The organism is Pseudomonas sp. B16(2017) (assembly GCF_002113205.1).
Lineage (GTDB): Bacteria > Pseudomonadota > Gammaproteobacteria > Pseudomonadales > Pseudomonadaceae > Aquipseudomonas > Aquipseudomonas pharyngis.
Genome location: NZ_NEKA01000020.1, coordinates 1 through 55706, shown reverse-complemented (window position 1 = coordinate 55706; position 55706 = coordinate 1). Strand labels below are relative to the sequence as shown.

64 protein-coding genes and 4 tRNA genes are annotated in these 55706 nt (G+C 57.6%); 13 read left to right on the top strand and 55 right to left on the bottom strand.

The window, feature by feature from the left end; genetic code table 11:
* The first annotated feature begins 99 nt into the window (after positions 1-99).
* The 5 genes from CAG25_RS25920 (at position 100) to CAG25_RS25900 (ending at position 5401) form a co-directional block, all read left to right on the top strand.
* The gene (locus tag CAG25_RS25920; protein ID WP_085613357.1) at positions 100-1311 is read left to right on the top strand and encodes an MFS transporter; all 1212 of its coding nucleotides are present in this window, start codon (positions 100-102) and stop codon (positions 1309-1311) included.
* 103 nt (positions 1312-1414) lie between these two features.
* A complete protein-coding gene (locus CAG25_RS25915) occupies positions 1415-2341 on the top strand; it encodes a DUF72 domain-containing protein (protein WP_085613356.1) in 927 nt (308 codons plus the stop codon).
* The gene (locus tag CAG25_RS25910; RefSeq protein ID WP_039771952.1) at positions 2338-3135 is read left to right on the top strand and encodes an endonuclease/exonuclease/phosphatase family protein; all 798 of its coding nucleotides are present in this window, start codon (positions 2338-2340) and stop codon (positions 3133-3135) included. Before CAG25_RS25915 ends, CAG25_RS25910 begins: the two co-directional genes overlap by 4 nt.
* A complete protein-coding gene (gene clsB / locus CAG25_RS25905) occupies positions 3132-4418 on the top strand; it encodes a cardiolipin synthase ClsB (protein ID WP_085613355.1) in 1287 nt (428 codons plus the stop codon). The genes CAG25_RS25910 and clsB overlap by 4 nt, the downstream gene beginning before the upstream one ends.
* A complete protein-coding gene (locus CAG25_RS25900) occupies positions 4415-5401 on the top strand; it encodes a lysylphosphatidylglycerol synthase domain-containing protein (protein ID WP_085613354.1) in 987 nt (328 codons plus the stop codon). The genes clsB and CAG25_RS25900 overlap by 4 nt, the downstream gene beginning before the upstream one ends.
* Before the next feature lie 114 nt (positions 5402-5515).
* Here CAG25_RS25900 and CAG25_RS25895 read toward each other — a convergent pair whose 3' ends face one another.
* The 3 genes from CAG25_RS25895 to CAG25_RS25885 all read right to left on the bottom strand — a co-directional run bounded on the left by CAG25_RS25895 (position 5516) and on the right by CAG25_RS25885 (position 8543).
* Positions 5516-6274: a S9 family peptidase gene (locus CAG25_RS25895; RefSeq protein WP_085613353.1), complete on the bottom strand. Its 759-nt coding sequence runs from the start codon at positions 6272-6274 to the stop codon at positions 5516-5518.
* Complete coding sequence (locus tag CAG25_RS25890; protein ID WP_085613352.1) at positions 6264-7370, bottom strand: DUF3182 family protein; 1107 nt, start codon at positions 7368-7370, stop codon at positions 6264-6266. Before CAG25_RS25890 ends, CAG25_RS25895 begins: the two co-directional genes overlap by 11 nt.
* Positions 7371-7547: 177 nt before the next feature.
* Complete coding sequence (locus CAG25_RS25885; protein WP_085613351.1) at positions 7548-8543, bottom strand: GlxA family transcriptional regulator; 996 nt, start codon at positions 8541-8543, stop codon at positions 7548-7550.
* Between the two features lie 100 nt (positions 8544-8643).
* On the opposite strand from CAG25_RS25885, the gene CAG25_RS25880 reads away from it, so the two are divergent.
* The 7 genes from CAG25_RS25880 (at position 8644) to CAG25_RS25850 (ending at position 13819) form a co-directional block, all read left to right on the top strand.
* A complete protein-coding gene (locus tag CAG25_RS25880; RefSeq protein WP_064599768.1) occupies positions 8644-9198 on the top strand; it encodes a cysteine hydrolase family protein in 555 nt (184 codons plus the stop codon).
* 152 nt (positions 9199-9350) lie between these two features.
* Positions 9351-10019, top strand: a complete 669-nt coding sequence (locus tag CAG25_RS25875) for a YjfI family protein (RefSeq protein WP_039771966.1) — start codon at positions 9351-9353, stop codon at positions 10017-10019.
* A gap of 17 nt (positions 10020-10036) precedes the next feature.
* Positions 10037-10735, top strand: a complete 699-nt coding sequence (locus tag CAG25_RS25870) for a PspA/IM30 family protein (protein WP_064599771.1) — start codon at positions 10037-10039, stop codon at positions 10733-10735.
* A 124-nt stretch (positions 10736-10859) separates the two neighbouring features.
* Positions 10860-11510, top strand: a complete 651-nt coding sequence (locus CAG25_RS25865) for a DUF2491 family protein (RefSeq protein WP_085613350.1) — start codon at positions 10860-10862, stop codon at positions 11508-11510.
* Positions 11511-11523: 13 nt separating this feature from the next.
* A complete protein-coding gene (locus tag CAG25_RS25860) occupies positions 11524-11949 on the top strand; it encodes a DUF350 domain-containing protein (protein WP_064599775.1) in 426 nt (141 codons plus the stop codon).
* Between the two features lie 17 nt (positions 11950-11966).
* Complete coding sequence (locus CAG25_RS25855; RefSeq protein WP_011336163.1) at positions 11967-12659, top strand: DUF1190 domain-containing protein; 693 nt, start codon at positions 11967-11969, stop codon at positions 12657-12659.
* A 2-nt stretch (positions 12660-12661) separates the two neighbouring features.
* Entirely contained in the window at positions 12662-13819 is a 1158-nt protein-coding gene (locus CAG25_RS25850; protein WP_085613349.1) for a glutathionylspermidine synthase family protein, read from the top strand.
* Between the two features lie 76 nt (positions 13820-13895).
* Here CAG25_RS25850 and CAG25_RS25845 read toward each other — a convergent pair whose 3' ends face one another.
* Positions 13896-14414, bottom strand: coding sequence for a single-stranded DNA-binding protein (locus tag CAG25_RS25845; RefSeq protein ID WP_003228709.1), 519 nt, complete (start codon positions 14412-14414; stop codon positions 13896-13898).
* Between the two features lie 9 nt (positions 14415-14423).
* On the bottom strand, positions 14424-15821 hold the full coding sequence (locus CAG25_RS25840; protein WP_085613348.1) for an MFS transporter: 1398 nt from the start codon (positions 15819-15821) through the stop codon (positions 14424-14426).
* A gap of 191 nt (positions 15822-16012) precedes the next feature.
* On the opposite strand from CAG25_RS25840, the gene uvrA reads away from it, so the two are divergent.
* The gene (gene uvrA / locus CAG25_RS25835) at positions 16013-18847 is read left to right on the top strand and encodes an excinuclease ABC subunit UvrA (protein ID WP_064599779.1); all 2835 of its coding nucleotides are present in this window, start codon (positions 16013-16015) and stop codon (positions 18845-18847) included.
* A gap of 66 nt (positions 18848-18913) precedes the next feature.
* Here uvrA and bfr read toward each other — a convergent pair whose 3' ends face one another.
* The 50 genes from bfr to birA form a co-directional block, all read right to left on the bottom strand.
* Complete coding sequence (gene bfr, locus CAG25_RS25830; protein WP_064382244.1) at positions 18914-19381, bottom strand: bacterioferritin; 468 nt, start codon at positions 19379-19381, stop codon at positions 18914-18916.
* A gap of 149 nt (positions 19382-19530) precedes the next feature.
* Entirely contained in the window at positions 19531-20985 is a 1455-nt protein-coding gene (locus CAG25_RS25825; RefSeq protein WP_085613347.1) for a catalase, read from the bottom strand.
* A gap of 238 nt (positions 20986-21223) precedes the next feature.
* Complete coding sequence (gene rplQ, locus CAG25_RS25820; protein ID WP_007955635.1) at positions 21224-21610, bottom strand: 50S ribosomal protein L17; 387 nt, start codon at positions 21608-21610, stop codon at positions 21224-21226.
* A gap of 42 nt (positions 21611-21652) precedes the next feature.
* On the bottom strand, positions 21653-22654 hold the full coding sequence (gene rpoA, locus CAG25_RS25815) for a DNA-directed RNA polymerase subunit alpha (protein WP_003186012.1): 1002 nt from the start codon (positions 22652-22654) through the stop codon (positions 21653-21655).
* A 26-nt stretch (positions 22655-22680) separates the two neighbouring features.
* Complete coding sequence (rpsD, locus tag CAG25_RS25810; RefSeq protein ID WP_011336168.1) at positions 22681-23301, bottom strand: 30S ribosomal protein S4; 621 nt, start codon at positions 23299-23301, stop codon at positions 22681-22683.
* A gap of 18 nt (positions 23302-23319) precedes the next feature.
* A complete protein-coding gene (rpsK, locus tag CAG25_RS25805; protein ID WP_002555466.1) occupies positions 23320-23709 on the bottom strand; it encodes a 30S ribosomal protein S11 in 390 nt (129 codons plus the stop codon).
* 30 nt (positions 23710-23739) lie between these two features.
* A complete protein-coding gene (gene rpsM / locus CAG25_RS25800; protein WP_009045849.1) occupies positions 23740-24096 on the bottom strand; it encodes a 30S ribosomal protein S13 in 357 nt (118 codons plus the stop codon).
* 130 nt (positions 24097-24226) lie between these two features.
* Positions 24227-24343 (bottom strand): 50S ribosomal protein L36, encoded by a 117-nt coding sequence (gene rpmJ / locus CAG25_RS25795; RefSeq protein ID WP_002555468.1) that lies wholly within the window; start codon positions 24341-24343, stop codon positions 24227-24229.
* Positions 24344-24370: 27 nt separating this feature from the next.
* On the bottom strand, positions 24371-25699 hold the full coding sequence (gene secY / locus CAG25_RS25790; RefSeq protein ID WP_085613346.1) for a preprotein translocase subunit SecY: 1329 nt from the start codon (positions 25697-25699) through the stop codon (positions 24371-24373).
* Positions 25700-26137 carry a 50S ribosomal protein L15 gene (gene rplO / locus CAG25_RS25785; protein ID WP_003228720.1) on the bottom strand — a complete coding sequence of 146 codons (438 nt, stop codon included), beginning with the start codon at positions 26135-26137 and terminating at the stop codon, positions 25700-25702.
* A gap of 3 nt (positions 26138-26140) precedes the next feature.
* Positions 26141-26317 (bottom strand): 50S ribosomal protein L30, encoded by a 177-nt coding sequence (gene rpmD, locus CAG25_RS25780; RefSeq protein ID WP_003176408.1) that lies wholly within the window; start codon positions 26315-26317, stop codon positions 26141-26143.
* Positions 26318-26319: 2 nt separating this feature from the next.
* Positions 26320-26820 carry a 30S ribosomal protein S5 gene (gene rpsE / locus CAG25_RS25775; protein WP_003176409.1) on the bottom strand — a complete coding sequence of 167 codons (501 nt, stop codon included), beginning with the start codon at positions 26818-26820 and terminating at the stop codon, positions 26320-26322.
* A 3-nt stretch (positions 26821-26823) separates the two neighbouring features.
* Complete coding sequence (rplR, locus tag CAG25_RS25770) at positions 26824-27174, bottom strand: 50S ribosomal protein L18 (RefSeq protein WP_003186037.1); 351 nt, start codon at positions 27172-27174, stop codon at positions 26824-26826.
* Positions 27175-27184: 10 nt separating this feature from the next.
* Complete coding sequence (gene rplF, locus CAG25_RS25765; protein WP_011336170.1) at positions 27185-27718, bottom strand: 50S ribosomal protein L6; 534 nt, start codon at positions 27716-27718, stop codon at positions 27185-27187.
* A 12-nt stretch (positions 27719-27730) separates the two neighbouring features.
* Positions 27731-28123, bottom strand: a complete 393-nt coding sequence (gene rpsH, locus CAG25_RS25760) for a 30S ribosomal protein S8 (RefSeq protein WP_003228724.1) — start codon at positions 28121-28123, stop codon at positions 27731-27733.
* A 209-nt stretch (positions 28124-28332) separates the two neighbouring features.
* Positions 28333-28638 carry a 30S ribosomal protein S14 gene (gene rpsN / locus CAG25_RS25755; RefSeq protein ID WP_007955639.1) on the bottom strand — a complete coding sequence of 102 codons (306 nt, stop codon included), beginning with the start codon at positions 28636-28638 and terminating at the stop codon, positions 28333-28335.
* 13 nt (positions 28639-28651) lie between these two features.
* Positions 28652-29191: a 50S ribosomal protein L5 gene (gene rplE / locus CAG25_RS25750; protein WP_003210069.1), complete on the bottom strand. Its 540-nt coding sequence runs from the start codon at positions 29189-29191 to the stop codon at positions 28652-28654.
* A gap of 20 nt (positions 29192-29211) precedes the next feature.
* Positions 29212-29526, bottom strand: coding sequence for a 50S ribosomal protein L24 (rplX, locus tag CAG25_RS25745; protein WP_003186046.1), 315 nt, complete (start codon positions 29524-29526; stop codon positions 29212-29214).
* A gap of 11 nt (positions 29527-29537) precedes the next feature.
* Entirely contained in the window at positions 29538-29906 is a 369-nt protein-coding gene (rplN, locus tag CAG25_RS25740) for a 50S ribosomal protein L14 (RefSeq protein ID WP_002555479.1), read from the bottom strand.
* Positions 29907-29929: 23 nt separating this feature from the next.
* Complete coding sequence (rpsQ, locus tag CAG25_RS25735) at positions 29930-30196, bottom strand: 30S ribosomal protein S17 (RefSeq protein ID WP_003194644.1); 267 nt, start codon at positions 30194-30196, stop codon at positions 29930-29932.
* Between the two features lie 2 nt (positions 30197-30198).
* Positions 30199-30390, bottom strand: a complete 192-nt coding sequence (gene rpmC, locus CAG25_RS25730) for a 50S ribosomal protein L29 (RefSeq protein WP_002555481.1) — start codon at positions 30388-30390, stop codon at positions 30199-30201.
* The gene (gene rplP / locus CAG25_RS25725; protein ID WP_003228729.1) at positions 30390-30803 is read right to left on the bottom strand and encodes a 50S ribosomal protein L16; all 414 of its coding nucleotides are present in this window, start codon (positions 30801-30803) and stop codon (positions 30390-30392) included. Before rplP ends, rpmC begins: the two co-directional genes overlap by 1 nt.
* A 12-nt stretch (positions 30804-30815) precedes the next feature.
* The gene (gene rpsC, locus CAG25_RS25720) at positions 30816-31502 is read right to left on the bottom strand and encodes a 30S ribosomal protein S3 (protein WP_003176422.1); all 687 of its coding nucleotides are present in this window, start codon (positions 31500-31502) and stop codon (positions 30816-30818) included.
* Between the two features lie 13 nt (positions 31503-31515).
* Positions 31516-31848, bottom strand: a complete 333-nt coding sequence (gene rplV / locus CAG25_RS25715; protein ID WP_003103908.1) for a 50S ribosomal protein L22 — start codon at positions 31846-31848, stop codon at positions 31516-31518.
* 11 nt (positions 31849-31859) lie between these two features.
* On the bottom strand, positions 31860-32135 hold the full coding sequence (gene rpsS, locus CAG25_RS25710) for a 30S ribosomal protein S19 (protein WP_011336172.1): 276 nt from the start codon (positions 32133-32135) through the stop codon (positions 31860-31862).
* A gap of 16 nt (positions 32136-32151) precedes the next feature.
* A complete protein-coding gene (gene rplB, locus CAG25_RS25705) occupies positions 32152-32976 on the bottom strand; it encodes a 50S ribosomal protein L2 (protein ID WP_003186055.1) in 825 nt (274 codons plus the stop codon).
* Between the two features lie 14 nt (positions 32977-32990).
* The gene (gene rplW, locus CAG25_RS25700) at positions 32991-33290 is read right to left on the bottom strand and encodes a 50S ribosomal protein L23 (RefSeq protein ID WP_002555488.1); all 300 of its coding nucleotides are present in this window, start codon (positions 33288-33290) and stop codon (positions 32991-32993) included.
* Entirely contained in the window at positions 33287-33889 is a 603-nt protein-coding gene (gene rplD / locus CAG25_RS25695) for a 50S ribosomal protein L4 (RefSeq protein ID WP_003228735.1), read from the bottom strand. Before rplD ends, rplW begins: the two co-directional genes overlap by 4 nt.
* A 12-nt stretch (positions 33890-33901) precedes the next feature.
* Positions 33902-34537 (bottom strand): 50S ribosomal protein L3, encoded by a 636-nt coding sequence (gene rplC, locus CAG25_RS25690; RefSeq protein ID WP_007955641.1) that lies wholly within the window; start codon positions 34535-34537, stop codon positions 33902-33904.
* A gap of 80 nt (positions 34538-34617) precedes the next feature.
* Positions 34618-34929 carry a 30S ribosomal protein S10 gene (gene rpsJ, locus CAG25_RS25685; RefSeq protein ID WP_003186070.1) on the bottom strand — a complete coding sequence of 104 codons (312 nt, stop codon included), beginning with the start codon at positions 34927-34929 and terminating at the stop codon, positions 34618-34620.
* A gap of 157 nt (positions 34930-35086) precedes the next feature.
* Positions 35087-36280 (bottom strand): elongation factor Tu, encoded by a 1194-nt coding sequence (gene tuf, locus CAG25_RS25680; RefSeq protein WP_010220303.1) that lies wholly within the window; start codon positions 36278-36280, stop codon positions 35087-35089.
* A gap of 31 nt (positions 36281-36311) precedes the next feature.
* A complete protein-coding gene (gene fusA / locus CAG25_RS25675) occupies positions 36312-38417 on the bottom strand; it encodes an elongation factor G (protein WP_064599781.1) in 2106 nt (701 codons plus the stop codon).
* Positions 38418-38447: 30 nt separating this feature from the next.
* Positions 38448-38921, bottom strand: a complete 474-nt coding sequence (rpsG, locus tag CAG25_RS25670; protein ID WP_007957592.1) for a 30S ribosomal protein S7 — start codon at positions 38919-38921, stop codon at positions 38448-38450.
* Between the two features lie 108 nt (positions 38922-39029).
* Positions 39030-39401 (bottom strand): 30S ribosomal protein S12, encoded by a 372-nt coding sequence (rpsL, locus tag CAG25_RS25665; protein ID WP_003186084.1) that lies wholly within the window; start codon positions 39399-39401, stop codon positions 39030-39032.
* A gap of 216 nt (positions 39402-39617) precedes the next feature.
* A complete protein-coding gene (rpoC, locus tag CAG25_RS25660) occupies positions 39618-43817 on the bottom strand; it encodes a DNA-directed RNA polymerase subunit beta' (RefSeq protein ID WP_064599784.1) in 4200 nt (1399 codons plus the stop codon).
* Between the two features lie 63 nt (positions 43818-43880).
* Positions 43881-47954 carry a DNA-directed RNA polymerase subunit beta gene (rpoB, locus tag CAG25_RS25655; protein ID WP_039772428.1) on the bottom strand — a complete coding sequence of 1358 codons (4074 nt, stop codon included), beginning with the start codon at positions 47952-47954 and terminating at the stop codon, positions 43881-43883.
* Between the two features lie 220 nt (positions 47955-48174).
* Positions 48175-48540: a 50S ribosomal protein L7/L12 gene (gene rplL, locus CAG25_RS25650; protein ID WP_003228750.1), complete on the bottom strand. Its 366-nt coding sequence runs from the start codon at positions 48538-48540 to the stop codon at positions 48175-48177.
* 74 nt (positions 48541-48614) lie between these two features.
* Positions 48615-49115 carry a 50S ribosomal protein L10 gene (gene rplJ / locus CAG25_RS25645; protein WP_085613345.1) on the bottom strand — a complete coding sequence of 167 codons (501 nt, stop codon included), beginning with the start codon at positions 49113-49115 and terminating at the stop codon, positions 48615-48617.
* Positions 49116-49313: 198 nt separating this feature from the next.
* Complete coding sequence (gene rplA / locus CAG25_RS25640; RefSeq protein WP_003228754.1) at positions 49314-50009, bottom strand: 50S ribosomal protein L1; 696 nt, start codon at positions 50007-50009, stop codon at positions 49314-49316.
* Positions 50009-50440: a 50S ribosomal protein L11 gene (rplK, locus tag CAG25_RS25635; protein WP_003228756.1), complete on the bottom strand. Its 432-nt coding sequence runs from the start codon at positions 50438-50440 to the stop codon at positions 50009-50011. Before rplK ends, rplA begins: the two co-directional genes overlap by 1 nt.
* Positions 50441-50557: 117 nt before the next feature.
* Positions 50558-51091 carry a transcription termination/antitermination protein NusG gene (nusG, locus tag CAG25_RS25630; protein ID WP_007957598.1) on the bottom strand — a complete coding sequence of 178 codons (534 nt, stop codon included), beginning with the start codon at positions 51089-51091 and terminating at the stop codon, positions 50558-50560.
* Between the two features lie 9 nt (positions 51092-51100).
* Complete coding sequence (gene secE / locus CAG25_RS25625; RefSeq protein WP_007957600.1) at positions 51101-51469, bottom strand: preprotein translocase subunit SecE; 369 nt, start codon at positions 51467-51469, stop codon at positions 51101-51103.
* A 45-nt stretch (positions 51470-51514) separates the two neighbouring features.
* Positions 51515-51590: transfer RNA gene (locus CAG25_RS25620), tRNA-Trp, on the bottom strand.
* A gap of 53 nt (positions 51591-51643) precedes the next feature.
* Entirely contained in the window at positions 51644-52837 is a 1194-nt protein-coding gene (tuf, locus tag CAG25_RS25615; RefSeq protein ID WP_010220303.1) for an elongation factor Tu, read from the bottom strand.
* Positions 52838-52922: 85 nt separating this feature from the next.
* Positions 52923-52998: transfer RNA gene (locus CAG25_RS25610), tRNA-Thr, on the bottom strand.
* A 26-nt stretch (positions 52999-53024) separates the two neighbouring features.
* A tRNA-Gly gene (locus CAG25_RS25605) sits at positions 53025-53098 on the bottom strand.
* 25 nt (positions 53099-53123) lie between these two features.
* A tRNA-Tyr gene (locus tag CAG25_RS25600) sits at positions 53124-53208 on the bottom strand.
* A gap of 143 nt (positions 53209-53351) precedes the next feature.
* Complete coding sequence (locus CAG25_RS25595; protein ID WP_085613344.1) at positions 53352-53792, bottom strand: hypothetical protein; 441 nt, start codon at positions 53790-53792, stop codon at positions 53352-53354.
* Between the two features lie 7 nt (positions 53793-53799).
* Positions 53800-54549, bottom strand: a complete 750-nt coding sequence (locus CAG25_RS25590; RefSeq protein WP_085613343.1) for a pantothenate kinase — start codon at positions 54547-54549, stop codon at positions 53800-53802.
* On the bottom strand, positions 54539-55492 hold the full coding sequence (gene birA / locus CAG25_RS25585; protein ID WP_085613342.1) for a bifunctional biotin--[acetyl-CoA-carboxylase] ligase/biotin operon repressor BirA: 954 nt from the start codon (positions 55490-55492) through the stop codon (positions 54539-54541). Before birA ends, CAG25_RS25590 begins: the two co-directional genes overlap by 11 nt.
* Between the last annotated feature and the right edge of the window lie 214 nt (positions 55493-55706).

The window sequence follows — 55706 nt, the reverse complement described above, 5'->3', positions numbered from 1 at the left end:
TTGCGCCGAGATCAAATATCAAATGCCCACCCCTGTATTTTTCCACCCCCACCAAACCCCGACACTGCGCTCCATTCAATCCCCCACCGGAGTGCCGTCATGCCCATTGCCCTGCTCGCGCTGACCCTCAGCGCCTTCGCCATCGGGACGACCGAGTTCGTCATCGTTGGCCTGCTTCCCACCATCGGCGCCGATCTCGGCGTCAGCTTGCCGTCCGCCGGTCTGCTGGTCAGTCTCTACGCCCTCGGCGTAGCCATCGGTGCGCCGGTCTTGACCGCCCTCACCGGCAAAGTCCCGCGCAAACTGTTGCTGCTATCGCTGATGGTACTGTTCACCCTCGGCAACCTGCTGGCCTGGCTGGCGCCGAGTTATGAATCGCTGGTATTGGCGCGGATCGTCACGGGTCTGGCCCATGGCGTGTTCTTTTCGATCGGCTCGACCATCGCCACCAGCCTGGTGCCCAAGGAGAAAGCCGCCAGTGCGATTGCGATCATGTTCACCGGCCTGACCGTGGCGCTGGTCACCGGCGTGCCGCTGGGCACGTTCATCGGTCAGCATTTCGGCTGGCGTGAAACCTTCCTTGCCGTTTCAGCACTGGGCGTGATCGCGTTTATCGGCAGCCTGCTGTATGTGCCGAACAACATTGCCCACAGCAAACCGGCGTCGCTGTTGCAGCAATTGCAGGTGCTCAAGCAACCGCGCCTGCTGCTGGTGTACGCCATGACGGCCATCGGTTACGGCGGTTCGTTCATCGCCTTCACATTTCTGGCGCCGATTCTTCAGGACCTCTCCGGCTTCAGCGCCAGCACTGTCAGCCTGGTGTTGCTGGTGTATGGCGTGTCGGTGGCGGTCGGCAACCTCTGGGGCGGCAAACTGGCGGACAAACGCGGGCCGATCAGCGCACTGAAAATCATCTTCGCCCTGCTCGCCGCCGTGCTGTTCGTGCTCACCTTCACCGCCGCCAACCCGTGGCTGGCACTGGCCACCGTGCTGGTCTGGGGCGCGGTCGCCTTCGGCAACGTGCCGGGCTTGCAGGTGTACGTGGTGCGTCAGGCTGAACATCACACACCGCACGCCGTGGACGTGGCCTCGGGGCTGAACATTGCCGCGTTCAACCTCGGTATTGCCGGTGGCGCGTGGGGTGGTGGTCTGATCGTCGAACACATCGGCCTGATCCACACCGCGTGGATCGGCGGCCTGGTGGTGCTGGTGGCACTGGCCCTGACGGCCTGGAGCGGTCGCCTCGATCGCCTGGGCCCGGTGTACGCCGAACCCGCCGAAGGCTCGACCCGGATCGTCACCGGGCACTGATCCGTAGCAGCCCGACCGTCCGTAATCCCGTCGAAACTTTCCGCGACCGCCCGCAGTCATCCACAGACAGAGGCCGTATGGGGACTTTCGACGGGAGGGCGGCATGGCAACGATTCATATCGGTATTTCAGGCTGGCGTTACGCCCCGTGGCGCGGGGACTTTTACCCGAAGGGGCTGGCTCAGAAACGCGAATTGCAGTTCGCCTCACGGGCGGTCAACAGCATCGAAATCAACGGATCGTTCTACGCCTTGCAGCGGCCTGAACGTTATGCCCAGTGGTACGCCGAAACGCCGGACGATTTCGTGTTCAGCATCAAGGCGCCCCGTTTCATCACCCACATCCGCCGTCTGCGCGATATCGAAAAACCCCTGGCCAATTTTTTCGCCTCCGGGGTGCTGGAACTGAAGGAAAAACTCGGGCCGGTCCTTTGGCAATTCCCGCCCAACTTCACTTTCGACCCCGAGCGTTTCGAAGCCTTTCTCGACCAGTTGCCCCACGACACCCAGGCCGCTGCCGCCCTCGCCCGTCAGCACGACTCACACCTGCACGGCCACGCGAGCCTGAAGGCCTACGGCAAAAAACCGCTGCGCCATGCCGTGGAAATCCGCAACGACAGTTTCATCGACCCCGACTTCGTGCGCCTGCTCAAGCGCTACAACACTGCGCTGGTGATCGCCGACACCGCCGGGAAATGGCCGTACCGCGAAGACCTCACCAGCGATTTCGTCTACCTGCGCCTGCACGGTGCCGAAGAACTTTACGCCAGCGGCTACACCCCAGCTGCGCTGCGACGCTGGGCCGAACGGATTGATGACTGGCACCATGGCCGGCAACCGGGCGACGCCCATTTGATCGCCCCGCGCCTGAAGCCTCGGGCCCGTAAATCCCGTGAGGTTTTCTGCTACTTCGACAACGACATCAAGGTCCGCGCGCCGTTCGATGCCCGCAGCCTGCTGCAGCGCTTCGATCTGGATAAAACACTCGAAACCGTGCCCGGCGAACCGGCTGCCGAGGGGGTACTCGCATGAGCATTCCCGAGCCGCTCGGCTTCACCGACGAGCAGTCCACGGTCATCACCACCGAGCGCCGTTTCACTGTGCTGACGGTAAACACCCACAAGGGTTTCACCGCCCTGAACCGGCGCTTCATCCTGCCGGAATTGCGCGAAGCGGTGCGCAGCGTGTCCGCCGACGTGGTGTTTCTTCAGGAAGTTCACGGCACCCACGAACATCATCCCAAGCGCTACAACAATTGGCCGACGATGCCGCAGTACGAATTTCTCGCCGACAGTCTCTGGCCGCAGTTCGCCTACGGCCGCAACGCCGTGTACCCGGAGGGCGATCATGGCAATGCGGTGCTGTCGAAATTCCAGATCGTGCGCCATGACAACCTCGACGTGTCGATCAGCGGCCACGAAAACCGCGGGCTGCTGCATTGCGTGCTGCGCCTGCCGGGAGACGACCGTGAAGTGCACGCGATCTGCGTCCATCTGGGCCTGCGCGAAAGCCATCGCAACGATCAGTTGGCTCTGCTGAAAAAGCGCCTGGCCGAACTGCCTGAGGATGCGCCGGTGATCGTCGCCGGCGATTTCAACGACTGGCGCCAGCGCGCCGATGCCTTGCTTGAACCCTGTGGCCTGCGTGAAGTGTTTGCGGCGCATCACGGCAAACCGGCGCGCAGTTTTCCGGCCCGCATGCCGTTGCTGCGCCTGGACCGGATCTACGTGCGCAACCTCAAGGCCAGTCAGCCCAAAGTGCTGGCGAACCGTCCCTGGTCACACCTTTCCGACCATGCACCGCTATCGGTGGAGATTGAACTATGAGCAGTGCACCGCTGGAGAAATCCGCCGTAGAGCCGGTCAGCATCAACCCACCCGTGCGCCAGCCCGGCACCGTCGATGTCGAGTATCGCTGGCAGGGTAACAACCGCGTCGAGTTGCTGGAAAACGGCGAAGAGTATTTCCCCCGGGTCTTCGAAGCGATGCGCGCAGCGAAAAGCGAAATCCTGCTGGAGACCTTCATCGTCTTCGAAGACAAGGTCGGGAAAGAGTTGCAGGAAATTCTGATCGATGCCGCCCGCCGTGGCGTGCGCACCACAGTCAGCCTCGACGGCTTCGGTTGCGGCGAACTGAGCACCGGTTATCTGGCCGCGCTGAGCGAAGCCGGCGTCCACCTGCAGATCTTCGATCCGGCCCCCAAGCATCTGGGTATTCGCACCAACTGGTTCCGCCGTTTGCACCGCAAGATTGTGGTGGTCGACGGGCTGGTTGCGTTCATCGGCGGGATCAATTTTTCCGGCGATCATCTGGCCGATTTCGGTCCCGAAGCGAAGCAGGATTACTCGGTGGAAATTCAGGGCCCGGCGGTGGCCGACATCCATCATTTCGCCCTGCTGCAAAGCGGCCGTCCGGGACGCGCAAGGTTCTGGTGGCAACGCCGTCGACAGCGGCGCGCCGAGATGGCATTCGATGATCACGACGGTCAGGTGCGTCTGGTGTTCCGCGACAACGATCGCCACCCCACCGATATCGAAGACGTCTATCTGCAGGTGCTGCGCCGCGCCCAACGGCGGGTGGTGATCGCCAACGCCTACTTCTTTCCTGGCTACCGCCTGCTGCGCGAGCTCCGCAACGCCGCCCGGCGCGGGGTCGAGGTGCGGCTGATTCTGCAGGGGCAGCCGGACATGCTGGTGGCCAAACTCGCCGCGCGCATGACCTACGACTACCTGCTCAAGGCCGGGGTGCAGATTCACGAATATTGCGAGCGGCCGCTGCACGGCAAAGTGGCACTGGTGGACGAGGAATGGAGCACCGTCGGCTCGAGCAATCTCGATCCGCTGAGCCTGTCGCTGAACCTGGAAGCCAACGTGCTGATCCGCGACCGCGCCTTCAATCGCCACCTGTTCGAACGCCTCGAAGACCTCAGCCACAACCACTGCAAGGCGATGGACGCCGCGAAGTCGCCGCGCGGGCGGATCTGGCACATGACCGTGGGCTTTCTGGTGTTTCACTTCCTGCGGCATTTTCCGGCCATGGCCGGTTGGCTGCCGGCGCACAAGCCACGACTCAAACCCTTTTCCCATGCCGCCGGGAGTGATCCTTCATGAGCCATTCCGAAGCCCACGCAGCCGTGCATCCGGCATCGGCGAGCAAGTCCCGCTGGAGTCGCTGGAAACGTCCGCTGACCCTGTTGTTCTTTCTGGCGCTGATCGTTTTGCTGACGATGTTCGCCAGTCGCATCGAATGGGCCGAAGTGCTGCAAACCCTCGCCGACTTCAAGGTGCGCACGCTGATCATCGCCTCCAGCCTGACCTTGCTGAGCTTTCTGGTGTACGCCAGTTTCGACCTGATCGGCCGTACTTACATTCGTCAGGACCTGACGTGGAAACAGATCCTGCCGGTGGGCGTCATCAGCTATGCGTTCAACCTCAACCTCAGCGCATGGGTCGGCGGGATCGCCATGCGTTATCGGTTGTACTCGCGGCTCGGGGTGAGCAAAAGCAACATCGCCAAAATCCTCGGCCTGAGCCTGGCGACCAACTGGTTCGGCTACATGACCATCGCCGGCGTGGTGTTTGCCAGTGGGCTGGTGCGCATGCCACCGGGCTGGAAGGTCAGCAGCGGCGCGTTGCAGGGCATTGGCGTGTTGCTGCTGTTGGTCAGTGTCGGTTATCTGGTTGCCTGCCAGTTTTCCCGGCGTCGCGAGTGGTCGATTCGCGGGGTGGAAATCAACCTGCCATCGCTGCGCATGGCGGTTCTGCAATTGCTGCTCGGGGCGCTCAACTGGTCGTTAATGGCGGCGGTGATTTTCACCTTGCTGCCGAGCAAGCTCGACTATCCGCTGGTGCTCGGGGTGCTGCTGATCAGTGCGATTGCCGGGGTCATCACCCACATTCCCGCCGGGCTGGGCGTGCTGGAAGCGGTGTTCGTGGCGCTGCTGCAACACGAGGCCTCACGCGGCAGTCTGGTGGCAGGATTGCTGGCCTATCGGGCAATCTATTTCCTGCTGCCGCTGCTGATCACCGTGCTGATGTACCTGGTGGTGGAAGCCAAGGCCAAGGCGTTGCGGATCGAGAAGAAGCCGTCCTGATTTTTTTGTTATGGCTGGTGGCCCCTTCGCGAGCAAGCCCGCTCCCACAGGCAGAACGCGTTCCAAACGTGGGAGCGGGCTTGCTCGCGAAGGCGTCCGAAGAGACAGCACAAATCATGTGGACTGAATGATGCTCAACCGCTCACCCACCACCATCTCGGTGATCCAGTCGACCAGGATTGAGGTGTAGGCCTGCTGCGAGGTCGGATCGCTCAGGGCATGGTCGGCGCCATCAATGATGCGGTGGGTCAGCGAATGGGTCTGCTGGCACGCGGCGCGGTAACTCATGATGGTCGCGTGGGGCACGTACTCATCGGTTTCCGACTGCACCAGCAGCACGTCCCCGGTGAATTGCGAGCAGGCGTGCAAGGCGCGGTTGCTGTCGGCGCGGATCAGCGTGCTGCGATAATCGCGCAGATCGGCCTTGTCCAGCTCGCGCTTGGGCGTGTGCCATTGCTCGTCGCGGTACAGCGCCGGCACCCGCAGCGCCAGCCAGCGCACCGGGCGCAGCGAGGTGAGGATCGAGGCGAGGTAACCGCCATAGCTGGTGCCCACCACCGCGATGGCCGAAGTATCCAGCGCCGGGTGGGCGAGCAGCCGGTCGTAGGCCGCCAGCAAATCACGCAGATTGTCTTCACGGGTGACCCGGCTCAGCGGAATGCCGGTACCGCCGGTGTGCCCGCGCAGGTCGAACGTCAGACACACACAGCCCAGACCGGCGATGCCTTTGGCCCGTTCCAGATCCCGCTCCTGACTGCCACCCCAGCCGTGTACGAATAACACGCCGGGGACTTTCGATTTGGGACTGAGGAAGGTCCCGCTCATCTGCTCGTCATCAATGTCGATTTGAATGCTTTCGCTTCTAGCCGTCATAGGATTTGACCATCACGTATTTGAGAAGAAAGTCGCTGTTTTCGGCCGGCCCGCGATACACCTCAATGGCATCGGCCGGCAGGGCTTGATCGGTATAGGTTTCCACCGACGACACGCGGATCGCGCGCATCGAGGGATCGTTGACAAAACTTTGCAGCGCCGCCACTTCCGCGCTGCTGGCGCCGCCCATGCGCCAGGACTGCTCGAGCACGCCACTGCGCGGCCGGCCTTCGCTGTCCAGGCCCTGGGCGATGTCGTAATTGCGCCGCGAGGCGTAGAAACGCGGATAGGCTTCGTCCGCCGCCCGGTCGAACACCTGCGCCTGCCGGATCGCCAGACGCACGTCGTCGGGCAGATCCAGCGCCAGCAGCTCCTCGTAACTTCCCTGCACCACCAGCAGATTCGAGCCGCCGTACACCTCTTCGCCGTGGGCGTCCTTGGTCAAGTATTGATCACCGCAGTAACTCAGCACCCTGCCGCCGATGAACGACTGGCCGACGCTGTGGGTGACCACCTGGCTCAAGTCCTGCTCCAGCACCACGCCATCGCTGAACAGTTCTCCGGCCTCGGGTCGGGCGAGAATTTCGTCGAACGCATCCAGACTCTTGATCACTTCCTGACCACGCCCGGCACAGGCATGGATCGGCTTGATCCGGATCGGTCCGCTGTACAAAAGATGTTCGGCGGCGGGCCGCGCATCCTCCAGTGCAAAGACGCTGAGCCCGTCCAGCACCACGGTGCGCACCCGTTCGGAAAACAATGGCGACCAGCCTTGCGGCGCATGGGCCTGATGGCTGCGCAAACCGTGGCTGATGGCTTTGGTGCAGATGAAATCGTGCTCGACGAAACCGCCCCACAGATCGTTCGGGCCGCTCACCCCCAGTTCGCGTGCCGCCGCGCCGACGAGGGTCTGGGTCGGCAACAGGTAAATGTCCCGGCCGCGATGTTTTTCAGCGTCGTAACTGCCGCCGAACTTGAGGCCGAGGATCTGCGCCAGCCATCGCGCGAGGGCCTTGTTGGTCTGCACTTCATGTTGTGGTGCGCCGGGCCGAACCGAATGGGCGACGACCACTTTCCTGCGGGATGTCGGGGTCATGCGTCCCCCTCCAACGGCGGGTTGAATGTAGGTCAGAGGGTGCAGAGATCAGGCCAACCGGGGCTCGCCTGAAACACTCTGAAAATCAGCCACTTGAAAAACCCGTACTGGCACCGCGCCCGTTTCAATCTGCACGACCGCGCTGCAGGGTCCGGCATTTTGCACGACAGATGCGTATTACTTCGCCACGGTCGCCTGCGGACTCACGCCGAATCGCGCGCGATATTCACTCGGCGCCAGCCCGGTGATTTTCTTGAACGTCGCGCGAAAGGCTCCCGGATCCTGATAGCCCACCGTCCACGCAATATGGTCGATGGTGCCGTTGGTGAACTCGAGCATTTCCCGGGCCTTGCCGACCCGCAGGTGCTGGCAGTATTCGGTGGGTTTCAGGCCGGTCGCCGCACGGAACCGGCGCAGAAATGTTCGCTCTTCCAGACCCGCACGTTCGGCCATTGCCGTCAGCGAGACATCGGTCGCGCCGGTGCCCTGCAGCCAATGCTGAACCTGAAGAATCGGCCCGTCGCCATGATTGAGAATCGGCGCAAAATTGCTGCCGCACGCACTGGCGCTGTCGCTGTGCTCCACCACCAGAAACCGCGCGGTGCTGCTGGCGATGCTCGGCCCGAGCAATCGGTCCACCAGACGCAAACCAAGCTCTGACCAGGCCATCAGCCCCGCCGTCGTTATCAGGTCACCGTCGTCGACAATCGGCGTGTCGGCCTTGAGCCTGATCTTCGGGTAACACTCGGCGAAGGCCTTGGCCGAAGTCCAGTGCGTGGTAGCGCTGCGACCATCGAGCAACCCGCTCTCCGCCAGCAGCCACGAGCCGACACAAACCCCGCCAAGCGTCGCGCCACGAGCATGTTGTTCACGCAGCCAGGGCAGCAGCCCGGCCGGCATCTGTGCCGCGGAAAAACCGGCAATGGACGGCGGGATCAACACCGCCAGCAAACCGTTGTCGGCAGCTGGATGACTGTCATGGACCCGTACCGGTGGCCGATCTCCATCGACCTGCCAGTGGCTGATCCGCAGCAGCGGCAGCTGTGTGGACTGGTGTTCGGCGGCGATCCGGTTGGCGACCCCGAACAGGTCGGTCAGGCCATGCACCGCCGCCATTTGCGCCCCGGGATACATCAGCACGCCCAGTTCCGCGACGGTCCTTTCTGCACCCATTGTCAGTTTTCCCCTGTGTATTGTCGGTGCGGCCAATCCTCGAAACCGTGGCCAGCGCCAATACTGAACCCACGCCAACCCACACTTCGAGGACACACCCATGGCCAAGCAAGCGCTCATCGTAGTCGATATCCAGAACGACTACTTCCCCCAAGGCAAGTGGCCGCTGGCCGGTGCCGACGCCGCCGCCGACAACGCCGCCCGGCTGATCGCGGCCTTCCGTGAAGCCGGTGATTCGGTGGTGCATATCCGCCACGAATTCACCTCGCCCGAGGCACCGTTTTTCACCCCGGGCTCCGAAGGCGCGAAACTGCATCCGAAAGTGCTCAACCGCACCGACGAGCCGGTGGTGCTCAAGCACTTCGTCAACTCGTTCCGCGAAACCGAGCTGCAATCGATCCTCGACGAACAAGGCATCAAGGAGCTCGTGGTGGTCGGCAGCATGAGCCACATGTGCGTCGACGGCATCACCCGTGCGGCGGCGGATCTGGGTTACACCGTTACGGTGATCCACGATGCCTGCGCCAGCCGTGACCTGGAATTCAACGGTCTGACCGTGCCCGCCGCCCACGTGCATGCGGCGTTCATGTCGGCGCTGGGCTTTGCCTACGCCAGCGTGGTGTCCACCGACGAATTCCTCGCCGCCAGCCGCTGAGCCCGCTCTGATACAACTGGAAATACCTGCGCCCGCCTAGTTGCGGGCGTTTTTCCGTGGGTCATGAAAATCTCACGCGTGAGCCATTGATGGCATTTTGATTTGGTTGTAGTGTGGCTCACGCGTGAGATGTTCATAACGGAGTCATCGCCATGAAAAGCCGCTCCCCTGCCACCCAGTCAGAGAGCCCAAAGGGAGTGCGCTCGACACCGTCCGCGAAAAAACCGTCGAGCTTCTACATGAAGCAGATGCGCGCGGGCCTGGCTGCCGCCGGTTATGTGAAACACGAAACTTGGGTGCTTCCGGAAAACCGAAGCTTGCTCAAGCAAATGGAGCAACAGCTACGCCAACCGATTCTGGCTGGCTCTTTCATGTCGGAGAATTACATGAGCGCAGGCAACAACTGGAACATCGATAGCCTCTACAACGCTTTCAAGGCGCTGGACGAGGTGGCTTCGCAGGAGATCACGCTGTCTCTGATCCAGAGCTCCGAACCCAGCCTCAAGCTGGAAATGAACGAATTCGGCGGTCTGCCGATTCACATCGCCCTCGCCGGTCAGCAGATCATCGTCGACACCGTGCTGGTGGACATCGATTCGATCACCGACGTGCGCGCCTTCAACGACGCCGTGCTGCGCAGCCGGGAAATGTTCCCGCTGTCGTCGATCGGCATCGAGACCATGCCCAACGGCCAGACCGTCTACAACATGTTCGGTGCACTGAGTGCCGACTCGAGCCTGACCAACGTGGTCACCGAGGTGAAAACCCTGGTCGACAACGTGCAGCGCGCCAGCGAAGCCTTCGAACACTTCTTCAAGTAATCAACAGGGAATATCCAATGACTCAGTCCATCTGGAGCAAGTTGTTCACCGCGCTGCGCGGCGGCGCCAACGAAGTCGGCGAAGCGATCGCCGATCAACAGGCCCTGCGCATCCTCGATCAGGAAATCCGTGACGCCGACAGCGCGCTGTCCAACGCCCGTCGCGAACTGGTCACCATCATGGCCAAGCACAAACTCTCCGCCGACCGCGTGAGCGAATACGAAGCCAAGATCAGGGACCTGGAAGCCAAGGCTGTTTCCGCCCTGAACGCCGGCCGTGAAGACCTGGCGCTGGAAGTCGCCGAAGCGATCTCGACCCTGACCAACGACCTGGGCGTCGAGAAGAAACAAAGCGACGAGTTCGGCACCTACGCCGACAACATGCGCAAGGACATCAACAAGGCCGAAGCGCGGATCAAGAGCCTGCGCCAGCAAGTGGACATGGCCAAGGCCCGTGACAGCGTGCAGAAGGCTCAGGTCAGCGCCTCGATCGCCAGCGGCGGCGCCAACGGCAAGCTGGAAACCGCCGTCGGCACCCTGAACCGTCTGCAAGCCAAGCAGCAGCAACGCGCTGCCGAGCTGAGCGCTGCCGACGAACTGGCCGATGCGTCGACCGGCAACGACCTGGATCGCAAGCTGCGCGAAGCCGGCATCACGCCGAACGAAGGTAGCGCCAACGCCATCCTCGAGCGTCTGAAGCAGAAGTCCGCCCAGTAACGGCGGCGGGAGTAAAGAAGGGCACCGGGTGCCCTTCTTTTTTGCCTGCTCGTTCGCCGCGCGCCCGGTACACTAGCGGCGTTTTTGCAAACGAATACCTCCACCCGCTTCAAGGAATGTACCCATGGGATGGTTCAAAGATTTGCTCGGCACCAGCAACTGGCAGTCGGCCGCGCCGGCGTCCGGGTCTGCCGGCGGCCCCCTCGGACTGGCGCAGGGCAAGGCGATCCGCTTCGACACGACCCTCGGCCTGTTGCTCGACGGCAGCACTTCAGTGCGGGTTCCCGACGCCCAGGCCATATGGAGCGCCGGCTGGCTCGACCTCGGACAGTCGAACAAACTGCATCGCTACTACCTGAACGATGAAGAATTCTGGGTACAGATCCATGTCACGGGCGACGATCAGATCGAATCGGTGACGCTGTTCAATTACGTCAGCTATGTGACGGTCAACAGTGACGCCGAACTGCAGCGCCTGGCCGGACCGAACAGCCTGATCGGCCTGCCGACCTATCGCCACGAAGGTGTCGAATACACCCGTGAATGGGGCACCGAACGCGGCCAGACCGAACTGGTGCCGCTCACCGAACAGGTGGTCAACCCCGACGAGTCGTACACCATCAACCATCACTCGATGCTCTACGCCCGGGAGACCGGCCTGACCGATCGCCGCGAGCTCTTACTGTTCTCCGTCGAGCAGGACGAAGAAGGCACCGTCAGCCTGAGCACTTCGCTGGGCATCTCGCTGTACACCACTGATTTGAGCACCATCTAAAAGGAAGTTTTCCATGCTGGAAGCGTTGTCCATCTCCCTGAACAAAGCCGCGCTGGTCGGTTTCGTCGCCTACCTGATCGGCGCCGTGCTGCTGTTCATGCTGTTTCAGTTCGTCTACACCCGCATCACGCCGCACAAGGAATTCGAGCTGATCCGTGCTGGCAACAGCGCCGCCGCGATCGCACTGTCCGGCGCGATCATCGGCTTCGCGATTCCGGCCAGCAACGTGATCGCTCATTCGATCAACGTCCTCGACTTCGTTCTCTGGGCGGTGATCGCGGCCGCGGTGCAATTGCTGGCTTTCCTGGCGACCGGGCTGGTGCTCAAAGGCACGTCCCAGCGCATCGTTAACGGTGAAATCGCCGCCGGCATCTATGTGGCGGCGGTGGCGATCAGCGTCGGCATGCTCAACGCCGCGTGCATGACCCCGTCCTACTGATCGGCAGGAAGCCTGAGATGAAACGAAGCAAGTACGTTCAACTGTCGCTGGCCGCTTCGGTAGCCCTGGCGATTTCCGCTGAAGTGGCCGCCCAGGAGCAACAACGCAACTTCCAGAGCGTCGAACAATGCGTCGACGCCGAAGTGGCGCCGGATGTCTGCTCGAACGCCTACGTCGCAGCCCTGGCCGAACACCGGCGGATCTCCCCGGCCTACGACGACAAGGCTGCCTGCGACGCGGACTTCGCCGCCGACTGGTGTCAGAAAAATTCCGCCGGCCGTTTCGTACCGAAACTCGGTGGCTTCAAAGTGCCGCAGGACGGTGAGCCGGCGCAGAACCTCGATGCGATCGCCAATGCCCAGATGCCCGCCGGCGACGCGGCCGCCGTGCAGAGCAATCAGACGAGCACTTCGCACTCGTCCAGCGGTGCAGGCAACGGCTGGCTCACCGGATGGCTGATCGGCAATGCCATGAGCAACAACCGCGCGATCGACTCGCGGCCGGTTTATCGTGAGCGCAATACCCGCCAGACCTACGACACCTCGACGCTGAACCGTCGCATCGAATCGGCGCCGAGCCGCAGCCAGCGGGACTACGACAGCGATTACCGCAAACCGGTCAATGTCGCTGCGTCCACCTCCCGTGGCGGCTTCGGCAGCCAGTCCAGCGCACGCAGCGGTTGGGGCGGCTGGGGCCGTTCGAGCAGCTGACCATGAAGAAGATCCACTGCGCCGAGCGCCACGACTGGAAACAGACCGCCGAGAGCCTCGGCTTTCTGTTTCACACCATCGACGACGAACCGTACTGGGACGAGCGCGCCTACTACCAGTTCACGCTCGCACAGATCGAAAACGATCTGGAGGATCCGACCACTGAACTGCACGAGATGTGCATGGACCTGGTCGACCGCGTCGTGCACAGCGAAGAACTGCTGGATCGCCTGAGCATTCCGGCGTCGTACTACGACATGATCCGAACGTCCTGGCTGGAAGGTCATCCGCATCTGTACGGGCGTATGGACTTCTCCTACAGCGGCAAGGGCCCGGCGAAGCTGCTCGAACTCAACTACGACACGCCCACCAGCCTTTATGAAGCGGCGGCGTTTCAGTGGGGCTGGCTGGAGCAATGCATCGAGCGCGGGATGCTGCCGCGCCATGCGGACCAGTTCAACAGCATCGACACCCGGCTGCACGAGGCCTTTGCTCAACTGAAACTGAAGCGGCCGTTTTACTTCGCCTCGATGAAAGACTCGGTCGAAGACAAGGGCACCACGGATTACCTGCGGCTGATCGCAGAGAAGGTCGGCATCGAATCGCGGCACATCGACATCGAAGACATCGGCCTGAGCGCTGACGGTCGTTTCGTGGATCTCGAAGATCGCTGGATCCCGCACCTGTTCAAGCTGCACGCCTGGGAGTTCATCTTCCACGAACCGTTCGGCGCGGCGATCGCCGAATGCGACACCCAGTTTTTCGAACCGGCGTGGAAGTCGATTCTTTCCAACAAGGGCGCCCTGCCCCTGCTATGGGAGTTTCACAAGGGCCACCCGAATCTGCTCGCCGCGCACCTCGACCCGAATCCGGGCAGCGCGGTGCCCAAGGGCTGGGTGCGTAAACCGTACTTCTCTCGGGAAGGCGCCAACATCGAGTTACAGACCGCTGAAGGCCTGATCGTCAAAGAGGATGGGCCCTACACCGATGCGCCCTTCATCCTGCAGGAACTTGCCCCTTTGCCGAAGTTCGACGACAGCTACACGCTGATCGGTTCCTGGGTGATCGGCGACCAGGCGGCCGGGATTGGCGTGCGCGAAGACAACAGCCTGATCACCAAGGATTCGAGCCGGTTTTTGCCGCATTTGATTCTTGACTGAAAAACCTGCGGGCATGAAAAAGGCCCGTCGTGTTCAGCGACGGGCCTTTTTTATTCAGCGCGAATTCAGCAGCGAATCAGAACGGAATATCGTCATCGAAGCTGTCGAAATCCGGAGCCGGCTGCGGTGCGGCCTGCTGTGGAGCCGGGGCCGAACGCTGCTGAGGTGCCGACTGCTGCGGACGCGGAGCCTGCTGGCGTGGCGCCTGCTGCTGGTAGTTGTTGCCACCGCCTTGTTGGTCGCCCTGTTGTGGACGGCCGCCGAGCAGTTGCATGGTGCCCTGCATGTCGACCACGATCTCGGTGGTGTAACGCTTGATACCGTCTTTTTCCCACTCACGGGTCTGCAGCTTGCCTTCGATGTAGACCTGCGAACCCTTGCGCAGGTATTCGCCGGCGATTTCGGCAACCTTGCCGAACATCGATACGCGGTGCCACTCGGTCTTCTCGACCTTCTGACCGGTCTGCTTGTCGGTCCACTGCTCGCTGGTCGCCAGACTCAGGTTGGTCACGGCGTTACCGTTGGGCAGGTAGCGTACTTCGGGATCCTGGCCGCAAGTACCGACCAGAATGACTTTGTTAACCCCACGGGCCATAACGTTCTCCTAGGCTTCGCACGCAGTCTGCGCCGGGTTGTTCACCAGGCGTTCGAGAGTGGTGCGATCCATTAATTCGGTGTCCAGTTTGATGTAGATCGCCGCTTCATCAGCGACTATCACTGCATCAGTTACCCCTACGAGGGCCTTGAGACGCTCGACCAGACCCGCTTCGCGGATCGCTTCGGGCGACAGCGGCAGGCGCAGGCTCGTCACGTAGGGAGGTTCGCGCATGGTAACAGCAATGGCCAGCCAAAGTGCAGCCAGCCCGGCACATCCGAGGAACACAACCGACAGACCGCCATGCTGGAACATCCAGCCGCCGAGAATCCCGCCGAGTGCCGAACCGAGGAACTGACTGGTGGAGTACACGCCCATGGCCGTGCCTTTGCCACCTGCCGGTGAAACCTTGCTGATCAGCGACGGCAGCGAAGCTTCCAGCAGATTGAACGCGGTGAAGAACACCACCGTCCCGATCACCAGAGCCCGCAGGCTGTCACCGAACTGCCAGAAGAATAGCTCAGTGAGCATCAGCGTCATCACGGCGCCGAGCAAAACTCGTTTCATTTTGCGTCTCTTCTCGCCGTAGATGATGAACGGAATCATGGCGAAGAAGGAAATCAGCAGTGCGGTGAGGTACACCCACCAGTGCTGCTCCTTGGGCAGACCGGCCTTTTCGACCAGCGCCAGGGGCAGTGCGACGAAGCTCGACATCAACATCGCATGTAACACAAAAATGCCCAGGTCCAGCCGCAGCAGGTCCGGGTGCTTGAGCGTCGGCATCAACGCCTGGCGTGCAACGCCGGATTCGCGGTGGCTCAGCGGTCCGGTGGACTTCGGCACCATGAACATCACGATCACGATCCCGACCAGGGCCATGCCGCCGGTGGCGAGAAACAGGCCGGACAGGCCGAACGCACGGGTCAGCAGCGGGCCGACCACCATGGCCACGGCGAACGACAGGCCGATGGTCATGCCGATCATGGCCATGGCTTTGGTGCGGTGCTGTTCGCGGGTCAGGTCGGAGAGCAGGGCCATGACTGCCGCCGAAATCGCCCCGGCGCCCTGCAGGATCCGCCCGGCAATCACGCCCCAGATCGAATCGGCCTGAGCCGCCAGCACGCTGCCGAGGGCAAAGACGATCAGCCCCAGGTAAATCACCGGACGCCGACCGATGCGGTCGGAAATGATCCCGAACGGAATCTGGAAAATCGCCTGGGTCAGGCCGTAAGCGCCGATCGCCAGCCCGATCAGGGCCGGGGTCGCTCCCGCCAGATCCATGCCGTAGGTCGCCAGTACCGGCAACACCATGAACATGCCAAGCATACGGAAGGCGAACACCAGGGCCAGACCGCTCGCCGCGCGGGTCTCGCTGCCACTCATGCGTTCGCTGTGGGGATCGTGCATGGAAAAACCTCGTGTGAACCGGCGGCGATTCTACCAGTCCCATCGAGAGACGGGGTATATCGCGACGCTTTGACGCGTACAGATGAAACTCTCTTCATGTAAGGCAAAAAACCCTTCACTTGATAGTGTGCATCCATCCAGTATTTGGCCGTATACTCCTGTGTTTTCGACGCCCGCCGAGCGAGGCCATTTTGGACAAGATCCTGATTCGTGGGGCCCGTACCCACAACCTGAAGAACATCGACCTGACCCTGCCACGGGACAAACTGATCGTCATCACCGGCCTGTCCGGATCCGGCAAGTCTTCCCTGGCTTTCGACACGCTGTACGCCGAAGGTCAGCGCCGCTATGTCGAATCCCTGTCGGCCTATGCCCGACAGTTCCTGTCGATGATGGAGAAGCCCGACGTCGACACCATCGAAGGCCTGTCGCCGGCGATCTCCATCGAACAGAAGTCGACCTCGCACAACCCGCGCTCCACGGTCGGCACCATCACCGAAATCTACGACTACCTGCGTCTGCTTTATGCGCGCGTCGGTACGCCACGCTGCCCGGATCACGACATTCCGCTGGAAGCGCAGACCGTCAGCCAGATGGTCGACCTGGTGCTGGCTCAGCCGGAAGGCAGCAAGCTGATGCTGCTGGCGCCGGTGATCCGCGAGCGCAAGGGCGAGCACCTGTCGGTGTTCGAAGAACTGCGTGCCCAGGGCTTCGTCCGGGCCCGGGTCAACGGTCGGCTCTGCGAGCTGGACGAACTGCCGAAGCTGGATAAACAGAAGAAGCACACGATTGAAGTGGTGGTCGACCGCTTCAAGGTCCGCGCCGATCTGCAACAGCGTCTGGCCGAATCCTTCGAAACCGCGCTGAAGCTGGCCGACGGCATCGCCCTGGTGGCGCCGATGGACGACGAGCCGGGCGAAGAGATGATCTTCTCCGCGCGCTTCGCCTGCCCGGTCTGCGGCCACGCGATCAGCGAGCTGGAACCCAAGCTGTTTTCCTTCAACAACCCGGCCGGCGCCTGCCCGACCTGCGATGGTCTGGGGGTGAAGCAGTTTTTCGACATCAAGCGACTGGTCAACGGTGATTTGACCCTGGCCGAAGGCGCGATCCGTGGCTGGGACAGGCGTAACGTCTATTACTTCCAGATGCTCGGATCACTGGCCGCGCATTACGGCTTCAGTCTGGAGCAGCCGTTCAACGAGCTGCCAGCCGATCAGCAGAAGTTCATCCTGCACGGCAGCGGTTCACAGAACGTCGATTTCAAATACCTCAACGACCGGGGCGATATCGTCAAACGCTCGCACCCGTTCGAAGGTATCGTGCCGAACCTTGAGCGCCGCTACCGCGAAACCGAATCGGCCAGCGTGCGTGAAGAACTGGCGAAGTTCCTCAGCACCCAGTCGTGCCCGGATTGCCGTGGCACCCGCCTGCGTCGCGAAGCACGACACGTGTGGGTCGGCGAGAAAACCCTGCCGGCGGTGACCAACCTGCCGATCGGCGACGCCTGCGATTACTTCGGGGCGCTGAAGATGACCGGCCGCCGTGGCGAGATCGCCGACAAGATTCTCAAGGAAATCCGCGAGCGCCTGCAGTTTCTGGTTAACGTCGGTCTCGACTACCTGTCGCTGGATCGCAGTGCCGACACTCTGTCTGGCGGTGAAGCGCAGCGGATTCGTCTGGCCAGCCAGATCGGCGCGGGCCTTGTGGGTGTTCTGTACATCCTCGATGAGCCGTCGATTGGTCTGCACCAGCGCGACAACGATCGGCTGCTCGGCACCCTCAAGCACCTGCGCGACATCGGCAACACGGTGATTGTGGTCGAACACGACGAAGACGCGATTCGACTGGCCGACTACGTAGTGGATATCGGCCCGGGCGCCGGTGTTCATGGTGGGCAGATCGTCGCTGAAGGCACGCCGGACGAGGTCATGGCGCACCCGGATTCGTTGACCGGTAAATACCTGTCGGGCCGGGTCAAGATCGAGGTGCCGGCCAAGCGCACGCCGCGCAACAAGAAACAGGTGCTGTCGCTCAAGGGCGCGCGGGGCAACAACCTGCGCAACGTCGACCTTGAAATCCCGATCGGCCTGCTGACCTGCGTGACCGGCGTCTCCGGCTCCGGCAAATCGACGCTGATCAACAACACGCTATTCCCGCTGAGTGCCACGGCACTCAATGGCGCGACTACCCTGGAAGCGGCAGCCCACGACAGCATCAAGGGCCTGGAACATCTGGACAAGGTCGTCGACATTGACCAGAGCCCGATCGGCCGCACGCCGCGCTCCAACCCGGCGACCTACACCGGCCTGTTCACGCCGATTCGCGAACTCTTCGCCGGCGTGCCCGAGTCCCGCTCCCGTGGTTACGGGCCGGGGCGTTTCTCGTTCAACGTCAAGGGCGGGCGTTGCGAGGCCTGCCAGGGCGACGGTCTGATCAAGGTGGAAATGCACTTCCTGCCGGACATCTACGTCCCGTGTGACGTGTGCAAGAGCAAGCGCTACAACCGCGAAACCCTGGAGATCAAATACAAGGGCAAGAGCATCCACGAAACCCTCGAGATGACTATCGAGGAAGCGCGGGAGTTCTTCGACGCGGTGCCGGCGCTGGCGCGCAAGCTGCAAACGCTGATGGATGTGGGCCTGTCGTACATCAAGCTCGGGCAGTCGGCCACGACGCTGTCTGGTGGTGAGGCCCAACGGGTCAAGTTGTCCCGCGAACTGTCCAAGCGCGATACCGGCAAAACCCTGTACATCCTCGATGAGCCGACCACCGGTCTGCACTTCGCGGATATCCAGCAACTGCTCGACGTACTGCATCGCCTGCGCGACCACGGCAACACCGTGGTGGTGATCGAGCACAACCTCGACGTGATCAAGACGGCCGACTGGCTGGTGGATCTTGGCCCCGAGGGTGGTTCGAAAGGTGGACAGATCATCGCCACCGGTACGCCGGAGGAAGTGGCCGAGATGAAGCAATCTCACACCGGTCACTATCTCAAGCCGCTGTTGATTCGCGATCGGGCCTGATTACCGGGCATGAAAAAGCCCCTGTCACTTCGTCAGTGACAAGGGCTTTTTTTGTATCAATTGCAATCAGGACGCGTGGGACTGCAGGTAGTTCTGGATACCGATCAGCTTGATCAGGCCGAGCTGCTTTTCCAGCCAGTAGGTGTGATCTTCCTCGGTGTCATTGAGCTGAACCCGAAGGATCTCGCGGCTGACATAGTCGCCGTGCTGTTCGCACAGTTCGATGCCCTTGCACAGCGCGGCGCGCACCTTGTACTCCAGGCGCAGATCCGCTTCGAGCATGGTTTGCACGGTAGTGCCGACATCCAGATCATCCGGGCGCATGCGCGGGGTGCCTTCAAGCATCAGAATCCGGCGCATCAGCGCATCGGCATGACCGGCCTCTTCTTCCATCTCGTGGTTGATTCGTTCGTAGAGCTTGGTGAATCCCCAGTCCTCATACATCCGCGAGTGAACGAAATATTGGTCACGCGCGGCCAGTTCGCCGGTCAGCAACGTGTTGAGGTAATCGATAACGTCTGGGTGGCCTTGCATCGCCCTACATCTCCCTGCTTGAAAGTCTGTAGTTTGAACCAACCTGACTGGAAGGTCACTCACTTAGCGCAATAAAAGCGAAGATATTCCGAGAAAAGCAGCCTAAATAACGCAAAAACCGCCCAAATGAGGGCGGTTCTGCTTCTCGTTTAGACTTCGTTAAGCTGTACGTTGAGCAGCTTTGCGATTGCTTCTCCGTACGCCGGATCGGCCCTGTAGAAATGCTGCAGCTGACGATCGACGACGTCACTCGACACCCCCGCCATCGCCCCGGCGATGTTGCTGACCAGCAGCGCTTTCTGTTCGTCACTCATCAAGCGGAACAGCGCACCGGCGTGACTGTAGTAGTCAGTGTCTTCACGGTGATCGTAACGATCAGCCGCGCCGCTCAGGGCCAGTGCAGGCTCGGCGTAGTGCGGCGCTTGTTTCGGCGACTCCACGTAGCTGTTCGGCTCGTAGTTAGGCGCTGCGCCACCATTGCTCCCAAAAGCCATCGAACCATCACGCTGGTAAGTATTCACCGGGCTACGCGGAGCGTTCACTGGCAGTTGCTGGTGATTGGTACCTACGCGATAGCGGTGGGCATCGGCGTACGCGAATACCCGACCTTGCAGCATGCGATCTGGCGACAGACCTACGCCAGGCACCATGTTGCTCGGGCCGAACGCGGCTTGCTCGACTTCGGCAAAGTAGTTGAGCGGGTTACGGTTCAGTTCCAGCTCACCCACTTCGATCAGTGGAAACTCCTTTTGCGACCAGGTCTTGGTCACGTCGAACGGGTTCTCATAGTGCGCAGCGGCTTGGGCTTCGGTCATGATCTGGATGCATACGCTCCATTTCGGGAAGTCACCACGCTCGATGGCTTCGAACAGGTCACGCTGTGCGTAATCCGGATCAGTGCCCGCCAGGCGTGCAGCGTCTGCCGGCGCAAGGTTCTTGATCCCTTGCTTGGTCTTGTAGTGCCACTTCACCCAGTGACGCTCGCCCTGAGCACTGATCAGGCTGTAGGTGTGACTGCCGAAACCGTGCATATGGCGATATCCGTCCGGAATACCGCGATCAGAGAACAGAATCGTGACCTGGTGCAGCGCTTCAGGCGAATGCGACCAGAAGTCCCACATCATCTGCGCGCTTTTCAGGTTGCTTTGCGGCAGGCGTTTCTGGGTGTGGATAAAGTCAGGGAATTTCAGTGGATCACGAATGAAGAACACGGGCGTATTGTTGCCAACGATGTCCCAGTTGCCTTCTTCGGTATAGAACTTGAGAGCGAAGCCACGTGGATCGCGCTCGGTGTCAGCCGAGCCACGCTCGCCACCTACAGTGGAGAAGCGCAGGAATGTCGGGGTTTGCTTGCCGACGGCAGAAAACAGTTTGGCGCTGGTGTACTGAGTAATGTCACGGGTGACGGTAAAAGTGCCGTAGGCACCCGACCCCTTGGCGTGTACACGACGCTCAGGAATGTTTTCCCGGTTGAAGTGGGCGAGCTTCTCGATCAAGTGGAAGTCATCGAGCAGCAACGGGCCACGAGGGCCAGCGGAGCGAGAGTTCTGGTTGTCGGCGACAGGTGCGCCACTGGCGGTCGTAAGCGTCTTGTTCTGGCTCATGCGATCTTCATCCTCTATCGGTCTTGAACTGCCGGCTAATCGGCTTGTTGGGGAGTATCGATCATCAATATGACAGCCACAAATTCATTAACTTATGGTCATCAATAGATAAAAACTAACGATCAATCCGCACACATAGTGCAGACCCAAACAGGGTAGAAGCTTGTACGAACAGCGCATTTCTTACAGGCACAAAAAACCGGGCACTCGGCCCGGTTCTTTGTTTCAGACTGACGTCTTACTCAGCGGATACAGCTTCACCGCCGACAGCACGATCAACCAGTTCGACGTACGCCATAGGCGCGTTGTCGCCAGCGCGGAAACCGCACTTGAGGATGCGCAGGTAGCCACCCTCACGGGTAGCGTAACGCTTGCCCAGGTCGTTGAAGAGCTTACCAACGATAGCTTTCGAACGAGTACGGTCGAAAGCCAGACGACGGTTAGCAACGCTGTCTGTCTTGGCCAGAGTGATCAGCGGCTCGGCAACGCGGCGCAGTTCTTTGGCTTTTGGCAGAGTAGTTTTGATCAGCTCGTGCTCGAACAGCGACACCGCCATGTTTTGGAACATGGCCTTGCGGTGCGAGCTGGTGCGGCTCAGGTGACGCCCACTTTTACGATGACGCATGGTTCATTCCTTACCAAACACTACGTTCGGTGATTACGACGATCAGGCAGTCGCCTTGTCGTCCTTCTTAAGACTTGCAGGCGGCCAGTTGTCGAGGCGCATGCCGAGGGACAGACCGCGGGAGGCCAGAACGTCCTTGATTTCAGTCAAGGATTTCTTGCCCAGGTTCGGAGTCTTCAACAGCTCTACTTCGGTACGCTGAATCAGGTCGCCGATGTAGTAGATGTTTTCCGCCTTAAGGCAGTTAGCCGAACGTACAGTCAGTTCCAGATCGTCAACCGGGCGAAGCAGGATCGGATCGATCTCGTCTTCCTGCTCGACAACCACTGGCTCACTGTCACCTTTGAGGTCGACGAACGCAGCCAACTGCTGTTGCAGGATGGTTGCAGCGCGGCGGATAGCCTCTTCAGGATCCAGGGTACCGTTGGTTTCCAGATCAATAACCAGCTTGTCCAGGTTGGTACGCTGCTCGACACGGGCGTTTTCCACCACGTATGCGATACGGCGAACCGGGCTGAACGAAGAGTCAAGCTGCAAGCGACCGATGCTACGGCTTTCGTCTTCATCGCTCTGACGCGAGTCGGCTGGTTCATAACCACGACCACGAGCTACGGTGAGCTTCATGTTCAGGGCGCCGTTAGACGCCAGGTTAGCGATTACGTGATCGGGATTAACGATCTCGACATCATGATCCAGCTGAATATCGGCAGCGGTAACCACCCCCGAACCCTTCTTCGACAAGGTCAGCGTAACTTCGTCACGACCGTGCAGCTTGATGGCCAGACCTTTAAGGTTCAACAGGATTTCAATTACGTCTTCCTGTACACCTTCGATGGCGCTGTACTCGTGGAGCACACCGTCAATCTCGGCCTCGACTACTGCGCAGCCGGGCATTGAGGACAACAGGATGCGGCGCAGCGCGTTGCCCAGGGTGTGGCCAAAACCACGCTCGAGAGGCTCGAGAGTGATCTTGGCGCGGGTTGGACTGACAACCTGCACATCAATGTGGCGGGGTGTCAGGAACTCATTTACCGAAATCTGCATGGATGCACCTATTTTCTAGCCCTTACTTACTTGGAGTAGAGCTCGACAATCAGGCTTTCGTTGATGTCGGCGGACAGATCACTGCGAGCAGGAACGTTCTTGAAAACGCCCGACTTCTTCTCAGCATCTACCTCTACCCATTCTACGCGACCACGTTGGGCGCACAGCTCGAGAGCTTGGACAATGCGAAGTTGGTTCTTTGCCTTCTCGCGAACAGCAACCACGTCACCAGCACGAACCTGGTAGGACGGAACGTTTACGGTCTGGCCGTTAACGCTGATCGACTTGTGCGATACCAGCTGACGGGATTCGGCACGAGTCGAACCGAAGCCCATACGGTATACAACGTTGTCCAGACGGCATTCGAGCAGTTGCAGCAGGTTTTCACCAGTTGCACCTTTCTTGCTGGCAGCAGCTTTGTAGTAGCCGCTGAACTGACGCTCGAGAACGCCGTAAATACGACGGACCTTCTGCTTTTCGCGCAGTTGGGTGCCGTAATCGGACTGGCGACCGCGGCGTTGGCCGTGGATACCAGGTGCTGCTTCAATGTTGCACTTCGATTCGATCGCGCGCACGCCGCTCTTCAGGAAGAGATCGGTGCCTTCGCGACGAGCGAGTTTGCATTTTGGACCAATGTAACGAGCCATTCTTTACAATCTCCTGGATTACACGCGGCGCTTCTTCGGCGGACGGCACCCGTTGTGCGGGATTGGCGTCACGTCGGTGATGCTGGCGATCTTGTAGCCACAGCCGTTCAAAGCGCGGACTGCGGATTCACGACCTGGACCTGGGCCCTTGACGTTCACGTCGAGGTTTTTCAGGCCGTATTCCAGCGCAGCTTGACCAGCACGCTCAGCAGCTACTTGAGCAGCGAACGGGGTGGACTTGCGGGAACCGCGGAAACCCGAACCACCGGAGGTAGCCCAGGAAAGAGCGTTACCTTGACGGTCGGTGATGGTCACGATGGTGTTGTTAAAAGAGGCATGGATGTGGGCGATGCCATCAACCACTGTCTTTTTAACTTTTTTACGAGGACGAGCAGCAGGTTTTGCCATGATTAAATTCCTGTCGATTCGCTGGGGCGATTACTTGCGGATCGGCTTACGCGGACCTTTACGGGTACGCGCGTTGGTCTTGGTACGCTGACCGCGTACTGGCAGACCACGACGATGACGCAGACCGCGATAGCAACCGAGGTCCATCAAGCGCTTGATTTTCATGTTGATTTCGCGACGCAGGTCACCTTCAGTGGTGAACTTCGCCACTTCGCCACGCAGCTGTTCAATCTGCTCGTCGCTCAGATCCTTGATCTTTGCGGCTGGGTTTACCCCAGTCTCTGCACAGATCTTCTGTGCAGTAGTGCGACCAACACCATAGATGTAGGTCAGCGAGATAACAGTATGCTTGTTATCTGGAATGTTAACGCCTGCAATACGGGCCATTCAGTGGGACTCCAATTGACAGCTACCTACGCCCCGGAAGCCAAGAAATAGGGCGCGAGATAATATCGCTGTAATAACAAATAATCAACCCGGTAGCGCACTAGCTACCGGGCTTGAAGCACAATCACACTCAGCCTTGGCGCTGTTTGTGACGCGGTTCCGCGCTGCAAATTACTCGAACAACACCTTCGCGGCGAATAATCTTGCAGTTACGGCACAGCTTTTTCACCGATGCACGAACTTTCATCACCAACTCCTCGAACCTTATGGGTACTCAGCGCAACATGCCGCTGCCGTAACCCTTCAGGTTGGCTTTCTTCATCAGGGATTCGTACTGGTGCGAAACGAGGTGCGATTGTACTTGGGACATGAAGTCCATCACAACCACGACCACGATCAGCAACGAGGTCCCGCCAAGGTAGAACGGAACGTTTGCTGCAACCACCAGGAACTGGGGCAACAAGCACACGGCCGTCATGTAAAGAGCACCGAACATGGTCAAGCGAGTCAGAACGCCATCAATATAGCGTGCGGACTGCTCACCTGGACGGATGCCCGGAATAAAGGCACCGGACTTCTTCAGGTTTTCCGCTACGTCTTTCGGATTGAACATCAACGCCGTATAGAAGAAGCAGAAGAAAATAATCCCTGCACTAAACAGCAGAATATTCAACGGCTGACCAGGAGCGATCGACTGCGAGATGTCCTGCAACCAGCCCATACCTTCAGACTGACCAAACCAGGCACCCAACGAAGCCGGGAACAGCAAAATGCTGCTCGCGAAAATAGCCGGAATAACACCGGCCATGTTCACCTTCAGCGGCAAGTGGCTTGTCTGCGCAGCAAAAACCTTGCGGCCCTGCTGACGCTTGGCGTAGTGAACAGCGATACGACGCTGACCACGCTCAATGAACACCACGAAACCGATAATCGCTACTGCCAGCAAACCGATGGCAACCAAGGCGAAGATATTGATATCGCCCTGACGCGCAGACTCGAAAGACTGCCCGATTGCTCTCGGAAGACCGGCGACGATACCCGAAAAAATCAACATCGAGATACCGTTGCCTACACCACGCTCAGTAATCTGCTCACCCAGCCACATCATGAACATCGCGCCAGCCACAAACGTGGAGACCGCGACGAAATGGAAGCCAAAGTCACCAGTGAACGCAACGCCCTGCCCCGCCAGACCAATGGACATGCCAATGGCCTGAACGAGAGCGAGGACGACGGTGCCGTAGCGGGTGTACTGGCTGATCTTGCGACGGCCAGCTTCACCTTCCTTCTTCAACTGCTCCAGCTGCGAGCTGACGGCGGTCATCAGTTGCATGATGATCGATGCCGAAATGTACGGCATGATCCCCAGTGCAAAGATGCTCATCCGCTCCAGCGCGCCGCCGGAAAACATGTTGAACAAGCTAAGAATGGTCCCCTCATTCTGTCGAAACAGGTCTGCGAGTCGGTCCGGGTTGATACCTGGAACCGGGATGTGTGCGCCTATTCGGTAGACGATAATCGCCAGGAACAGAAAACGCAGACGAGCCCAAAGTTCAGACATACCGCCTTTGCCGAGCGCAGAGAGAGCACCTTGCTTAGCCATTTATTCCTCGAACTTGCCGCCAGCTGCTTCGATAGCCGCACGCGCACCTTTGGTGGCGCCGATTCCCTTGCCGATAGTGACAGCGCGAGTCACTTCACCGGACAGCATGATTTTCACACGCTGTACGTTGACGTTGATCACGTTGGCATCTTTCAGGGACTGCACAGTGACGATGTCGCCTTCCACTTTAGCCAGCTCGGACAGACGCACTTCTGCGCGGTCCATGGCTTTCAGGGAAACGAAACCGAACTTCGGCAGGCGACGATGCAGCGGCTGTTGACCGCCTTCAAAGCCTGGAGCGATGGTGCCACCGGAGCGGGAAGTCTGACCTTTGTGACCACGGCCACCAGTCTTACCCAAACCACTACCGATACCACGGCCCGGACGATGCTTTTCGCGACGGGAACCCGGCGCTGGACTCAGATCATTGAGTTTCATCGATTAACCCTCGACACGCAGCATGTAGTAAGCCTTGTTGATCATCCCGCGATTCTCGGGAGTATCCTGGACTTCTACAGTGTGACCGATGCGACGCAGACCCAGACCCTTCACGCACAGTTTGTGGTTAGGGATGCGGCCGGTCATGCTTTTGATCAGCGTTACTTTAACGGTAGCCATGATCAGAAGATCTCCTTGACAGTCAGGCCGCGCTTGGCAGCGATGGACTCAGGAGATTGCATAGCTTTCAGACCCTTGAAAGTGGCGTGAACCACGTTTACCGGGTTAGTCGAGCCGTAGCACTTGGCCAGAACGTTCTGAACGCCAGCAACTTCGAGGACAGCACGCATAGCGCCGCCAGCGATGATACCGGTACCTTCAGAAGCAGGCTGCATGTACACCTTCGAAGCGCCGTGAGCGGACTTCATTGCGTACTGCAGAGTGGTGCCGTTCAGATCAACCTGGATCATGTTGCGGCGAGCAGCTTCCATTGCCTTCTGGATCGCAGCAGGCACTTCACGCGACTTGCCACGGCCGAAGCCAACACGCCCTTTACCATCACCAACCACGGTCAACGCGGTGAAAGTGAAGATACGGCCGCCTTTAACGGTTTTGGCTACGCGGTTAACTTGAACCAGCTTCTCGATGTAGCCTTCGTCGCGCTTTTGGTCGTTATTTGACATAACTTAGAACTCCAGCCCAGCTTCACGAGCAGCATCAGCCAGCGCTTTAACGCGGCCGTGGTACTTGAAGCCAGAGCGGTCGAAAGCCACCTGCGAGACGCCAGCGGCCTTAGCACGCGTAGCGACCAGCTGGCCAACCTTAGTGGCCGCGTCGATGTTGCCAGTGGCGCCATCACGCAGTTCTTTATCCAAAGTCGAGGCGCTTGCCAGGACTTTGTTGCCGTCGGCCGAAATGACCTGGGCGTAGATGTGCTGCGAAGAGCGGAACACGCAGAGACGCACGACTTCGAGTTCGTGCATTTTCAGGCGTGCTTTGCGAGCGCGACGCAGTCGAGTAACTTTTTTGTCGGTCATTTGCTATGCCCTACTTCTTCTTGGCTTCTTTACGACGGACGACTTCGTCCGCGTAGCGCACACCTTTGCCTTTGTACGGCTCTGGTGGACGGAAGTCGCGGATCTCGGCGGCCACTTGACCTACCAGCTGCTTGTCGATGCCCTTGATCAGGATATCGGTCTGGCTAGGAGTCTCAGCGGTGATGCCTTCCGGCAGTTCGTAATCCACTGGGTGCGAGAAGCCAAGAGCCAGGTTCAGCACCTGACCTTTTGCTTGCGCTTTGTAACCAACACCGACCAGCTGGAGCTTGCGCTCGAAGCCTTGGCTTACGCCCTGGACCATGTTGTTTACCAACGCACGAGTGGTACCGGCCATTGCGCGAGTCTGTTGATCGCCATTGCGAGCAGCAAAACGCAGCTCACCGGCTTCTTCAACGACTTCAACGGACGAATGGACGTTCAGTTCAAGAGTACCCTTGGCACCCTTCACCGAAAGCTGTTGGCCTGCGAATTTTACTTCGACACCGGCTGGCAGCTTAACGGGGTTCTTAGCGACGCGAGACATGCTTATCCCCCCTTAGAACACAGTGCAAAGAACTTCGCCGCCGACACCGGCAGCGCGCGCAGCACGATCAGTCATCACACCTTTGTTGGTGGAGACGATAGACACACCGAGGCCGCCACGTACTTTTGGCAGATCTTCGACGGACTTGTACTGACGCAGGCCTGGACGGCTAACGCGCTTCACTTCCTCGATGACCGGACGGCCTTCGAAGTATTTCAGCTCGATGGACAGCAGCGGCTTGGTTTCGCTGCTGATCTGATAACCCGCGATGTAACCTTCGTCCTTCAGGACTTTTGCTACAGCCACCTTCAACGTGGAAGACGGCATGCTTACGACGGACTTTTCAGCCATCTGGGCATTACGGATTCGAGTTAGCATGTCCGCTAACGGGTCCTGCATACTCATGGGCTAGACGCTCCTAATACAGAAAAATTAGCCTTGCGGCTACTACTTGTCGCCGAGGAATTCCGGGCGTAAAAAACACGGGCTCAGGCGAGCCGGTCATTCTAGACACACCCCAGAAATGAATCAAGCCCCAAAAGGGGCTTGATTCAAGTTCAAGGCCACCGATGGTCAGGTTCTTGCGACCCCGACCATCAAGGCTTTGACAGCAATTACCAGCTGGCTTTAACCAGACCTGGTACGTCACCACGCATTGCCGCTTCACGCAGTTTGTTACGGCCGAGGCCGAACTTGCGGTAAACGCCGTGCGGACGACCGGTCAGACGGCAACGGTTACGCATGCGCGAAGCGCTTGCGTCACGCGGTTGCTTCTGCAGAGCTACGGTAGCTTCCCAACGCGCTTCTGGACTTGCGTTCAGATCGACGATGATAGCTTTCAGCGCTGCACGCTTGACGGCGTATTTGGCAACGGTGAGCTGACGTTTCAGCTCACGGTTTTTCATGCTCTTCTTGGCCATTTTCCTACTCCAATCAGTTGCGGAACGGGAATTTGAAAGCACGCAGCAGAGCGCGGCCTTCGTCATCGTTCTTAGCAGTGGTGGTCAGGGTAATGTCCAGACCGCGGAGAGCATCGATCTTGTCGTAGTCGATTTCCGGGAAAATGATCTGCTCTTTCACGCCCATGCTGTAGTTGCCACGACCATCAAAGGACTTGGCATTCAGGCCGCGGAAGTCGCGAACCCGAGGCAGGGAGATCGACAGCAGACGATCCAGGAACTCGTACATACGCTCACGGCGCAGGGTCACTTTGACGCCGATCGGCCAACCTTCACGGACTTTAAAGCCAGCGATGGATTTGCGAGCGTAGGTCACAACGACTTTCTGGCCGGTGATCTTTTCCAGGTCAGCAACAGCGTGCTCGATGACTTTTTTGTCGCCGATCGCTTCGCCCAGACCCATGTTCAGGGTGATCTTGGTAACGCGCGGAACTTCCATCACGTTCGAAAGCTTAAGTTCTTCCTTAAGTTTCGGAGCGATTTCCTTCCGGTAAATCTCTTTTAGTCGTGCCATGGTCTTCTACCTAGCAGTGTTCAAGCATCAACCGCTTTTTGGGTCGACTTGAAGACACGAATTTTCTTACCATCTTCTACTTTGAAACCAACGCGGTCAGCCTTGTTGGTTTCGCCGTTGAAGATGGCGACGTTGGAAGCGTGCAGTGGCGCTTCTTTCTCGACGATACCGCCCTGTACGCCCGACATCGGGTTAGGCTTGGTATGACGCTTGACCAGGTTCAGACCACCAACAACCAGACGGTTGTCAGCAAGAACCTTCAGCACCTTACCGCGCTTACCTTTGTCTTTGCCGGCGATCACGATGATCTCGTCGTCACGACGAATCTTTTGCATGTCGGATCTCCTTACAGCACTTCTGGGGCGAGCGAGACGATCTTCATGAACTTCTCGGTACGAAGTTCACGGGTCACTGGCCCAAAGATACGGGTGCCGATCGGCTCTTGCTTGTTGTTCAGAAGAACAGCAGCGTTGCCATCAAAGCGGATAATGGAGCCATCAGCACGACGTACGCCGTGACGAGTGCGGACTACAACAGCAGTCATCACTTGGCCTTTTTTCACCTTACCGCGAGGAATTGCTTCCTTCACGGTAACTTTGATGATGTCACCGATACCAGCGTAACGACGATGGGAGCCACCCAGCACCTTGATGCACATAACACGGCGAGCGCCGCTGTTATCGGCCACATCGAGCATGGATTGAGTCTGAATCATATAATTTCTCCGACCCCTAGCCCTTAGACTTCCACAGCGCGTTCGAGAACATCAACCAGCGCCCAAGACTTGGTCTTAGCCATCGGACGAGTTTCACGAATAGTGACTTTGTCGCCGATGTGGCACTGATTGGTTTCGTCGTGCGCGTGCAGCTTAGTCGAACGCTTAACGTATTTACCGTAGATCGGGTGCTTAACGCGACGCTCGATCAGAACGGTGATGGTTTTGTCCATCTTGTCGCTGACAACACGGCCAGTCAGCGTACGGACAGTTTTTTCGGCTTCAGCCATGATCACTTACCTGCCTGCTGGTTGAGCACAGTCTTCACGCGAGCAATGTCACGCTTAACTTGCGAGAGCAGATGAGACTGCCCCAACTGGCCAGTTGCTTTCTGCATGCGCAGATTGAACTGGTCGCGCAGCAAGCCGAGCAGTTGCTCGTTCAGCTGCTGTGCGGATTTTTCACGAAGTTCATTCGCTTTCATCACATCACCGTCCGTTTAACAAAGGAGGTGGCGAGCGGCAGCTTTGCAGCAGCCAGGGCGAAAGCCTCACGCGCCAGCTCTTCAGAAACACCCTCGATTTCATACAGGACTTTGCCTGGCTGAATCTGGGCAACCCAGTACTCCACGTTACCCTTACCTTTACCCATACGAACCTCGAGAGGCTTCTTGGAGATCGGCTTGTCCGGGAATACACGGATCCAGATCTTGCCGCCACGTTTTACGTGACGGGTCAGTGCACGACGCGCTGACTCGATCTGACGAGCGGTGAGACGACCACGAGCTACAGACTTCAGCGCGAACTCGCCGAAGCTGACTTTGCTACCGCGCAGTGCCAGACCACGGTTGTGGCCGGTCATCTGCTTGCGGAACTTCGTACGCTTAGGTTGCAACATTTGGCGTACCCCTTACTTAGCAGCTTTTTTACGAGGCGCTGGTGCTTGTGGCTTCAGCTCTTCTTGGCGACCACCAATTACTTCGCCTTTGAAGATCCAAACCTTTACACCGATCACACCGTAAGTGGTGTGAGCTTCGTAGTTGGCATAGTCGATGTCGGCACGCAGGGTGTGCAGTGGCACACGACCTTCGCGATACCATTCAGTACGTGCGATTTCAGCACCGCCGAGACGACCGCTCACTTGGATTTTGATGCCTTTGGCACCAATGCGCATGGCGTTCTGTACAGCGCGCTTCATGGCGCGACGGAACATTACACGACGCTCCAGCTGCTGAGCTACGCTCTGCGCAACCAGCATACCGTCGAGCTCCGGCTTGCGGATCTCTTCGATATTGATGTGCACAGGCACACCCATTTGCTTGGTCAGGTCCTGACGCAGTTTCTCAACATCTTCACCTTTCTTCCCGATAACAATACCTGGACGAGCGGTGTGGATGGTGATGCGTGCAGTTTGGGCCGGACGATGGATATCGATACGGCTTACGGACGCGCTTTTTAGTTTGTCTTGGAGGTATTCACGCACCTTCAGATCAGCGAACAAGTAGTCCGCATAAGTCCGACCGTCTGCGTACCAGACGGAGGTGTGCTCCTTGACGATTCCCAGGCGAATGCCAATGGGATGTACTTTCTGACCCATCTCTTCGACTCCGTTACTTGTCAGCAACCTTGACAGTGATATGGCAAGACCGCTTGACGATGCGATCAGCACGGCCTTTGGCACGTGGCATGATGCGCTTCAGCGAACGCCCTTCGTTGACGAAAACGGTGCTGACCTTCAGGTCATCAACGTCTGCGCCTTCGTTATGCTCGGCGTTGGCTACGGCCGACTCCAGCACTTTTTTCATGATCTCGGCGGCTTTCTTACTGCTGAAAGCCAACAGGTTGAGCGCTTCGCCCACCTTCTTCCCGCGGATCTGGTCGGCGACCAAGCGGGCTTTCTGGGCGGAGATTCGAGCGCCCGACAACTTAGCGGCTACTTCCATTTCCTTACCCCTTAACGCTTGGCTTTCTTGTCTGCCACGTGCCCGCGATAGTTGCGGGTACCGGCGAACTCGCCCAGTTTGTGGCCGACCATGTCTTCGTTAACGAGAACTGGGACGTGCTGACGACCGTTGTGTACTGCGATGGTCAGACCGACCATTTGTGGCAGGATCATCGAACGACGCGACCAAGTCTTAATTGGTTTGCGATCGTTCTTTTCCGCCGCCACTTCGATCTTCTTCAGTAGGTGAAGATCAATAAAAGGACCTTTTTTCAGAGAACGTGGCACTGTCGTATCCCTCTATTTACTTGCGACGACGGACGATCATTTTGTCGGTACGCTTATTACCACGAGTCTTCGCGCCCTTAGTCGGGAAGCCCCATGGCGATACCGGATGACGACCACCAGAGGTACGACCTTCACCACCACCATGTGGGTGGTCAACCGGGTTCATGGCAACACCACGAACGGTTGGGCGAACGCCACGCCAGCGCTTGGCACCAGCTTTACCCAGCGAACGCAGGCTGTGCTCGGAGTTCGAGACTTCGCCCAGGGTCGCACGGCACTCAGCCAGCACTTTACGCATTTCACCGGAACGCAGACGCAGGGTCACGTAAACGCCTTCACGAGCGATCAGCTGAGCCGAAGCGCCAGCGGAACGAGCGATTTGCGCGCCTTTACCTGGCTTCAGTTCAATGCCGTGTACGGTGCTACCAACTGGAATGTTGCGCAGTTGCAGAGCGTTGCCCGGCTTGATCGGTGCCAGAGCACCTGCGATCAGCTGGTCGCCAGCGCTCACGCCTTTAGGGGCGATGATGTAGCGACGCTCGCCATCTGCGTACAGCAGCAGAGCGATGTGAGCAGTACGGTTTGGATCGTATTCGATACGCTCGACAGTGGCAGCGATGCCATCTTTGTCGTTGCGACGGAAGTCGACCAGACGATAATGCTGCTTATGACCACCACCGATGTGACGAGTGGTAATACGGCCATTGTTGTTACGACCACCAGACTTCGATTTTTTCTCGAGCAGCGGTGCGTGAGGAGCGCCTTTATGCAGCTCCTGGTTGACCACCTTGACCACAAAACGGCGGCCAGGGGAAGTCGGTTTGCATTTAACGATTGCCATGATGCACCCCTTCCTTACTCAGCACTGCTGCTGAAATCGAGATCTTGGCCTGGCTGAAGGGAGATAACTGCCTTCTTCCAGTCATTACGCTTGCCCAGACCGCGAGCGGTGCGCTTGCTCTTACCCAGAACATTCAGGGTAGTAACACGCTCAACCTTCACGCTGAACAGGCTTTCGACGGCCTTCTTGATTTCCAGCTTGGTTGCGTCAGTAGCAACCTTGAAAACGAACTGGCCTTTCTTGTCTGCCAGAACCGTAGCCTTCTCGGAAACGTGCGGGCCAAGCAGAACTTTAAATACGCGTTCCTGGTTCATCCCAGCAGCTCCTCGAATTTCTTCACGGCCGACACGGTGATCAACACCTTGTCGTATGCGATCAGACTAACTGGATCGGAACCTTGCACGTCACGTACATCTACGTGCGGCAGGTTGCGAGCAGCCAGGTACAGGTTCTGATCAACAGCATCCGACACGATCAGAACATCGGTCAGGCTCATGTTGTTCAGTTTGCCCAGCAGGTCTTTGGTTTTCGGAGTTTCAACTGCGAAATCCTGAACCACGACCAGACGATCAGTACGCACCAGCTCAGCAAGGATGGAACGCATTGCTGCGCGATACATCTTCTTGTTCAGCTTCTGGGAGTGATCCTGTGGACGAGCTGCAAAGGTGGTGCCGCCGCCGCGCCAGATTGGGCTGCGGATAGTACCGGCACGAGCACGGCCAGTACCTTTCTGACGCCATGGGCGCTTGCCGCCACCACGAACGTCGGAACGGGTCTTCTGCTGCTTGCTACCCTGACGGCCGCCAGCCATGTAGGCCACGACTGCTTGGTGAACCAGCGTCTCGTTGAACTCGCCGCCAAATGTCAGTTCGGAAACTTCGATCGCTTGAGCGTCATTTACATTTAATTGCATGTCAGCTTCCCCTTAACCGCGAGCCTTGGCTGCCGGACGTACAACCAGGTTGCCGCCAGTAGCGCCAGGTACAGCGCCCTTGACCAACAACAGATTGCGTTCAGCGTCCACGCGCACTACTTCCAGGGACTGCACGGTCACGCGCTCAGCGCCCATATGACCGGACATTTTTTTGCCCTTGAATACACGACCAGGAGTCTGGCACTGGCCGATAGAGCCTGGGACGCGGTGGGATACGGAGTTACCGTGGGTGTTATCTTGCCCGCGGAAGTTCCAACGCTTGATCGTACCCTGGAAGCCTTTACCTTTGGACTGACCGGTTACATCAACCAGTTGACCAGCAGCGAAGATTTCAGCGTTGATCAGATCGCCGGCCTGGTACTCGCCTTCTTCAAGACGGAATTCCATTACGGTACGACCAGCGGCAACGTTCGCCTTGGCGAAGTGGCCAGCTTGAGCAGCTGTAACACGGGAAGCACGACGCTCGCCGACAGTGACTTGCACTGCACGATAGCCATCGGTTTCTTCAGTTTTGAACTGGGTGACGCGATTCGGCTCGATCTCAATGACCGTGACCGGAATGGAGACACCTTCTTCGGTGAAAATACGGGTCATACCCGCTTTACGACCGACTACACCAATAGTCATGTTGTAAACCTCATGAGTGTACGGGGCTTTCACCCGCTATGGCCGCCCATTTCAGAGCGTTACACGACCAAGACCGAGTCTTAGCCGAGGCTGATCTGCACTTCCACACCGGCCGCAAGATCAAGCTTCATAAGTGCATCAACGGTTTTATCCGTTGGCTGGACGATGTCCAGAACGCGCTTATGAGTGCGGATCTCGTACTGGTCACGCGCGTCTTTGTTGACGTGCGGAGAAACCAGAACGGTGAACCGCTCTTTACGGGTAGGCAGTGGAATTGGACCACGCACTTGAGCACCAGTACGTTTCGCGGTTTCCACGATTTCCTGGGTTGATTGGTCGATCAGGCGATGGTCAAAAGCCTTCAACCTGATACGGATTTGCTGATTTTGCATTGGATTTCAGACTCCGGCTGCTATTCCCACCGGGCGCAATACGCCCGTTAAAAGGAGGCGCAATTCTATAGACGCCCCAGATAGGTGTCAACCCAATAAAAAAGCCCCCGCTAAGCGGGGGCTTTTTCAACTCATCAAAGCTGACTCAATAAAGAGATTACTCGATGATTTTAGCTACGACGCCAGCACCAACGGTACGGCCGCCTTCACGGATTGCGAAACGCAGACCGTCTTCCATCGCGATGGTTTTGATCAGGGTAACAGTCATTTGAATGTTGTCACCTGGCATTACCATTTCAACGCCTTCTGGCAGCTCGCAGTTACCAGTCACGTCAGTAGTACGGAAGTAGAACTGTGGACGGTAGCCTTTGAAGAACGGAGTGTGACGGCCGCCTTCTTCCTTGCTCAGAACGTAAACTTCTGCGGTGAACTTGGTGTGCGGCTTAACCGAACCCGGCTTAACCAGAACCTGACCACGTTCAACGTCGTCACGCTTGGTGCCACGCAGCAGAACGCCGCAGTTCTCGCCAGCACGACCTTCGTCCAGCAGCTTGCGGAACATCTCAACACCAGTGCAGGTGGTGGTGGTGGTGTCACGCAGACCAACGATTTCCAGGGCGTCTTGAACGCGAACGATACCGCGCTCGATACGACCGGTCACAACAGTACCGCGACCCGAGATCGAGAACACGTCTTCGATTGGCATCAGGAAAGGCTTGTCGATAGCACGCTCTGGCTCTGGGATGTAGCTGTCCAGAGTTTCCACCAGCTTCTTAACAGCGGTGGTGCCCATTTCGTTGTCGTCTTTGCCTTCCAGCGCCATACGAGCAGAACCGATGATGATCGGAGTGTCGTCGCCTGGGAAGTCATAGGTGGACAGCAGGTCGCGAACTTCCATCTCAACCAGTTCCAGCAGCTCAGCGTCGTCTACCAGGTCAGCCTTGTTCAGGAAAACCACGATGTACGGAACGCCTACCTGACGGGACAGCAGGATGTGCTCACGGGTTTGCGGCATCGGACCATCAGCGGCCGAGCAAACCAGGATCGCGCCGTCCATCTGCGCAGCACCAGTGATCATGTTCTTCACGTAGTCAGCGTGACCTGGGCAGTCAACGTGAGCGTAGTGACGAATGTTCGAGTTGTACTCAACGTGCGCGGTGTTGATGGTGATACCGCGAGCTTTTTCTTCTGGTGCGCTGTCGATCTTGTCGAATTCAACTACGGCCGAACCGAAAACTTCGGAGCAGACGCGAGTCAGAGCAGCGGTCAGAGTGGTTTTACCGTGGTCAACGTGGCCGATGGTGCCAACGTTTACGTGCGGTAGGGAACGATCAAATTTTTCTTTAGCCACGACAATTAACTCCTAGCCTAAAGGGGCTGAATCAGCCTTGTTTTTTGGTAACGGATTCGACGATGTGCGACGGAGCCGTATCGTATTTTTTGAATTCCATAGAGTAGCTTGCGCGACCCTGGGACATGGAACGAACGTCGGTCGCATAACCGAACATCTCACCCAGTGGAACCTCGGCACGGATAACCTTGCCGGACACTGTGTCTTCCATACCCTGGATCATGCCGCGACGACGGTTAAGGTCGCCCATCACATCACCCATATAGTCTTCAGGCGTAACAACCTCTACCGCCATGATCGGCTCGAGCAACTCACCACCGCCCTTCTGGGCCAGTTGCTTGGTCGCCATGGAAGCAGCCACTTTAAACGCCATCTCGTTGGAGTCGACGTCGTGGTAAGAACCATCGAACACGGTAGCCTTCAGGCCGATCAGCGGATAGCCGGCAACAACGCCGTTCTTCATCTGCTCTTCGATACCCTTCTGGATAGCCGGGATGTATTCCTTAGGAACCACACCACCCACTACTTCGTTCAGGAATTGCAGACCTTCCTGACCTTCGTCAGCAGGAGCAAAGCGAATCCAGCAGTGACCGAACTGGCCACGACCGCCGGACTGACGAACGAACTTGCCTTCGATTTCGCAGTTCTTCGTGATGCGCTCACGGTACGAAACCTGTGGCTTGCCGATGTTGGCTTCGACGTTGAACTCACGGCGCATCCGGTCAACCAGGATGTCCAGGTGCAGCTCGCCCATGCCGGAGATGATCGTTTGACCAGTCTCTTCATCAGTTTTAACGCGGAAAGACGGGTCTTCCTGAGCAAGCTTGCCCAGAGCGATACCCATTTTTTCCTGGTCATCCTTGGTCTTAGGCTCTACGGCAACCGAAATAACCGGCTCCGGGAAGTCCATGCGAACCAGGATGATTGGCTTGTCAGCGTTGCAGAGGGTTTCACCAGTGGTGACGTCCTTCATGCCGATCAGGGCCGCGATGTCGCCAGCGCGTACTTCCTTGATCTCTTCACGGGCGTTTGCGTGCATTTGCACCATACGACCCACGCGCTCTTTCTTGCCTTTGACCGAGTTGATCACGCCGTCGCCGGAGTTCAACACGCCCGAGTAAACGCGGACGAAGGTCAAGGTACCCACGAATGGGTCGGTAGCGATCTTGAACGCCAAGGCCGCGAACGGCTCGTCGTCGCTTGCATGACGCTCCATCTCTTCTTCCTCGTTATCAGGGTTGGAACCCTTGATAGCAGGAATGTCGGTCGGAGCAGGCAGGAAGTCGATAACGGCGTCGAGAACCAGGGGAACACCCTTGTTCTTGAACGAAGAACCGCAAACAGCCAGAACGATTTCACCGGCGATAGTACGCGCACGCAAAGCGGCCTTGATCTCTTCGATCGACAGCTCTTCACCTTCCAGGTACTTGTTCATCAGCTCTTCGCTGGCTTCGGCGGCGGCTTCAACCATGTTGTTGCGCCATTCTTCAGCCAGTTCAAGCATGTCCGCAGGGATTTCCTTGCGAACCGGAACCATACCCTTGTCAGAGTCGTTCCAGTAGACAGCTTGCATGTTGATCAGGTCGATCTGGCCCTGGAAGTTATCTTCCGAACCGATAGCCAGCTGGATCGGCACCGGAGTGTGACCCAGACGCTGTTTGATCTGACCGATCACGCGCAGGAAGTTGGCACCAGCACGGTCCATCTTGTTTACGTAAACAAGACGTGGAACGCCGTATTTGTTGGCCTGACGCCATACGGTTTCCGACTGAGGCTCAACACCCGAAGTACCGCAGAACACAACGACAGCGCCGTCGAGTACACGCAGGGAACGCTCTACTTCAATAGTGAAGTCTACGTGGCCCGGGGTATCGATTACGTTGAAGCGATGCTCGTGTGGGTACTGCTTCTCGGAACCTTTCCAGAAGGCGGTAATGGCAGCAGAAGTAATGGTAATACCACGCTCCTGCTCCTGAACCATCCAGTCTGTGGTCGCGGCGCCATCATGCACCTCGCCCATTTTGTGACTTTTGCCAGTGTAAAAAAGGACGCGCTCGGTGGTGGTGGTTTTACCAGCATCCACGTGAGCGACGATACCGATGTTACGGTAGCGACTAATCGGAGTAGTACGAGCCATAAAGCCCTCGCAAAATTAGTGAAGCTAAAATTAGAAGCGGTAGTGCGAGAAAGCTTTGTTAGCTTCGGCCATACGGTGCACGTCTTCACGCTTCTTAACAGCAGCACCTTTACCTTCAGCAGCATCCAGCAGCTCGCCAGCCAAGCGCAGAGCCATAGACTTCTCGCCACGCTTGCGGGCGAAGTCTACCAACCAGCGCATTGCCAGAGCGTTACGACGGGACGGACGAACCTCGACCGGAACCTGGTAAGTAGCACCACCAACGCGGCGCGACTTCACTTCGACCAGCGGAGCGATGGCGTCGAGTGCTTTTTCGAAGAGTTCCAGGGGATCGGTGCCGGTCTTGCGAGCCGCAACGGTTTCCAGGGCACCATAAACGATACGCTCGGCAACGGCTTTCTTGCCGCTTTCCATAACGTGGTTCATGAATTTGGCGAGGATTTGGCTTCCGTATTTCGGATCGTCCAGAATCTCACGCTTTGCTGCTACGCGACGTCTTGGCATTGATAAGCCCTCAAACGGTCTTCAGGTTAGCTCGGGACAGATCCAGTGGATGCGCGCCCGACCTTACTCTTATCGACTCAATAAAATGAAAAACTGCAAAACGGCCGATTACTTCGGACGCTTGGTACCGTACTTCGAACGACCCTGGTTACGGCCTTTAACGCCGGAAGTATCCAAGGAGCCGCGAACGGTGTGGTAACGAACACCTGGCAAGTCTTTTACACGACCGCCGCGGATCAGTACCACGCTGTGCTCCTGCAGGTTGTGGCCTTCACCACCGATGTACGAGGAAACCTCGAAACCGTTGGTCAGACGCACACGGCATACTTTACGCAGTGCCGAGTTAGGTTTTTTCGGCGTAGTGGTGTACACACGGGTGCACACGCCACGACGTTGCGGGCAGTTCTGCAGCGCAGGCACGTCGGATTTCTCGACGATACGCTTACGCGGCTGACGTACCAGCTGGTTGATAGTTGCCATCTACTAGCTCCACTGTTGTCTTGCGACGCTATTGTCTTGCAAGAAAAGCAAAATGGCAGGAACGAATTCCCGCCAAATTTAGGGGATCAAGAGTCTAAAGAGGATCTTGTCCCCAGTCAAGGCAAGGCCCCGACCTCCCCGCTCGTCGAACCTCGACAAATTGTCTTGATTCGATGAACGGCTTGATCAGGGCCTCAGCTCATTTTTTCGCAGAACTCAGTTACCGCTCGAGTTCAGCGCTTCGGTCAGTGCAGCTTCCACTTCACTGGCGCTTACGCGCAACGGCTTGTCTGCATCACGACGACGCTTGCGCTCGCTGTGATAAGCCAGACCGGTACCGGCCGGGATCAGACGACCCACAACCACGTTTTCTTTCAGGCCGCGCAGGTAATCGCGCTTGCCGGTTACCGCTGCTTCGGTCAGTACGCGAGTGGTCTCCTGGAAGGAGGCCGCCGAGATGAACGATTCAGTCGACAACGACGCCTTGGTGATACCCAGCAGCACGCGAGTGAACTTGGACACGAATTTGTCTTCGGTCGCCAAGCGCTCGTTTTCCACCAGTACGTGAGTCAGTTCCATCTGGTCGCCCTTGATGAAGCTGGAGTCGCCGGACTCGGAGATCTCAACTTTACGCAGCATCTGACGCAGGATGGTCTCGATGTGCTTGTCGTTGATCTTCACGCCTTGCAGGCGGTAAACGTCCTGGATCTCGTTGACGATGTACTTGGCCAACGCGCTTACACCCAGCAGACGCAGGATGTCGTGCGGATCGCTCGGACCGTCGGAGATAACTTCGCCGCGGTTTACCTGTTCGCCTTCGAACACGTTCAGGTGACGCCACTTCGGAATCAGCTCTTCGTACGGATCGCTACCGTCGTTCGGGGTAATGACCAGACGGCGCTTGCCCTTGGTCTCTTTACCGAACGCGATGGTGCCGCTGACTTCAGCCAGAATCGACGCCTCTTTCGGACGACGGGCTTCGAACAGGTCGGCAACACGCGGCAGACCACCGGTGATGTCACGGGTTTTCGAAGTTTCTTGCGGGATACGAGCGATAACGTCACCGATCGCAATCTTCGCACCGTCCGCAACACCGACCAGGGCGTTGGCTGGCAGGAAGTACTGAGCGATAACGTCAGTGCCTGGCAGCAACAGATCCTTGCCGTTGTCATCAACCATCTTCACCGCAGGACGAATGTCCTTGCCGGCAGCCGGACGGTCTTTGGCATCGAGTACTTCAATGTTGGTCATACCGGTCAATTCGTCAGTCTGACGCTTGATCGTGATGCCTTCTTCCATGCCCACGTAGGTCACGGTACCTTTCATTTCGGTAACGATCGGGTGAGTGTGCGGATCCCACTTGGCCACGATTGCGCCAGCGTCGACCTTGTCACCTTCTTTAACCGAAATCACGGCACCGTACGGCAGCTTGTAACGCTCGCGCTCACGACCGAAGTCGTCAGCGATTGCCAGCTCACCGGAACGAGACACGGCAACCAGGTTGCCATCCACACGCTCAACGTGTTTCAGGTTGTGCAGACGGACGGTACCGCCATTCTTCACCTGAACGCTGTCGGCTGCGGAAGTACGGCTTGCCGCACCACCGATGTGGAACGTACGCATCGTCAGCTGGGTACCCGGCTCACCGATGGACTGGGCAGCGATAACGCCGACCGCTTCACCGATGTTCACCTGGTGACCACGAGCCAGGTCACGGCCGTAGCACTTGGCGCAAATGCCATAGCGGGTTTCGCAGCTGATCGGCGAACGCACGATTACTTCGTCGATGCTGTTCAGCTCGATGAACTCAACCCACTTCTCGTCTACCAGAGTGCCTGCAGGAACGATAACGTCCTCGGTACCCGGCTTGAATACGTCACGGGCGATGACACGACCCAATACGCGCTCACCCAACGGTTCTACAACGTCACCGCCTTCAATGTGCGGAGTCATCAGCAGACCGTGTTCGGTGCCGCAATCGATCTCGGTCACGACCAGATCCTGCGCCACGTCTACCAGACGACGAGTCAGGTAACCGGAGTTCGCAGTTTTCAACGCGGTATCCGCCAGACCTTTACGAGCACCGTGAGTCGAGATGAAGTACTGGAGTACGCTCAGACCTTCACGGAAGTTCGCAGTAATCGGCGTTTCAATGATGGAACCGTCCGGCTTGGCCATCAGACCACGCATACCGGCCAGCTGACGAATCTGTGCTGCGGAACCCCGCGCACCCGAGTCGGCCATCATGTACATCGAGTTGAACGATTCTTGCTCGACTTCGTCGCCGTGACGGTCGATGACTTTCTCTTTCGAGAGGTTGGCCATCATCGCCTTGGAGACTTCGTCGTTCGCTTTCGACCAAAGGTCGATCACTTTGTTGTACTTCTCGCCCTGGGTTACCAGGCCGGAGGCGTACTGGCTCTCGATTTCTTTCACTTCGTCGGTGGCAGCACCGATGATGCGGGCTTTTTCGTCCGGGATAACGAAGTCGTTAACACCGATGGAAACGCCGGAAATGGTCGAGTAGGCAAAACCGGTGTACATCAACTGGTCAGCGAAGATCACAGTCTCTTTCAGACCAACCACGCGGTAGCACTGGTTGATCAGCTTGGAGATCGCCTTTTTCTTCATCGGCAGGTTGACGACGTCGAACGACAGACCTTTTGGCACAACCTGGAACAGCAGCGCACGGCCGACAGTGGTGTCGACGATACGGGTGTTGTTCACGCTGTTGCCGTCACGATCGTTCACGGTTTCGTTGATACGAACCTTGATCTTGGCGTGCAGTGCGGCTTCGCCGGCACGGAACACACGGTCAACTTCCTGCAGATCCGCGAACACACGACCTTCGCCCTTGGCGTTGATCGCTTCACGAGTCATGTAGTAGAGACCCAATACAACGTCCTGCGACGGAACGATGATTGGCTCACCGTTGGCTGGCGACAGAATGTTGTTAGTCGACATCATCAACGCACGCGCTTCGAGCTGGGCTTCCAGCGTCAGCGGTACGTGCACGGCCATTTGGTCGCCGTCGAAGTCGGCGTTGTACGCGGCGCAGACCAGAGGGTGCAGCTGGATAGCCTTACCTTCGATCAGTACCGGTTCAAACGCCTGGATACCCAGACGGTGAAGGGTCGGTGCACGGTTGAGAAGAACCGGGTGTTCGCGAATCACTTCCGCGAGAACGTCCCAAACCTCTGGCAGTTCGCGCTCGACCATTTTCTTGGCCGCTTTGATGGTGGTCGCCAGACCACGCATTTCCAGCTTGCCGAAAATGAACGGCTTGAACAGCTCGAGAGCCATCTTCTTCGGCAGACCGCACTGGTGCAGACGCAGGGTCGGACCAACGGTAATTACCGAACGACCGGAGTAGTCAACACGCTTACCGAGCAAGTTCTGACGGAAACGACCTTGCTTACCCTTGATCATGTCAGCCAGGGATTTCAGAGGACGCTTGTTCGAACCTGTGATAGCGCGGCCACGACGACCGTTGTCGAGCAGTGCATCGACAGCTTCCTGCAACATACGCTTTTCGTTGCGCACGATGATGTCCGGAGCGGACAGATCCAGCAGGCGCTTCAAACGGTTGTTACGGTTGATCACTCGACGATACAGATCGTTGAGGTCGGAAGTCGCGAAACGACCGCCATCCAGTGGAACCAGTGGACGCAGATCTGGCGGCAGAACCGGCAGAACGGTCAGCACCATCCACTCTGGCAGGTTGCCGGAGCCCTGGAAGGCTTCCATCAACTTCAGACGCTTGGACAGCTTCTTGATCTTGGTTTCGGAGTTGGTTTGCGGAATTTCTTCACGCAGCCGGCCGATCTCGTGTTCCAGGTCGATAGCGTGCAGCAGTTCGCGGACAGCTTCGGCACCCATGCGGGCGTCGAAATCGTCACCGAACTCTTCCAGCGCTTCGAAGTACTGCTCGTCGTTCAGCAGCTGACCTTTTTCAAGAGTGGTCATGCCCGGATCGATAACGACATAGCTCTCGAAGTAGAGAACGCGTTCGATATCACGCAGGGTCATGTCCATCAGCAGGCCGATACGGGACGGCAGCGATTTCAGGAACCAGATGTGGGCAACCGGCGAAGCCAGTTCGATGTGCGCCATGCGCTCACGACGAACCTTGGCCAGTGCAACTTCAACGCCGCACTTCTCGCAGATCACACCACGGTGCTTCAAGCGCTTGTACTTACCGCACAGGCACTCGTAATCCTTTACCGGGCCAAAGATCTTGGCGCAGAACAGACCGTCACGCTCAGGTTTGAACGTACGGTAGTTGATGGTTTCCGGCTTTTTAACTTCACCGAACGACCACGAGCGGATCATCTCAGGCGAGGCCAATCCGATACGGATGGCGTCGAACTCTTCGACTTGACCCTGGTTTTTCAGCAAATTCAGTAGGTCTTTCAAGGCCTTTCCTCCTGGCGGAGCAGAGAGCGGGCAATCCTGCCCCGCTCTCGATCGCGTCACGTGTTATTCGGTTTCCAGATCGATATCGATGCCGAGGGAACGAATTTCCTTGATCAACACGTTGAAGGACTCGGGCATGCCCGGCTCCATACGGTGATCGCCGTCCACGATGTTTTTGTACATCTTGGTCCGGCCGTTCACATCGTCCGACTTCACTGTGAGCATTTCTTGCAGAGTGTAAGCAGCACCGTATGCTTCCAGTGCCCAGACCTCCATCTCCCCGAAACGCTGACCACCGAACTGCGCCTTACCACCCAGCGGCTGCTGGGTAACCAGGCTGTACGAACCGGTAGAACGCGCGTGCATCTTGTCGTCTACCAAGTGGTTCAGCTTCAGCATGTACATGTAGCCAACGGTAACTGGACGCTCGAACTTGTTGCCGGTACGGCCGTCGGTCAGCTGCATCTGGCCGCTTTCTGGCAGGTCTGCCAGTTTCAGCATGGCCTTGATTTCGCTTTCCTTGGCACCGTCGAACACTGGAGTGGCCATTGGAACACCGCCACGCAGGTTCTTAGCCAGATCCAGGATTTCCTGATCGGAGAAGCTGTCCAGATCTTCGTTACGACCGCCGATCTGGTTGTAGATCTCGTCCAGGAAGGTGCGCAGTTCAGCGACTTTACGCTGCTCTTCGACCATCCGGTTGATCTTCTCGCCCAGACCTTTGGCCGCGAGGCCGAGGTGGGTTTCAAGGATCTGACCAACGTTCATACGCGAAGGTACGCCCAGTGGGTTGAGGACGACGTCGACCGGTGTGCCATTGGCATCGTGCGGCATGTCTTCAACCGGCATGATCACGGAGACCACACCTTTGTTACCGTGACGACCGGCCATCTTGTCGCCCGGCTGGATGCGACGACGGATTGCCAGGTAAACCTTGACGATTTTCAGCACACCTGGAGCCAGGTCATCGCCCTGCTGCAGTTTGCGCTTCTTGTCTTCGAACTTGTCGTCCAGCAGACGGCGACGATCAACGATGTAGGCTTGGGCCTTCTCGAGCTGCTCGTTCAGAGCATCTTCAGCCATGCGCAGTTTGAACCACTGACCATGCTCAAGACCGTCGAGTACTTCGTCGGTGATGTCCTGACCTTTCTTCAGGCCCGCGCCACCTTCAGCCTTGTGGCCTACCAGAGCGGAACGCAGACGCTCGAAGGTCGCGCCTTCAACGATGCGGAACTCTTCGTTCAGATCCTTGCGGATCTCGTCCAGCTGGGACTTCTCGATCGACAGGGCACGAGCATCACGCTCAACGCCGTCACGAGTGAAGACCTGTACGTCGATGACAGTACCTTTGGTGCCGGTTGGCACACGCAGGGAAGTGTCTTTAACGTCGCTGGCTTTCTCACCGAAGATTGCGCGCAGCAGTTTTTCTTCCGGAGTGAGTTGGGTCTCGCCTTTCGGAGTGACCTTACCTACCAGGATGTCGCCTGCGCCGACTTCAGCACCTACGTAAACGATACCGGCTTCGTCCAGCTTGTTCAGCGCAGCTTCACCCACGTTAGGGATGTCCGCAGTGATTTCCTCTGGGCCAAGCTTGGTGTCACGAGCCACACAGGTCAGTTCCTGAATGTGGATCGTGGTGAAACGGTCTTCCTGAACCACACGCTCGGACAGACAGATGGAGTCTTCGAAGTTGAAGCCGTTCCATGCCATGAACGCGATGCGCATGTTCTGACCCAGAGCCAGTTCACCCATGTCGGTGGACGGACCGTCGGCCATGATGTCGCCACGCTGAACACGATCACCCTTGCTCACCAGCGGACGCTGGTTGATGCAGGTGTTCTGGTTCGAGCGGGTGTATTTGGTCAGATTGTAGATGTCGACACCAGCTTCGCCGGTTTCAACTTCGTCATCGGCAACGCGAACCACGATACGGCTGGCATCAACGGAGTCGATCACGCCGCCACGACGAGCCACGACGCAAACGCCGGAGTCGCGAGCCACGTTACGCTCCATGCCGGTACCGACCAGCGGCTTGTCAGCGCGCAGGGTTGGTACAGCTTGACGCTGCATGTTGGAACCCATCAACGCACGGTTGGCGTCGTCGTGCTCGAGGAACGGAATCAGCGACGCTGCAACCGAAACTACCTGCTTCGGCGAAACGTCCATCAAGGTGACGTCTTCCGGCGCCTTGACGGTGAATTCGTTCAGGTGACGTACGGCCACCAGTTCGTCGATCAGGACTTTCTGCTCGTTCATGGTCGCCGAAGCCTGCGCGATCACGTGATCGGCTTCTTCAATGGCGGACAGGAACACGATGTCGTCGGTGACCACACCCTCTTTCACCACACGGTACGGGCTCTCGAGGAAGCCGTACTGGTTGGTGCGAGCGTAAGCAGCCAGGGAGTTGATCAGACCGATGTTCGGACCTTCCGGCGTTTCAATCGGGCAGACACGACCGTAATGAGTCGGGTGTACGTCACGGACTTCGAAGCCCGCGCGCTCACGAGTCAGACCGCCAGGGCCGAGTGCAGAGACACGACGCTTGTGGGTGATCTCGGACAGCGGGTTGTTCTGGTCCATGAACTGCGACAGCTGGCTGGAACCGAAGAACTCTTTCACCGCCGCAGCCACTGGCTTGGCGTTGATCAGGTCTTGCGGCATCAGGCCTTCGCTTTCGGCCATCGACAGACGCTCTTTGACCGCACGCTCAACACGTACCAGGCCAACGCGGAACTGATTCTCGGCCATTTCGCCTACGCAGCGAACACGACGGTTACCCAGGTGGTCGATGTCGTCGACAATGCCTTTACCGTTACGGATGTCGACCAGAGTCTTCAGTACCGCGACGATGTCTTCCTTGCACAGCACGCCCGAACCTTCGATCTCGGTACGACCGATACGACGGTTGAACTTCATCCGGCCGACCGCAGACAGGTCATAGCGCTCAGGGCTGAAGAACAGGTTGTTGAACAGGGTCTCGGCAGCGTCTTTGGTTGGCGGCTCGCCTGGACGCATCATGCGATAGATCTCGACCAGCGCTTCCAATTGGTTGCTGGTGGAGTCGATCTTCAGCGTGTCGGAGACGAACGGACCGCAGTCGATGTCGTTGGTGTACAGAGTCTCGATGCGTACGACGCCGGCCTTGGCGATTTTCGCCAGGATTTCGGTCGACAGCTCGGTGTTGCACTCTGCCAGGATCTCACCGGTAGCCGGATGCACAATCGCCTTGGCGGTGGTACGACCCAGAACGTAATCCAGAGGCACGTCCAGCTCTTTGATCCCGGCTTTTTCCAGCTGGTTGATGTGGCGGGCAGTAATACGACGGCCCTGCTCAACGATCACCTTGCCTTTGTCGTCCTGGATATCGAGAACCGCAACTTCACCACGCAGGCGCTGAGGCACCAGCTCCAGGCTCAGGCCTTCGCCCTTCACGTGGAATACGTTGGTGGTGTAGAACGCGTCCAGCACTTCCTCGGTGGTATAACCGAGCGCGCGCAGCAGTACCGAGGCCGGCAGTTTGCGACGACGGTCGATACGCACGAATACGCAGTCTTTCGGGTCGAACTCGAAGTCCAGCCACGAACCGCGGTAAGGAATGATGCGCGCGGAGTACAGCAGTTTACCGGAGCTGTGCGTCTTGCCACGGTCGTGGTCGAAGAACACGCCCGGGGAACGGTGCAGCTGGGAAACGATAACACGCTCGGTACCGTTGATTACGAAGGTACCGTTTTCAGTCATCAATGGGATTTCACCCATGTAGACTTCTTGCTCTTTGATGTCCTTGATCGCTTTGTTCGACGATTCTTTGTCGAAAATGATCAGGCGCACTTTTACCCGCAAAGGTACGGCGAAAGTTACACCGCGCAATACGCATTCTTTGACATCAAATGCCGGTTCGCCCAGGCGATAACCGACGTACTCCAGCGCAGCATTGCCGGAGTAGCTGATGATCGGGAAAACGGATTTGAAGGCCGCATGCAGGCCCACGTCGCGGAACTGATCTTTAGTCGCTCCCGCTTGCAAGAATTCACGATACGAATCCAGCTGGATGGCCAGGAGGTAAGGCACATCCATGACGTCCGGCAACTTGCTAAAGTCCTTGCGGATACGTTTTTTCTCAGTATATGAGTAAGCCATCAGCGTTCCCCAGCTTGGTCACCTGCTTGTTTGGCCTCTCCCGACGGGAGCAGCCAGAAAATCGTGCAAACCCCATGGTTTGCGCCACCGCATCGGGTGGTTACAGCTCGTTATCGACACCGACCCAGTCGGCTGCCAATAACGGAAAAAGGCCGGTGGCAAGAGCCACCAGCCATCAGCCTGTCGCTTGACGCTCGGGCTGGAGGAGCAAAGTCGATACTTATTTCAGCTCGACTTTAGCGCCTGCTTCTTCCAGCTTCTTCTTGGCGTCTTCAGCAGCTTCTTTCGAAACGCCTTCAGCTACAACCTGAGGAGCGCCGTCTACTTTCTCTTTGGCTTCTTTCAGGCCCAGACCGGTCAGTTCACGAACTGCCTTGATCACGTTAACCTTCTTCTCGCCAGCTTCCAGCAGAACAACGTTGAACTCGGTTTGCTCTTCAACAACAGCGGCAGCAGCAGCTGGACCAGCCGAAGCAGCAGCAGCGGTCACGCCGAAGGTTTCTTCCATCGCTTTGATCAGCTCAACGATTTCCACTACGGATTTCTGGCCGATTGCTTCGATGATTTGTTCGTTAGTCAGAGACATGACTCAATTCCTGAATTGGGGGACGGCCTACGCGACCATCGAAATAAACAAAAAACGCGAGAAGCTGACGAGCCTTAGGCTGCAGCAGCTTCTTTCTGGTCGCGAATTGCCGCCAGAGTACGAGCCAATTTGCTGGTAGCGCCTTGAATCACGCTCATCAGCTGGGAAATTGCTTCGTCACGGGTCGGCAGAGTTGCCAGAACGTCGATCTGATTAGCTGCGAGGAACTTGCCCTCGAACGCAGCTGCCTTGATCTCGAACTTGTCCTGACCCTTCGAAAACTCTTTGAAAATACGAGCAGCAGCGCCCGGATGTTCGTTCGAGAATGCGATCAGGGTCGGGCCGGTGAACACGTCGTTGAGGACACTGTATTGAGTGTCAGCAACAGCGCGCTTGAGCAGGGTGTTACGTACAACACGTACGTAAACGCCAGCTTCACGAGCCTCTTTACGGAGTCCGGTCATTGCGCCTACTGTTACGCCACGGGCATCAACCACGACAGCGGACAGAGCGACTTTGGCAGCCTCGTTGACTTCAGCGACGATGGCCTTCTTGTCTTCGAGATTAATTGCCACGGGTTTAACTCCTGCTTGTTACCGTTTCATTCGATCGAAACCGAATGTCGTTTTGGTGTCTGATTCGGTAAGGAACCGGGAGCACCATCTGCGTAGGCTTGAGGTTTAAGACTTGCGTCGCCTACGGTCTTGGATAGCCCCCGCCAGGCAGGGACCCCAATCTTTCAATTGGCGCAGTCAACTGCGCCAATTTTTGTCTTACGCGTCCAGCGAGCTCTGGTCGATAACCAGACCTGGGCCCATAGTGGTGCTCAGGGTAACGCGCTTGACGTAGATACCTTTCGAAGAAGCTGGCTTGATACGCTTCAGATCAGCGATCAGGGCTTCAACGTTTTCCTTCAGCTTGACGGCATCGAAGCCGATCTTGCCAACGGAAGTGTGGATGATGCCGTTTTTGTCGGTGCGATAACGAACCTGACCAGCCTTGGCATTTTTAACCGCGGTAGCGACGTCTGGGGTAACAGTGCCGACTTTCGGGTTAGGCATCAGACCACGTGGACCGAGGATCTGACCCAGTTGACCTACAACGCGCATGGCATCCGGGGATGCGATCACTACGTCATAGTTCAGGTCGCCGCCTTTCATTTCGGCAGCCAGGTCGTCCATACCTACACGGTCAGCGCCGGCAGCCAGAGCGGCCTCAGCAGCTGGACCCTGGGTGAACACAGCAACGCGAACAGTCTTGCCAGTGCCGTGTGGCAGCACAGTAGCGCTACGAACAACCTGGTCGGATTTACGCGGGTCTACGCCCAGGTTTACAGCTACGTCGAACGACTCGCTGAACTTGACAGTCGACAGCTCGGCCAGCAGTGCAGCGGCGTCTACAATGTTGTAGGCCTTGCCTGCTTCGATTTTGCCGGCGATAGCCTTTTGACGCTTGGTCAGCTTAGCCATTACACACCCTCCACGTTAAGGCCCATGCTACGAGCAGAACCGGCGATAGTACGCACGGCTGCATCCATATCAGCTGCAGTCAGATCCGCGTTTTTGGTTTTCGCGATTTCTTCCAGCTGAGCACGGGTAACAGTGCCAACCTTAACGGTGTTCGGACGAGCGGAACCGCTGGTCAGACCGGCCGCCTTCTTCAGCAGAACCGAAGCAGGGGTGGATTTGGTTTCGAAAGTGAAGCTACGGTCGCTGTAGACAGTGATGATCACTGGAGTCGGCAGACCAGCTTCCAGACCCTGGGTACGGGCGTTGAAAGCTTTGCAGAATTCCATGATGTTCACGCCGTGCTGACCCAGAGCAGGACCAACAGGTGGGCTTGGGTTAGCCTGAGCGGCCTTCACTTGCAGCTTGATGTAAGCGGTAATCTTCTTGGCCATGAGGCACTCCAATTACGGGTTCGAACGCCTCGAAAGGCTCCCCGGTTACTTGCGCGTTTATCCCAGTGACGACAAAACCCCACAGCCTAGGGCTGCGGGGTTGGGATGCTTGCTCAGCTAGACCTTTTCGACCTGACTGAACTCCAACTCTACCGGAGTAGAGCGTCCGAAAATGAGCACTGCCACTTGGATCCGGCTCTTTTCGTAGTTAACTTCTTCAACAACGCCGTTAAAGTCAGCGAACGGCCCGTCATTGACTCGAACGGTTTCGCCTGGCTCGAACAACGTCTTCGGCTTCGGCTTGTCGCTACCGTCGGCAACGCGACGCAAAATCGCCTCAGCTTCTTTATCGGTGATTGGTGCCGGCTTATCAGCAGTACCGCCGATAAAACCCATCACCCGAGGAGTATCCTTGACCAAGTGCCAAGTACCCTCATTCATATCCATCTGAACCAGCACATAACCTGGGAAGAATTTGCGCTCGCTTTTGCGTTTCTGGCCATTACGCATTTCAACCACTTCTTCAGTGGGAACCAGAATTTCGCCGAAGCCATCTTCCATGCCAGCCAGCTTTACACGCTCGATCAACGAACGCATGACATGCTTCTCGTAACCCGAGTAAGCATGCACAACGTACCAACGCTTAGCCACGGGACACCCTTAGCCGACAATCAAGGAAACAAGCCAACCGAGCAGGGAATCAAGCCCCCACAACAGCAACGCCATAACCAGGACAACAGCCACAACAATCAGTGTGGTCTGCGTGGTTTCTTGGCGAGTTGGCCATACGACTTTACGAATCTCGGTGCGAGCTTCCTTAACCAGTACAAAGAAAGACTTGCCCTTGGCAGTCTGCAGGCCTACAAAGGCAGCTACAGCAGCAATGACAAGCAATGCGAGTACACGGTACAGGATCGGCGAAGCAGCGTAATACTGATTACCGACAACGCCAACAATTACCAAAGCGACCACTACAAGCCACTTGAGCAAATCGAAGCGAGAGCCTTGAGCTTCAGCTTTAGGAGTCATCTATGAAGATCCTGTGAAAAGAAAGCCAGACACACCGAGTGGATCTGGCAGGTCAGGAGGGAATCGAACCCCCAACCTACGGTTTTGGAGACCGTCGCTCTGCCAATTGAGCTACTGACCTAAAACAAAATCAGGCCGACCATTATGCCGGCCTGAAAAAGACATTACAACTGTTTACTCGATGATCTTGGCCACTACGCCAGCACCAACGGTACGACCGCCTTCACGGATTGCGAAACGCAGACCGTCTTCCATCGCGATGGTTTTGATCAGGGTAACAGTCATTTGAATGTTGTCACCTGGCATTACCATTTCAACGCCTTCTGGCAGCTCGCAGTTACCAGTCACGTCAGTAGTACGGAAGTAGAACTGTGGACGGTAGCCTTTGAAGAACGGAGTGTGACGGCCGCCTTCTTCCTTGCTCAGAACGTAAACTTCTGCGGTGAACTTGGTGTGCGGCTTAACCGAACCCGGCTTAACCAGAACCTGACCACGTTCAACGTCGTCACGCTTGGTGCCACGCAGCAGAACGCCGCAGTTCTCGCCAGCACGACCTTCGTCCAGCAGCTTGCGGAACATCTCAACACCGGTGCAGGTGGTGGTGGTGGTATCACGCAGACCAACGATTTCCAGAGCATCTTGAACGCGAACGATACCGCGCTCGATACGACCGGTCACAACAGTACCGCGACCCGAGATCGAGAACACGTCTTCGATTGGCATCAGGAACGGCTTGTCGATAGCACGCTCTGGCTCTGGGATGTAGCTGTCCAGAGTTTCCACCAGCTTCTTAACAGCGGTGGTGCCCATTTCGTTGTCGTCTTTGCCTTCCAGCGCCATACGAGCCGAACCGATGATGATCGGAGTGTCGTCGCCTGGGAAGTCATAGGTGGACAGCAGGTCGCGAACTTCCATCTCAACCAGTTCCAGCAGCTCAGCGTCGTCTACCAGGTCAGCCTTGTTCAGGAAAACCACGATGTACGGAACGCCTACCTGACGGGACAGCAGGATGTGCTCACGGGTTTGCGGCATCGGACCATCAGCGGCCGAGCAAACCAGGATCGCGCCGTCCATCTGCGCAGCACCAGTGATCATGTTCTTCACGTAGTCAGCGTGACCTGGGCAGTCAACGTGAGCGTAGTGACGAATGTTCGAGTTGTACTCAACGTGCGCGGTGTTAATGGTGATACCGCGAGCTTTTTCTTCTGGTGCGCTGTCGATCTTGTCGAATTCAACTACGGCCGAACCGAAAACTTCGGAGCAGACGCGAGTCAGAGCAGCGGTCAACGTGGTTTTACCGTGGTCTACGTGACCGATGGTGCCAACGTTGACGTGCGGCAGGGAACGATCAAATTTTTCCTTAGCCATCGATATCACCCCTAACAGAAGAAATTGAGCAAACAACACAAGCCATTAAAACAAAGGCAGATATTTTCATATCTGCCTTGTTATATGGAGCTCTTGAGCGGATTTGAACCGCTGACCTCACCCTTACCAAGGGTGTGCTCTACCAACTGAGCTACAAGAGCGTAACACTTTGCACAACCTGCAAACTTGGAGCGGGTAGCGGGAATCGAACCCGCATCATCAGCTTGGAAGGCTGAGGTTCTACCACTAAACTATACCCGCGGAGCCTGCAGCTCACGCTAAAATCTGGTGGAGGGAGAAGGATTCGAACCTTCGAAGTCGTAGACGTCAGATTTACAGTCTGATCCCTTTGGCCGCTCGGGAACCCCTCCTAATCAGGCCGGCATTCTATACTATGCCAACCCCCTGTCAAGCATTTTCTCATTTAAAAACCTGAGGTTAGCTGCGTTGACATCACTCCATCATACCAACCTTTTCAGGTCTTCGCTGTGGAGCGGGCGCCATTCTATGCAAACTATTCAGTAGGTGCAACCCCCTCGCACAGCATTATTTTATGTTTTAACTCATTGAATTCCTTGGAAAGGTTTTGCAGCTGAGCATCACCCAACAAACGCTGGGTTTCGGGCGTAACCTTGAACCAATATGAGCCGCCGGAAGACTCTTTTGACGAAGGAAGAACTTTTGCACCAAGCTCCGTCAAACGCTGCTCCAACGCCTGAGCGGACTCGGGGCGCGCCAAACCACCCACATAAAGGCACTGCCCATCAGGCTTTCCTCCAGTCCTTTTTTCACGGGAAGCATCACCACCAGCCTCACTCAGCAAGCGAATATCCTGTTGCGACCCACGATAAAGACTGAGAGGCGTGACATCCTTTGCGCGTAGCGGGGCCTCCTGCTGATGCCAGACGTAATAAAACACATTGAGTACCAGAAGCAGAAGGAACAACCAACGCATACAAACCTCAGGACAAAGGACACGCCATAGCCAAACCCACGAACACCAGATCGGAAACAATCCGAGCCTCAGGCGCAACATCCGAAACCAACTCGGCATCACCACCCGTAATGAAGACCCTGTAGTCGTCACCCCAGTAGGAACGCGCCACCTCCAGCTGCGTCAATACGAATCCTCTTAGCATCAACAAACAGCCACGCTCGACAGCCTCGGCCGTGTTGCGCCCAGGAGCCTGACTCGCCAATGCCCGCTCCGCCGCCAGATCCCCATAGCGAATTTTCCGAGTATGCGTACGCAACTGATTACGCATCAGCGGCATGCCAGGACAAATGAAGCCTCCCAGATGTTCACCGTCCGCGGAGACAAAGTCCGCGGTCACCGCCGTCCCGAAATCAAGAACCAGACAAGCACCTTTAGCCAGGTGAAAACCACCAAGCATCGCCAGCCAGCGATCGAGACCGAGGCGCTCATAGTCGTCGTAACCGTTCGTTACGCCAGACATCTCGCGAGCGGGCGACGCACAGACAACGGAAATGCCGAACTCGCGCCTGAGCAAGCCAATAAGCAAATTGGTCTCATCTTCAGTTCTTACGCTGACAAGGCGACATTTACCGAGAGATATCTTCTCAAGCGACCGAAGACTGTCGACCAAGGCGCCATCAGAGTCGACCACACCTTCTGCGACCAAGGCGCCCAACTCTGCACTCAGCACCCGCCATTTGATAAAACTGTTTCCACAATCGAGCTCAAGAATCATGACGCAACCTCAAGCTGAGCTCACCACCACTAAAGACCTTTTCCACACCATCTACCTTTAGCCGCAGCGCGCCTTGATTATCGATTCCCAGCACGACACCCTCTACCTGATTGACACCGGCAGTGAGAGAAACCGGCTGCCCCTGCCACAAATGGCTCGCCTCCCACTCCGCCTGAAGCGCAGAGAAGCCGCCTGACTGGTGACGTCGCAGATAGAGTTGCAGCTGCTTACTCAGCTCAACCGCCAGAATATTGCGATCACAAGATTTACCCGACTCTAGACGCAGTGAAGTCCATTGCTGATCGACTTCGTCTGTAGCCTGCATGTTCACATTAATGCCCACGCCCAACACTACATGACAAACGTCCGCTGGATCTCCGACGAGCTCCAGCAGGATGCCTGCAATTTTTTTTCGCCCGACCAAAACATCATTGGGCCATTTCAGTCCCGCACCTGGCACCCCAAACGCGCGCAGGGTCTGCATGACCGCGAGACCGACAACGAGACTTAACCCCTCGAGCTGACGCATCCCTCCATCGATACGCAACACGAGGCTGTAATAAAGGTTTTCAGCAAACGGGCTTACCCATTTACGCCCCCTGCGCCCGCGCCCGGAACTCTGACGCTCAGCCAGTATTAGAAAAGGCGCAACCCGCCCTCGATCTACCGCTCGCAACGATTCAGCATTAGTTGAGTCGATGGAATCGAAGACACTGACAGACCAGCCGGCAAGACCTTCCTCTATTGCGAGCGAGTCAAGCAACGCCAGCGGCGAAGCCAATTGATAGCCCCGCCCTCGAACTTTATGTATGGATAACCCAAGCTCCGTCTCCAGATGCTGAAGCTGCTTCCACACCGCACTTCGACTAATTCCCAGAGCAACGCCCAGGGCCTGACCGGAATGGAATCGACCATCCTTCAGAAGGTTCAACAACGTCAGCATGCAGGTCTCGCCTCAGAATGAGGCCCGAATAATAGCCATGCACCGGGCCGCTGCATAGAATTCAAACAACCCATTTTCCTGCGGACAAAACAAAACCCCAACTGCTTTCGCAATTGGGGTTTCGGAATTTAATCTTGACGATGACCTACTCTCACATGGGGAAACCCCACACTACCATCGGCGATGCATCGTTTCACTTCTGAGTTCGGGATGG

What these genes read in the sequence shown, in the direction of transcription:
- CAG25_RS25920 (WP_085613357.1), top strand. Translation starts at nt 100, where the DNA reads ATGCCCATTGCCCTGCTCGCGCTGACCCTCAGCGCCTTCGCCATCGGG.
- CAG25_RS25915 (WP_085613356.1), top strand. Translation starts at nt 1,415, where the DNA reads ATGGCAACGATTCATATCGGTATTTCAGGCTGGCGTTACGCCCCGTGG.
- CAG25_RS25910 (WP_039771952.1), top strand. Translation starts at nt 2,338, where the DNA reads ATGAGCATTCCCGAGCCGCTCGGCTTCACCGACGAGCAGTCCACGGTC.
- clsB (WP_085613355.1), top strand. Translation starts at nt 3,132, where the DNA reads ATGAGCAGTGCACCGCTGGAGAAATCCGCCGTAGAGCCGGTCAGCATC.
- CAG25_RS25900 (WP_085613354.1), top strand. Translation starts at nt 4,415, where the DNA reads ATGAGCCATTCCGAAGCCCACGCAGCCGTGCATCCGGCATCGGCGAGC.
- CAG25_RS25895 (WP_085613353.1), bottom strand. Translation starts at nt 6,274, where the DNA reads ATGACGGCTAGAAGCGAAAGCATTCAAATCGACATTGATGACGAGCAG.
- CAG25_RS25890 (WP_085613352.1), bottom strand. Translation starts at nt 7,370, where the DNA reads ATGACCCCGACATCCCGCAGGAAAGTGGTCGTCGCCCATTCGGTTCGG.
- CAG25_RS25885 (WP_085613351.1), bottom strand. Translation starts at nt 8,543, where the DNA reads ATGGGTGCAGAAAGGACCGTCGCGGAACTGGGCGTGCTGATGTATCCC.
- CAG25_RS25880 (WP_064599768.1), top strand. Translation starts at nt 8,644, where the DNA reads ATGGCCAAGCAAGCGCTCATCGTAGTCGATATCCAGAACGACTACTTC.
- CAG25_RS25875 (WP_039771966.1), top strand. Translation starts at nt 9,351, where the DNA reads ATGAAAAGCCGCTCCCCTGCCACCCAGTCAGAGAGCCCAAAGGGAGTG.
- CAG25_RS25870 (WP_064599771.1), top strand. Translation starts at nt 10,037, where the DNA reads ATGACTCAGTCCATCTGGAGCAAGTTGTTCACCGCGCTGCGCGGCGGC.
- CAG25_RS25865 (WP_085613350.1), top strand. Translation starts at nt 10,860, where the DNA reads ATGGGATGGTTCAAAGATTTGCTCGGCACCAGCAACTGGCAGTCGGCC.
- CAG25_RS25860 (WP_064599775.1), top strand. Translation starts at nt 11,524, where the DNA reads ATGCTGGAAGCGTTGTCCATCTCCCTGAACAAAGCCGCGCTGGTCGGT.
- CAG25_RS25855 (WP_011336163.1), top strand. Translation starts at nt 11,967, where the DNA reads ATGAAACGAAGCAAGTACGTTCAACTGTCGCTGGCCGCTTCGGTAGCC.
- CAG25_RS25850 (WP_085613349.1), top strand. Translation starts at nt 12,662, where the DNA reads ATGAAGAAGATCCACTGCGCCGAGCGCCACGACTGGAAACAGACCGCC.
- CAG25_RS25845 (WP_003228709.1), bottom strand. Translation starts at nt 14,414, where the DNA reads ATGGCCCGTGGGGTTAACAAAGTCATTCTGGTCGGTACTTGCGGCCAG.
- CAG25_RS25840 (WP_085613348.1), bottom strand. Translation starts at nt 15,821, where the DNA reads ATGCACGATCCCCACAGCGAACGCATGAGTGGCAGCGAGACCCGCGCG.
- bfr (WP_064382244.1), bottom strand. Translation starts at nt 19,381, where the DNA reads ATGCAAGGCCACCCAGACGTTATCGATTACCTCAACACGTTGCTGACC.
- CAG25_RS25825 (WP_085613347.1), bottom strand. Translation starts at nt 20,985, where the DNA reads ATGAGCCAGAACAAGACGCTTACGACCGCCAGTGGCGCACCTGTCGCC.
- rplQ (WP_007955635.1), bottom strand. Translation starts at nt 21,610, where the DNA reads ATGCGTCATCGTAAAAGTGGGCGTCACCTGAGCCGCACCAGCTCGCAC.
- rpoA (WP_003186012.1), bottom strand. Translation starts at nt 22,654, where the DNA reads ATGCAGATTTCGGTAAATGAGTTCCTGACACCCCGCCACATTGATGTG.
- rpsD (WP_011336168.1), bottom strand. Translation starts at nt 23,301, where the DNA reads ATGGCTCGTTACATTGGTCCAAAATGCAAACTCGCTCGTCGCGAAGGC.
- rpsK (WP_002555466.1), bottom strand. Translation starts at nt 23,709, where the DNA reads ATGGCAAAACCTGCTGCTCGTCCTCGTAAAAAAGTTAAAAAGACAGTG.
- rpsM (WP_009045849.1), bottom strand. Translation starts at nt 24,096, where the DNA reads ATGGCCCGTATTGCAGGCGTTAACATTCCAGATAACAAGCATACTGTT.
- rpmJ (WP_002555468.1), bottom strand. Translation starts at nt 24,343, where the DNA reads ATGAAAGTTCGTGCATCGGTGAAAAAGCTGTGCCGTAACTGCAAGATT.
- secY (WP_085613346.1), bottom strand. Translation starts at nt 25,699, where the DNA reads ATGGCTAAGCAAGGTGCTCTCTCTGCGCTCGGCAAAGGCGGTATGTCT.
- rplO (WP_003228720.1), bottom strand. Translation starts at nt 26,137, where the DNA reads ATGAAACTCAATGATCTGAGTCCAGCGCCGGGTTCCCGTCGCGAAAAG.
- rpmD (WP_003176408.1), bottom strand. Translation starts at nt 26,317, where the DNA reads ATGGCTACCGTTAAAGTAACGCTGATCAAAAGCATGACCGGCCGCATC.
- rpsE (WP_003176409.1), bottom strand. Translation starts at nt 26,820, where the DNA reads ATGTCAAATAACGACCAAAAGCGCGACGAAGGCTACATCGAGAAGCTG.
- rplR (WP_003186037.1), bottom strand. Translation starts at nt 27,174, where the DNA reads ATGACCGACAAAAAAGTTACTCGACTGCGTCGCGCTCGCAAAGCACGC.
- rplF (WP_011336170.1), bottom strand. Translation starts at nt 27,718, where the DNA reads ATGTCTCGCGTCGCTAAGAACCCCGTTAAGCTGCCAGCCGGTGTCGAA.
- rpsH (WP_003228724.1), bottom strand. Translation starts at nt 28,123, where the DNA reads ATGAGTATGCAGGACCCGTTAGCGGACATGCTAACTCGAATCCGTAAT.
- rpsN (WP_007955639.1), bottom strand. Translation starts at nt 28,638, where the DNA reads ATGGCCAAGAAGAGCATGAAAAACCGTGAGCTGAAACGTCAGCTCACC.
- rplE (WP_003210069.1), bottom strand. Translation starts at nt 29,191, where the DNA reads ATGGCACGACTAAAAGAGATTTACCGGAAGGAAATCGCTCCGAAACTT.
- rplX (WP_003186046.1), bottom strand. Translation starts at nt 29,526, where the DNA reads ATGCAAAAGATTCGTCGTGACGACGAGATCATCGTGATCGCCGGCAAA.
- rplN (WP_002555479.1), bottom strand. Translation starts at nt 29,906, where the DNA reads ATGATTCAGACTCAATCCATGCTCGATGTGGCCGATAACAGCGGCGCT.
- rpsQ (WP_003194644.1), bottom strand. Translation starts at nt 30,196, where the DNA reads ATGGCTGAAGCCGAAAAAACTGTCCGTACGCTGACTGGCCGTGTTGTC.
- rpmC (WP_002555481.1), bottom strand. Translation starts at nt 30,390, where the DNA reads ATGAAAGCGAATGAACTTCGTGAAAAATCCGCACAGCAGCTGAACGAG.
- rplP (WP_003228729.1), bottom strand. Translation starts at nt 30,803, where the DNA reads ATGTTGCAACCTAAGCGTACGAAGTTCCGCAAGCAGATGACCGGCCAC.
- rpsC (WP_003176422.1), bottom strand. Translation starts at nt 31,502, where the DNA reads ATGGGTCAGAAAGTACATCCCATTGGCATTCGCCTGGGAATCGTCAAG.
- rplV (WP_003103908.1), bottom strand. Translation starts at nt 31,848, where the DNA reads ATGGAAGTAGCCGCTAAGTTGTCGGGCGCTCGAATCTCCGCCCAGAAA.
- rplB (WP_003186055.1), bottom strand. Translation starts at nt 32,976, where the DNA reads ATGGCAATCGTTAAATGCAAACCGACTTCCCCTGGCCGCCGTTTTGTG.
- rplW (WP_002555488.1), bottom strand. Translation starts at nt 33,290, where the DNA reads ATGAACCAGGAACGCGTATTTAAAGTTCTGCTTGGCCCGCACGTTTCC.
- rplD (WP_003228735.1), bottom strand. Translation starts at nt 33,889, where the DNA reads ATGCAATTAAATGTAAATGACGCTCAAGCGATCGAAGTTTCCGAACTG.
- rplC (WP_007955641.1), bottom strand. Translation starts at nt 34,537, where the DNA reads ATGACTATTGGTGTAGTCGGTCGTAAAGCGGGTATGACCCGTATTTTC.
- rpsJ (WP_003186070.1), bottom strand. Translation starts at nt 34,929, where the DNA reads ATGCAAAATCAGCAAATCCGTATCAGGTTGAAGGCTTTTGACCATCGC.
- fusA (WP_064599781.1), bottom strand. Translation starts at nt 38,417, where the DNA reads ATGGCTCGTACTACTCCGATTAGTCGCTACCGTAACATCGGTATCGTC.
- rpsG (WP_007957592.1), bottom strand. Translation starts at nt 38,921, where the DNA reads ATGCCAAGACGTCGCGTAGCAGCAAAGCGTGAGATTCTGGACGATCCG.
- rpsL (WP_003186084.1), bottom strand. Translation starts at nt 39,401, where the DNA reads ATGGCAACTATCAACCAGCTGGTACGTCAGCCGCGTAAGCGTATCGTC.
- rpoB (WP_039772428.1), bottom strand. Translation starts at nt 47,954, where the DNA reads ATGGCTTACTCATATACTGAGAAAAAACGTATCCGCAAGGACTTTAGC.
- rplL (WP_003228750.1), bottom strand. Translation starts at nt 48,540, where the DNA reads ATGTCTCTGACTAACGAACAAATCATCGAAGCAATCGGCCAGAAATCC.
- rplA (WP_003228754.1), bottom strand. Translation starts at nt 50,009, where the DNA reads ATGGCTAAGCTGACCAAGCGTCAAAAGGCTATCGCCGGCAAAATCGAA.
- rplK (WP_003228756.1), bottom strand. Translation starts at nt 50,440, where the DNA reads ATGGCCAAGAAGATTACCGCTTACATCAAGCTGCAAGTGAAGGCCGCT.
- secE (WP_007957600.1), bottom strand. Translation starts at nt 51,469, where the DNA reads ATGACTCCTAAAGCTGAAGCTCAAGGCTCTCGCTTCGATTTGCTCAAG.
- tuf (WP_010220303.1), bottom strand. Translation starts at nt 52,837, where the DNA reads ATGGCTAAGGAAAAATTTGATCGTTCCCTGCCGCACGTCAACGTTGGC.
- CAG25_RS25595 (WP_085613344.1), bottom strand. Translation starts at nt 53,792, where the DNA reads ATGCGTTGGTTGTTCCTTCTGCTTCTGGTACTCAATGTGTTTTATTAC.
- CAG25_RS25590 (WP_085613343.1), bottom strand. Translation starts at nt 54,549, where the DNA reads ATGATTCTTGAGCTCGATTGTGGAAACAGTTTTATCAAATGGCGGGTG.
- birA (WP_085613342.1), bottom strand. Translation starts at nt 55,492, where the DNA reads ATGCTGACGTTGTTGAACCTTCTGAAGGATGGTCGATTCCATTCCGGT.